The organism is Corynebacterium sp. NML 120412 (genome assembly GCF_002285155.1).
In the GTDB taxonomy this organism is placed as follows: Bacteria; Actinomycetota; Actinomycetes; order Mycobacteriales; family Mycobacteriaceae; genus Corynebacterium; species Corynebacterium gottingense.
The window spans coordinates 1-56,232 of record NZ_NSGL01000009.1 but is presented as its reverse complement, the minus strand read 5'-3'; the positions used below and the strand labels follow the sequence as shown (position 1 = coordinate 56,232).

General features: G+C 67.3%; 53 protein-coding genes and 1 tRNA gene. 41 read left to right on the top strand and 13 right to left on the bottom strand.

The annotated features are described in order from the left end of the window. Positions 1 to 1,233: DDE-type integrase/transposase/recombinase (locus CKJ84_RS11560; RefSeq protein WP_143340373.1), on the top strand; the 1,233-nt coding region annotated here is incomplete at its 5' end. 80 nt (positions 1,234 to 1,313) lie between these two features. On the opposite strand, the gene CKJ84_RS11555 is transcribed toward CKJ84_RS11560, so the two are convergent. Then, positions 1,314 to 2,366: an HAD-IB family hydrolase gene (locus tag CKJ84_RS11555; RefSeq protein WP_095547054.1), complete on the bottom strand. Its 1,053-nt coding sequence runs from the start codon at positions 2,364 to 2,366 to the stop codon at positions 1,314 to 1,316. Positions 2,367 to 2,478: 112 nt separating this feature from the next. On the opposite strand from CKJ84_RS11555, the gene CKJ84_RS11550 reads away from it, so the two are divergent. The 20 genes from CKJ84_RS11550 to galE all read left to right on the top strand — a co-directional run bounded on the left by CKJ84_RS11550 (position 2,479) and on the right by galE (position 23,388). After that, the gene (locus CKJ84_RS11550) at positions 2,479 to 2,697 is read left to right on the top strand and encodes a glutaredoxin family protein (RefSeq protein WP_095547056.1); all 219 of its coding nucleotides are present in this window, start codon (positions 2,479 to 2,481) and stop codon (positions 2,695 to 2,697) included. A 57-nt stretch (positions 2,698 to 2,754) separates the two neighbouring features. Beyond that, positions 2,755 to 4,080 (top strand): glutamyl-tRNA reductase, encoded by a 1,326-nt coding sequence (locus CKJ84_RS11545; RefSeq protein WP_095547053.1) that lies wholly within the window; start codon positions 2,755 to 2,757, stop codon positions 4,078 to 4,080. Beyond that, positions 4,080 to 4,964: a hydroxymethylbilane synthase gene (hemC, locus tag CKJ84_RS11540; protein WP_095547052.1), complete on the top strand. Its 885-nt coding sequence runs from the start codon at positions 4,080 to 4,082 to the stop codon at positions 4,962 to 4,964. The genes CKJ84_RS11545 and hemC overlap by 1 nt, the downstream gene beginning before the upstream one ends. Positions 4,965 to 5,135: 171 nt before the next feature. Further along, positions 5,136 to 6,860, top strand: coding sequence for a bifunctional uroporphyrinogen-III C-methyltransferase/uroporphyrinogen-III synthase (locus CKJ84_RS11535; protein ID WP_095547051.1), 1,725 nt, complete (start codon positions 5,136 to 5,138; stop codon positions 6,858 to 6,860). Between the two features lie 33 nt (positions 6,861 to 6,893). Then, positions 6,894 to 7,892: a porphobilinogen synthase gene (gene hemB, locus CKJ84_RS11530; protein WP_198949280.1), complete on the top strand. Its 999-nt coding sequence runs from the start codon at positions 6,894 to 6,896 to the stop codon at positions 7,890 to 7,892. A 5-nt stretch (positions 7,893 to 7,897) separates the two neighbouring features. Then, entirely contained in the window at positions 7,898 to 8,512 is a 615-nt protein-coding gene (locus CKJ84_RS11525; RefSeq protein ID WP_143340372.1) for a hypothetical protein, read from the top strand. Positions 8,513 to 8,523: 11 nt separating this feature from the next. Then, positions 8,524 to 9,018, top strand: coding sequence for a hypothetical protein (locus CKJ84_RS11520; RefSeq protein WP_095547048.1), 495 nt, complete (start codon positions 8,524 to 8,526; stop codon positions 9,016 to 9,018). Positions 9,019 to 9,033: 15 nt separating this feature from the next. Further along, entirely contained in the window at positions 9,034 to 9,393 is a 360-nt protein-coding gene (locus CKJ84_RS12565; protein ID WP_233125697.1) for a hypothetical protein, read from the top strand. 17 nt (positions 9,394 to 9,410) lie between these two features. Next, a complete protein-coding gene (locus tag CKJ84_RS11515; RefSeq protein ID WP_233125695.1) occupies positions 9,411 to 11,546 on the top strand; it encodes a cation-translocating P-type ATPase in 2,136 nt (711 codons plus the stop codon). Between the two features lie 25 nt (positions 11,547 to 11,571). Continuing rightward, positions 11,572 to 12,633 (top strand): uroporphyrinogen decarboxylase, encoded by a 1,062-nt coding sequence (hemE, locus tag CKJ84_RS11510; RefSeq protein ID WP_095547047.1) that lies wholly within the window; start codon positions 11,572 to 11,574, stop codon positions 12,631 to 12,633. Continuing rightward, on the top strand, positions 12,634 to 14,019 hold the full coding sequence (locus CKJ84_RS11505; protein WP_095547046.1) for a protoporphyrinogen oxidase: 1,386 nt from the start codon (positions 12,634 to 12,636) through the stop codon (positions 14,017 to 14,019). It abuts the gene before it with no gap. Positions 14,020 to 14,029: 10 nt separating this feature from the next. Further along, a complete protein-coding gene (locus tag CKJ84_RS11500; protein WP_143340371.1) occupies positions 14,030 to 15,547 on the top strand; it encodes a hypothetical protein in 1,518 nt (505 codons plus the stop codon). 19 nt (positions 15,548 to 15,566) lie between these two features. Further along, entirely contained in the window at positions 15,567 to 16,295 is a 729-nt protein-coding gene (locus CKJ84_RS11495) for a DedA family protein (protein ID WP_095547044.1), read from the top strand. Positions 16,296 to 16,327: 32 nt separating this feature from the next. Further along, complete coding sequence (gene hemL, locus CKJ84_RS11490) at positions 16,328 to 17,656, top strand: glutamate-1-semialdehyde 2,1-aminomutase (protein WP_095547043.1); 1,329 nt, start codon at positions 16,328 to 16,330, stop codon at positions 17,654 to 17,656. Next, complete coding sequence (locus CKJ84_RS11485) at positions 17,653 to 18,255, top strand: histidine phosphatase family protein (protein WP_095547042.1); 603 nt, start codon at positions 17,653 to 17,655, stop codon at positions 18,253 to 18,255. Before hemL ends, CKJ84_RS11485 begins: the two co-directional genes overlap by 4 nt. 57 nt (positions 18,256 to 18,312) lie before the next feature. Further along, positions 18,313 to 18,903 (top strand): TlpA disulfide reductase family protein, encoded by a 591-nt coding sequence (locus CKJ84_RS11480; RefSeq protein WP_095547041.1) that lies wholly within the window; start codon positions 18,313 to 18,315, stop codon positions 18,901 to 18,903. Between the two features lie 52 nt (positions 18,904 to 18,955). Further along, on the top strand, positions 18,956 to 19,684 hold the full coding sequence (locus CKJ84_RS11475; RefSeq protein ID WP_095275326.1) for a cytochrome c biogenesis CcdA family protein: 729 nt from the start codon (positions 18,956 to 18,958) through the stop codon (positions 19,682 to 19,684). A 1-nt stretch (position 19,685) separates the two neighbouring features. After that, positions 19,686 to 21,329 (top strand): cytochrome c biogenesis protein ResB, encoded by a 1,644-nt coding sequence (locus CKJ84_RS11470; RefSeq protein WP_095547040.1) that lies wholly within the window; start codon positions 19,686 to 19,688, stop codon positions 21,327 to 21,329. Positions 21,330 to 21,358: 29 nt separating this feature from the next. Continuing rightward, positions 21,359 to 22,378: a c-type cytochrome biogenesis protein CcsB gene (ccsB, locus tag CKJ84_RS11465; RefSeq protein ID WP_095547039.1), complete on the top strand. Its 1,020-nt coding sequence runs from the start codon at positions 21,359 to 21,361 to the stop codon at positions 22,376 to 22,378. Positions 22,379 to 22,398: 20 nt separating this feature from the next. After that, a complete protein-coding gene (galE, locus tag CKJ84_RS11460) occupies positions 22,399 to 23,388 on the top strand; it encodes a UDP-glucose 4-epimerase GalE (RefSeq protein ID WP_095547038.1) in 990 nt (329 codons plus the stop codon). A 6-nt stretch (positions 23,389 to 23,394) separates the two neighbouring features. Here the strand turns inward: galE and CKJ84_RS11455 are convergent, their stop codons facing one another. Further along, positions 23,395 to 23,649, bottom strand: a complete 255-nt coding sequence (locus CKJ84_RS11455) for a hypothetical protein (protein ID WP_095535241.1) — start codon at positions 23,647 to 23,649, stop codon at positions 23,395 to 23,397. A gap of 39 nt (positions 23,650 to 23,688) precedes the next feature. Here CKJ84_RS11455 and CKJ84_RS11450 point away from each other — a divergent pair, with 39 nt between their 5' ends. After that, entirely contained in the window at positions 23,689 to 23,997 is a 309-nt protein-coding gene (locus CKJ84_RS11450) for a DUF4229 domain-containing protein (RefSeq protein ID WP_095535242.1), read from the top strand. A gap of 3 nt (positions 23,998 to 24,000) precedes the next feature. Here the strand turns inward: CKJ84_RS11450 and CKJ84_RS11445 are convergent, their stop codons facing one another. Then, positions 24,001 to 24,915 carry an AEC family transporter gene (locus CKJ84_RS11445; RefSeq protein ID WP_095547037.1) on the bottom strand — a complete coding sequence of 305 codons (915 nt, stop codon included), beginning with the start codon at positions 24,913 to 24,915 and terminating at the stop codon, positions 24,001 to 24,003. 88 nt (positions 24,916 to 25,003) lie between these two features. Here CKJ84_RS11445 and CKJ84_RS11440 point away from each other — a divergent pair, with 88 nt between their 5' ends. After that, the gene (locus CKJ84_RS11440; RefSeq protein ID WP_095547036.1) at positions 25,004 to 25,291 is read left to right on the top strand and encodes a hypothetical protein; all 288 of its coding nucleotides are present in this window, start codon (positions 25,004 to 25,006) and stop codon (positions 25,289 to 25,291) included. Between the two features lie 90 nt (positions 25,292 to 25,381). Then, the gene (locus tag CKJ84_RS11435) at positions 25,382 to 25,921 is read left to right on the top strand and encodes a hypothetical protein (RefSeq protein ID WP_095547035.1); all 540 of its coding nucleotides are present in this window, start codon (positions 25,382 to 25,384) and stop codon (positions 25,919 to 25,921) included. 562 nt (positions 25,922 to 26,483) lie between these two features. Here CKJ84_RS11435 and CKJ84_RS11430 read toward each other — a convergent pair. After that, on the bottom strand, positions 26,484 to 27,476 hold the full coding sequence (locus CKJ84_RS11430; protein WP_095535337.1) for a 1,4-dihydroxy-2-naphthoate polyprenyltransferase: 993 nt from the start codon (positions 27,474 to 27,476) through the stop codon (positions 26,484 to 26,486). A gap of 48 nt (positions 27,477 to 27,524) precedes the next feature. On the opposite strand from CKJ84_RS11430, the gene CKJ84_RS11425 reads away from it, so the two are divergent. Further along, positions 27,525 to 28,400 (top strand): glycosyltransferase, encoded by an 876-nt coding sequence (locus CKJ84_RS11425; RefSeq protein ID WP_095535246.1) that lies wholly within the window; start codon positions 27,525 to 27,527, stop codon positions 28,398 to 28,400. Between the two features lie 283 nt (positions 28,401 to 28,683). Beyond that, on the top strand, positions 28,684 to 31,863 hold the full coding sequence (locus tag CKJ84_RS11420) for an alkaline phosphatase (RefSeq protein ID WP_095547034.1): 3,180 nt from the start codon (positions 28,684 to 28,686) through the stop codon (positions 31,861 to 31,863). Between the two features lie 7 nt (positions 31,864 to 31,870). Here the strand turns inward: CKJ84_RS11420 and CKJ84_RS11415 are convergent, their stop codons facing one another. Beyond that, positions 31,871 to 32,575: a hypothetical protein gene (locus tag CKJ84_RS11415; protein WP_095547033.1), complete on the bottom strand. Its 705-nt coding sequence runs from the start codon at positions 32,573 to 32,575 to the stop codon at positions 31,871 to 31,873. Between the two features lie 82 nt (positions 32,576 to 32,657). Then, positions 32,658 to 33,806, bottom strand: coding sequence for an o-succinylbenzoate--CoA ligase (menE, locus tag CKJ84_RS11410; RefSeq protein WP_095547032.1), 1,149 nt, complete (start codon positions 33,804 to 33,806; stop codon positions 32,658 to 32,660). A 67-nt stretch (positions 33,807 to 33,873) separates the two neighbouring features. On the opposite strand from menE, the gene CKJ84_RS11405 reads away from it, so the two are divergent. From CKJ84_RS11405 to CKJ84_RS11380, 5 genes are all read left to right on the top strand, one after another. After that, positions 33,874 to 35,022, top strand: a complete 1,149-nt coding sequence (locus tag CKJ84_RS11405) for an ATP-binding protein (protein ID WP_158221705.1) — start codon at positions 33,874 to 33,876, stop codon at positions 35,020 to 35,022. 9 nt (positions 35,023 to 35,031) lie between these two features. Then, a complete protein-coding gene (locus CKJ84_RS11400; RefSeq protein WP_095547030.1) occupies positions 35,032 to 36,120 on the top strand; it encodes a sensor histidine kinase in 1,089 nt (362 codons plus the stop codon). Continuing rightward, the gene (locus CKJ84_RS11395) at positions 36,117 to 36,746 is read left to right on the top strand and encodes a response regulator transcription factor (protein WP_095275108.1); all 630 of its coding nucleotides are present in this window, start codon (positions 36,117 to 36,119) and stop codon (positions 36,744 to 36,746) included. Before CKJ84_RS11400 ends, CKJ84_RS11395 begins: the two co-directional genes overlap by 4 nt. Before the next feature lie 75 nt (positions 36,747 to 36,821). Continuing rightward, positions 36,822 to 37,532, top strand: coding sequence for an ATP-binding cassette domain-containing protein (locus CKJ84_RS11390; protein WP_095547029.1), 711 nt, complete (start codon positions 36,822 to 36,824; stop codon positions 37,530 to 37,532). Between the two features lie 981 nt (positions 37,533 to 38,513). Then, entirely contained in the window at positions 38,514 to 39,143 is a 630-nt protein-coding gene (locus CKJ84_RS11380; protein WP_143340369.1) for a hypothetical protein, read from the top strand. 106 nt (positions 39,144 to 39,249) lie between these two features. Here the strand turns inward: CKJ84_RS11380 and CKJ84_RS11375 are convergent, their stop codons facing one another. Further along, positions 39,250 to 40,182, bottom strand: a complete 933-nt coding sequence (locus tag CKJ84_RS11375) for a 1,4-dihydroxy-2-naphthoyl-CoA synthase (protein ID WP_095547027.1) — start codon at positions 40,180 to 40,182, stop codon at positions 39,250 to 39,252. 60 nt (positions 40,183 to 40,242) lie between these two features. On the opposite strand from CKJ84_RS11375, the gene CKJ84_RS11370 reads away from it, so the two are divergent. The 7 genes from CKJ84_RS11370 to CKJ84_RS11340 all read left to right on the top strand — a co-directional run bounded on the left by CKJ84_RS11370 (position 40,243) and on the right by CKJ84_RS11340 (position 47,638). After that, positions 40,243 to 41,232, top strand: coding sequence for an o-succinylbenzoate synthase (locus CKJ84_RS11370; RefSeq protein ID WP_233125693.1), 990 nt, complete (start codon positions 40,243 to 40,245; stop codon positions 41,230 to 41,232). Between the two features lie 144 nt (positions 41,233 to 41,376). After that, positions 41,377 to 42,957, top strand: coding sequence for a DASS family sodium-coupled anion symporter (locus CKJ84_RS11365; protein WP_095537587.1), 1,581 nt, complete (start codon positions 41,377 to 41,379; stop codon positions 42,955 to 42,957). Positions 42,958 to 42,995: 38 nt separating this feature from the next. Continuing rightward, the gene (locus CKJ84_RS11360; RefSeq protein WP_095547025.1) at positions 42,996 to 43,571 is read left to right on the top strand and encodes a hypothetical protein; all 576 of its coding nucleotides are present in this window, start codon (positions 42,996 to 42,998) and stop codon (positions 43,569 to 43,571) included. A 21-nt stretch (positions 43,572 to 43,592) separates the two neighbouring features. Further along, a complete protein-coding gene (gene menD, locus CKJ84_RS11355) occupies positions 43,593 to 45,221 on the top strand; it encodes a 2-succinyl-5-enolpyruvyl-6-hydroxy-3-cyclohexene-1-carboxylic-acid synthase (protein ID WP_095547024.1) in 1,629 nt (542 codons plus the stop codon). Further along, complete coding sequence (locus CKJ84_RS11350; RefSeq protein ID WP_369801197.1) at positions 45,221 to 45,637, top strand: DUF3592 domain-containing protein; 417 nt, start codon at positions 45,221 to 45,223, stop codon at positions 45,635 to 45,637. The genes menD and CKJ84_RS11350 overlap by 1 nt, the downstream gene beginning before the upstream one ends. Positions 45,638 to 45,700: 63 nt before the next feature. Next, a complete protein-coding gene (locus tag CKJ84_RS11345) occupies positions 45,701 to 46,900 on the top strand; it encodes a glycosyltransferase family 1 protein (protein WP_095547022.1) in 1,200 nt (399 codons plus the stop codon). Between the two features lie 21 nt (positions 46,901 to 46,921). Next, positions 46,922 to 47,638 carry a metal-dependent transcriptional regulator gene (locus CKJ84_RS11340; protein WP_095547021.1) on the top strand — a complete coding sequence of 239 codons (717 nt, stop codon included), beginning with the start codon at positions 46,922 to 46,924 and terminating at the stop codon, positions 47,636 to 47,638. Here the strand turns inward: CKJ84_RS11340 and CKJ84_RS11335 are convergent. Genes CKJ84_RS11335 through CKJ84_RS11325 form a run of 3 tightly spaced genes read right to left on the bottom strand, consistent with a single transcriptional unit; the run spans position 47,544 to position 50,055 of the window. Continuing rightward, complete coding sequence (locus tag CKJ84_RS11335) at positions 47,544 to 48,413, bottom strand: metal ABC transporter permease (protein WP_369801194.1); 870 nt, start codon at positions 48,411 to 48,413, stop codon at positions 47,544 to 47,546. The two genes, CKJ84_RS11340 and CKJ84_RS11335, sit on opposite strands and share 95 nt — an antisense overlap. Next, positions 48,410 to 49,150, bottom strand: coding sequence for a metal ABC transporter ATP-binding protein (locus CKJ84_RS11330; protein ID WP_095547019.1), 741 nt, complete (start codon positions 49,148 to 49,150; stop codon positions 48,410 to 48,412). Before CKJ84_RS11330 ends, CKJ84_RS11335 begins: the two co-directional genes overlap by 4 nt. Then, positions 49,147 to 50,055 (bottom strand): metal ABC transporter substrate-binding protein, encoded by a 909-nt coding sequence (locus CKJ84_RS11325; RefSeq protein ID WP_095547018.1) that lies wholly within the window; start codon positions 50,053 to 50,055, stop codon positions 49,147 to 49,149. Before CKJ84_RS11325 ends, CKJ84_RS11330 begins: the two co-directional genes overlap by 4 nt. Before the next feature lie 123 nt (positions 50,056 to 50,178). On the opposite strand from CKJ84_RS11325, the gene CKJ84_RS11320 reads away from it, so the two are divergent. After that, positions 50,179 to 50,868 carry a demethylmenaquinone methyltransferase gene (locus CKJ84_RS11320; RefSeq protein WP_095547017.1) on the top strand — a complete coding sequence of 230 codons (690 nt, stop codon included), beginning with the start codon at positions 50,179 to 50,181 and terminating at the stop codon, positions 50,866 to 50,868. Positions 50,869 to 50,881: 13 nt separating this feature from the next. Here CKJ84_RS11320 and CKJ84_RS11315 read toward each other — a convergent pair whose 3' ends face one another. Beyond that, complete coding sequence (locus CKJ84_RS11315; RefSeq protein ID WP_369801196.1) at positions 50,882 to 52,102, bottom strand: geranylgeranyl reductase family protein; 1,221 nt, start codon at positions 52,100 to 52,102, stop codon at positions 50,882 to 50,884. 158 nt (positions 52,103 to 52,260) lie between these two features. On the opposite strand from CKJ84_RS11315, the gene CKJ84_RS11310 reads away from it, so the two are divergent. Continuing rightward, positions 52,261 to 53,277, top strand: a complete 1,017-nt coding sequence (locus CKJ84_RS11310) for a polyprenyl synthetase family protein (protein ID WP_095275093.1) — start codon at positions 52,261 to 52,263, stop codon at positions 53,275 to 53,277. A gap of 80 nt (positions 53,278 to 53,357) precedes the next feature. Beyond that, positions 53,358 to 53,439 (top strand) — tRNA-Tyr (locus CKJ84_RS11305). Between the two features lie 211 nt (positions 53,440 to 53,650). Here the strand turns inward: CKJ84_RS11305 and CKJ84_RS11300 are convergent. Continuing rightward, positions 53,651 to 54,877 (bottom strand): IS1249 family transposase, encoded by a 1,227-nt coding sequence (locus CKJ84_RS11300; RefSeq protein ID WP_095546097.1) that lies wholly within the window; start codon positions 54,875 to 54,877, stop codon positions 53,651 to 53,653. A gap of 254 nt (positions 54,878 to 55,131) precedes the next feature. Continuing rightward, positions 55,132 to 56,061 carry a DDE-type integrase/transposase/recombinase gene (locus tag CKJ84_RS11295; RefSeq protein WP_095545992.1) on the bottom strand — a complete coding sequence of 310 codons (930 nt, stop codon included), beginning with the start codon at positions 56,059 to 56,061 and terminating at the stop codon, positions 55,132 to 55,134. Positions 56,062 to 56,232: the final 171 nt, after the last annotated feature.

Here is a 56,232-nt window from a genome sequence, read left to right as displayed (position 1 = left end):
GATATGGATGCGCTGCCTGATGACCCTGCAGAGTTAAAGAAACTCCTCGCCCAGGAACGCGAACGCCAAGCGGTCAAAGACGCGATCATTGAAGTGCTCATGGGCGGCAGCGAACACACCCAGGGCTGCGGTGATGCATCGGGAAAAGCCCTCGTCCGTGATGGTGCATTGTCTATAGCTGCGAAAGCTGCTGTGGTCTGCGCCCTTACGGACACCCACCACATCAGTATCGCCAAAGCATGCGCGCTTGCCGGGATCGCGCAGTCAACGTTTTATCACCACCAGGGCAAACACCAACGCAGTGTGGCAAAACGCAAGGCACGCCGCGACAAGTACAAAGTACTCATCCGCCAGGCAGTCGATGAGTGCGGGCAAAGCTACGGCTACCGGCGCATCCACGCGTGGCTTGTTCGCGGTGGGCATCGCATATCGGAAAAAATTGTGCGTGAGCTGATGGACACACTCGGCTGCCACCCACCAGCAAAAGCATCCACGAAGTACTCCTCATACACCGGCGAGACCGCGCACCGCCCGGCAAACCTGCTGCTCATTGGCGATAACGAGCGCCCTGCTAATGAGACACATACCCTTGCCCGCCCTGAGGTGGCGCACTCGCAGTATTTCACCCGGTATGCGCACAGTAAGGGGTTGACCCATGATTTTCACGCGGATCAACCTTGGCAGAAAATTGGTACCGATGTCAGCGAAATCCGCTGCAGTGACGGCAGGCTCTACTTGTCAGCAGCCATCGACTTCTTCGACGGGATGCCCATTGCTGTGACCATGTCACAAACGCCAAACCATGAGCTGGTTGCCGGGATGATTGAACGGATCGACGCGGTAAAACCTGCTGATGCGCAACCGATCCTGCACTCGGATCGTGGAGGGCTCTACCGCAGCACACGCTGGGTCAACCTGATTACCGACCACGCCCACAACATCACCGGGTGCAAGGCATGCGCCACAGGGGAATGGTGCCAGAGGCGGTGGCGATACATCCCGTCACTGTCACGGAAAGGCACAAGTGGTGATAACGCGCGCACCGAGGGGTTCTTCGGCACGATGAAACAAGAACTGCTCAAAGGCAGACCCGCCACCAAAAAGATGACGGTGGCACAAATGCGAGACTATATTGACAACTACATCGACTTCTACACCCACACCAGGCTGAAGTCGACGCTAGGCAACGGCTATGCCACCATCGCCGAACACCGCCAAGCACTTGGAGTCTAAACAACAACACACAAGCCCCCGGGGCACTCCAACAAAACATCCGCAGGCCCGCTAGTCGCATCTTCGTCATGGCCGTCTCGTCATCCTTCAGGAGCCGCATCAGTATGGTCGGCGCCCCGCCTCGCCGCGGCCACACCCGCCACACCGGCAACCGCGACCGCACCCGCAACGCCCAGCGCCACGCGGCTGCGCGCCAGCTTGCGCAGCGGCCGGTACTCGCGCACCGCCCACCCGGCTGCGCGGGCGTGGCGGCGCAGCGCCCGGTCCGGGTTCACCGCCACCGGCACCCCGACCATGCCGAGCATGGGCAGGTCATTGATGCTGTCCGAATAGGCCGTGCATTTGTCCAGGTCAAGGCGCTGGATCGCGGCAAGCGCCGCCACCGCGTGCTTCTTGCCGGGGCCGTGCAGGATGTCGCCGACCAGCCGCCCCGTGAACACCCCGTCCTGCTCCTCCGCGACGGTGCCCAGCGCGCCGGTGAAGCCGAGCCGCTTCGCCAGCGCCTGGCCGATTTGCACGGGCGTGGCGGAGACCAGCCACACCTGCTGGCCCGCGGCGATGTGCATGCTGGCCAGCTCGATCGTGTCCTGGTACGCCTTGTCCAGCATCTGGCGCTCCACGATCTCCTGGCACAGCGCCTTAAGCTCGTCGACGCGCTTGCCTTTCACAATCCCCAGCGCCTGCTCGCGCCCCGCGGCGATGTCCGAGTGGCTCTCCGCACCGCGCAGCCGGTACCGGATCTGCTTGAGCAGGGCCGGGAACAGCTCGCCGGCGGTGATGAAGCGCCGTCTCGCCAGCCCCTCGGCGAGCAGGATGAGCGAGGAGCCCTGGATGAGGGTGTTGTCCACGTCAAAGAACGCGGCGGCCTCGGTGTCCTGCGGCACGTCCGGGTCCGGCGGGGTGATGGTGGGGGTGCCGGCGGTGTTGAAGGCGCCGCCGACGGAGTCGATGCCGAGCGAGAAATCGTCGATAGTCAGCCCGAACGTTTCCTCGATGGCGGCCGCCGCGGCGGCTTCGCCGGCAGTGCGTTGGGCGGAGGCGTCGAGCGGGGGCAGGGCGAGTTCCTCCAGGAAGCGCCGGAAGTTTCCGTGGGAGACGGACCAGTACGCGAGCAGATCGCGGTGTTCGGTCATGTCCTGCCTTTCGCGGTCGGGGGTGCGCGTGAGATAGCTTGGAACTTTGGAATATCGTACCGCTTGGGTTTCCGTGGAGAGGGAGTGACCAAACGTGAAGAGGGTCGAGCTCATGGTGCGCGAGGGCTGCGGGTCGTGCGACCGCGTCGCCGCGCAAATCCGCCCGCTCGTGGCAGAGTGCGGCGCGGAGCTTTCGCTTATCGACGTCGACGCCAACCCCGACAACTCCGCCGAGTACGGTGACCGCGTCCCCGTCGTGGTGATCGACGGCGAGGAGTTCGCCTGCTGGGAGGTAGACTCGGACGACCTCGTCGCGGAACTCAGGTCGTAGCGGGGTATCCTTTAGTTTGATTTTTTCTGGATTTGGCTGGATTGCTGGAGTGATTGTGTGAGTGTGCTCGTCGTAGGGATGTCGCACCGTTCTGCGCCGGTGGCGCTGCTGGAGCGGCTGAGTATGGACGAGACGGTGCAGCACGACACGGCGACGGCGCTGGTGTCCCGGCCCGCACTGACGGAAGCGATGATCATCTCCACCTGCAACCGTCTCGAGGTCTACACCGTGGCGACCGCCTTCCACGCCGGGGTCGAGGACGTGCTGCACGTGCTCGCGGACGTCTCAGGCGTGCCCGAGGCGGAGCTGCGCGGCTACCTCTATGTGCGCTACGCCGACGCCGCCGCGGAGCACATGTTTACCGTGGCTGCGGGGCTGGACTCCATGGTGGTGGGGGAGCAGCAGATCATCGGCCAGGTGCGCTCCGCCTACTCGGACGCCGCCGAGCGCGGCACCGTCGGCCCGGCCCTGCACTCGCTGGCACAGACCGCGCTGCACACCGGCAAACGCGTGCACAGCGAGACTGCGATTGATGATTCCGGCGCGTCCATGGTCACGCTCGGCCTGGACCAGGCCATGCGCGAGATGGAACGAGAGGACTTCTCCGGCACCACCGCCCTGGTCCTGGGGGCGGGCGCGATGAGCTCGCTGGCCGCCACCCACCTGGGCAAGCGCGGCGTGGACAAGCTGATCATTGCGAACCGGACGCGCTCGCGCGCCGAGCGCGTGGCCGAGCACGCCCGGGAGGCGGGCGTTGCCGCGGAGGTCGTGGACTTCAACGCCCGCGCCGGCGCCATCGGTCGGGCGGACATCACCGTCTCCGCCACGGCGTCGGACGACTTCACCATCACCCCCGAGGACCTGTCCGGCCCGACCGTGCTGGTGGACCTTTCCCTGCCGCGCGACATCGATGACGCCGTCACCGAGCGCGACGGCGTGCGTCTGATCAACATCGAGTCACTGCACGCGACGTTGCGCGACAACGACAGCGAGGATTCCCGCGCGCTGCAGCAGGCGGAGGCCATCGTGCGCGAGGAGGTCGAGGAGTTCAGCTCGGAGCAGCGCGTCCGCGACGTCGCGCCGGCGGTGACGCGGCTGCGCAAGACGGCCGCGGAGGTGCAGGCGCAGGAGCTCGAACGGCTGCGCACGCGCCTGCCCAACCTCTCCGAGGAGGAGTTTGACCAGGTTGGTAGGGCGGTGAAGCGTGTCGTCGATAAGCTTCTGCACACGCCGACGGTGAAGATTAAGGAGCTCGCCGCATCCTCCGAGACGGTGAGTGTAGAAATGGCGATCGAGGAGCTGTTCGGGCTCGGGCGATCCTCGGTGGCGGTGGACGCGCAGCGCCTGCCGCGGCCGGACGAACTGCAGGCGAAGGAGAACTGATGCTCAAGATTGGTACACGCGGGTCCCACCTGGCCACCACGCAGGCTGGCCACGTGCGCGACGCGCTGATCGCGGGCGGCGCTGAGGCGGAACTGCATATCGTGACCACCGCCGGCGACCTGAATATGTCGCCCGTCGAGCGCATCGGCGTCGGCGTGTTCACCACCGCGCTTCGCGACGCCCTCGCGTCCGGCGAAGTGGACGTGGCCGTCCACTCGTTCAAGGACCTCCCCACGGCTGGCGACGCCCGCCTCCACCTCGTCACCCCGGAGCGCGAGGACAACCGCGAAGCGCTCATCGCGCGCGATGGGCTGACGCTCGCGCAGCTGCCACAGGGCGCCAAGGTGGGCACCTCGGCGCCGCGGCGCGTCTCGCAGCTGCGGTCGCTGCGCCCCGACCTGGACATTCGCCCGCTCCGCGGCAACATTGAGACCCGCATGAGCTACGTCGAGCGCGGCGAGCTGGACGCGATCATCCTCGCCTACGCGGGGCTGTGCCGCGGCGGGTACGCCGAGCGCGCCACCGAGGTGTTCGGCCCGGCCACACTCATGCCTGCCCCGGCGCAGGGTGCGCTGGCCGTGGAGTGCCGGGCGGACGACGCGGCGACGCGCGCAGCGCTCGACGCACTTGTCAGTGCGGAGGCGACCGCGTGCGCCGCCGCCGAGCGCCAGGTGCTGGCCACCCTCGAGGCGGGCTGCACCGCCCCGGTCGCGGCGTACGCGAAACTGGGGGAGAACGGCGCGCTGACGCTCCACGCTGGCGTCTTCGCCGTGGACGGCTCCGCGCAGCTGGTGGAGACGTTGACCGGCACCGATGCCGCGGCGCTGGGGCGCGAGGCCGCCGAGAAGCTGCTCGAGCGCGGGGCCGCGGACATCATGGAGTAAGACGCGGGTTTGGTTTTCGGGCCGCTTCCATCTTAAGGTGTAACTACCATACGTCGGATTGCCCCGGCGCAACTGGGTCCCATGGGGAGGGCGCGCCTTGCTGCGCGCAGCCCGCACTGAGCGTCCTGTTGCGCCGAGGCTACTGTTTTGCGCCTTAGAAAAGATCGTTCTATGACATTGCCCTCGCTTACGCCCCCACCGGGGAAGGTCATCTTCGTCGGTGCAGGCCCGGGCAACCCTGATCTGCTTACCGTCCGCGCACGCGAGGTGATGGAAACTAATTCTATCGCCCTCGTTGATCCGGACGTCGCTCAGGGTGCCCGAGACGTCGTCGCCGCTAAACTGCCTGTTCCCAAGGCTAAAATGCAGGCCGCCGACGAGGCGTACGCGCGCATGGTCGCGGAAGCGAAGGAAGCGGGTGCGCGCCGAAAGCCGCCGCGCCCGGACGACCCGACCGCGGCCGAGGTAGAGGAGCTCGCGCTGTCCGCCGACACCATCGTGGAGGCCGTGCAGCGCGCCCTAGGTGAGGCCGCAGCGTCCATCGAGCGCGGCGAGGCCGGCGACGGCGACGTGGTCCGCCTGGTCCGCGGCAACCCGCTGACCCGCGACGCGGTGATGGAGGAGATCTCCGCCGTCGCCGCCGCGGGCATCGAGTTCCAGGTCGTGCCGGGCATGAGCCTGCCGTCCACGGTGCCGTCGTTTGCGGGCATCGCGCTCGGCTCCACCTACACCGAGGCGGACCTGACCTCCGGTATCGAAGGCATCGATTTTGACCAGCTGGCGTCCGCGCCGCAGCCGCTGGTGCTGCAGGCGGAGCAGGAGCAGCTGGCCGAGATCGCCGACGCGCTCATGGAACGCGGCTTCGGACCGTCCACGCCGGTCGCGGTGACGACCCACGGCACGACGCGCCTGCAGCGCACCGTCGACGCCACCCTGGAAACCCTGGGCAAGCTGGACGCCGACCTGCCCGGATCCCTCGTGGTCACGCTCGGCGCGGTGGCGGATGACCGCTCGAAGTACTCGTGGTGGGAGAACCGCCCCCTCTACGGCTGGCGCGTCCTCGTGCCGCGCGCGAAGGAGCAGGCCGGGCCGATGAACGCCCGCTTGAGCTCCTACGGCGCGATCCCGCAGTCCGTCCCCACCATTTCTATGGAGCCGCCGCGCAACCCGGCGCAGATGGACCGCGCGATCAAGGGCATCGTGGAGGGCCGCTACCAGTGGGTCCTCTTCACCTCCGTCAACGCCGTGAACGCGGTGTGGAAGAAGTTTGCGCAGCTGGGCCTGGACGCCCGCTCCTTCGCCGGAGTCCACCTGGGCGCGGTGGGACAGAAGACGGCGGACGCGCTGCGCGCCCGCGGTATGTTCCCCGAGCTGGTGCCGCACCGCACGAAGCAGAACGCGGCCGGGATGGTGGAGATCTTCCCCGAGTACGTCGAGGACATCGACCCCGTCAGCCGCGTGCTGCTGCCGCGCGCCGACCTCGGCTCCGACCTGCTCGTCGACGGCCTGAAGGAGAAGGGCTGGGAGGTCGACGACGTGGTGGCGTACCGCACGGTGCGTGCCGCCCCGCCGGCGCCCGAGACCCGCGACATGATTAAGACGGGCGGCTTCGACGCCGTCTGCTTCACCTCCGCGTCCACGGTGAAGAACCTCGTGGGCATCGCGGGCAAGCCGCACCAGCGCACCATCATCGCCTGCATTGGCCCGAGCACCGCGGCCGAGGCGAAAGAGCAGGGGCTGCGCGTGGATGTGGTGCCCGAGGTGGCGGACGTGCCTTCGCTTATCGACGCCCTCGCGAACCACGTCGCCAACCTGCGTGCCGCCGGCCAGCTCCCGCCCCCGCGGAAGAAGCGCCGCACCCGCCGCAAGCCCGTGGCCAAAGCGTCCGGCGAGTAGGTACGCACGGCCGCGGGGCCTATGATGGTGGCCATGTCTACCTACGATTTGCCCCGCCGTCCCCGCCGCCTCCGCCAAAACGCCGCGATGCGCGCGTTGGCTGCGGAGACGCGCTTGCACCCAGCGGACTTCATTCTCCCGATGTTTGTGGCCGACGGCATCGAGGAAAAGCGCGAGATTACGTCCATGCCGGGCGTGTACCAGCACACCACGGACTCCCTCAAGGCGCTGTGCCACGAGGCGCTCGAGGCCGGCGTGAAGTGCATCGACCTGTTCGGCGTTCCCCTGGACGAGGACAAGGACGCCACTGGCTCCGTCGCCTGGGACCCGGAGGGCGTGCTCAACCGCAACCTGCGCGCGCTGCGCGAGGAGTTTGGCAACGACCTGCTCATCATGGCGGATACCTGCCTGGACGAGTTCACCGACCACGGCCACTGCGGCGCCCTGAGCACCGACCGCTACGGCAACCAGTTCGTGGACAATGACGCCACGCTGCCGCTCTACGCCCAGATGGCTGTCTCCCAGGCGGAGGCGGGCGCGCACATCGTGAGCCCGTCCGGGATGATGGACGGCCAGATCGCCGTCATCCGCGAGGCCCTCGACCAGGCCGGCCACCAGGACGTGGCCATCATGGCGTACTCCGCCAAGTACGCGTCGAAGTTCTTCGGCCCGTTCCGCGACGCCGTCGGCTCCTCCCTCCAGGGCGACCGCCGCACCTACCAGCAGGACCCGGCCAACATCCGCGAGTCGCTGCTGGAGACGGAGCTGGACCTCGACGAGGGCGCGGACTTTGTCATGGTGAAGCCGGCCCTGCCGTACCTGGACGTACTGAGCCAGGTCGCCGAGATTTCCCCGGTGCCGGTGGCCGCCTACCAGGTCTCCGGCGAGTACGCGATGATGGTCGCCGCCGGCCGCAACGGCTGGATCGACTTCGAGGAAACGATGATGGAGTCGCTAATGTCCATCAAGCGCGCCGGCGCGGACCAGATTCTGACCTACTACGCCATCGAGGCAGCAAAGGAACTGAAGTAGCGTTTATGGTTAGCCTTCCCCCGACGCCCCAGCGGGCACCGGAGCAGCGCCCGATGCCGGGCGGAGGAGCGTCGTCAAGCACTTCGATGCCCGAGGCCGTGCGCCTCATGCTCGCGTGCTGGGCGGTGATGATCGGCGGCGAGCTGATTCACCAGATCCTCACCGTGGTCATGACCGTGCTGGACCCCGCCCCGCTGCGCGAGAGCGCCAAGGAGGCGGCGAAGGGCCAGGATCTCAGCGACACCATGCTCAACCTCGGCATCTACGGCTCGGTTGTGCTCATGGCGCTGATCCAGCTACTCATCCTGGCCGGGTTCGTCGTCGCGCTGCGCATGGTGGCGAACCGGGGGAAGCGCGCGGCGGCGGCGCGACGCCTCCTGCAGATCTTTGCCACCTTCTTCGCGCTGCGCATGGTCACGCTGTACATGATGTCGCCGGGGTCCACGGCGGTGCCGATCGCGCTGTACGGGGCGGACGGCGTCGTGCAAATCATCCTCGGCGTGGCGGGCGCGATGGGACTGTTCTACGCTTCGCAGAAGGACTCGGGGGACTGGGTAGAGCCGCCGGCGCACCAATCTCCGCAACAGCCACAGCACGACGATCCCGCGGGTAAACAGTAAAGGAGCAACCGATGGCCGGAATGTTTCCCACCTTCGTTGCAGACCCGAACGACCCCAACCGCCGCTACACCGGCAAGGTCGGCGAGGCCTGGCCCGGCCAGTTGCGCGCCGGGTACTACACAGCGCTGGCCGGCGCCGTGCTGCTGCTGTTGTTCGGCATGCTCATGCTGGCCAGCGGCGCGCCGAAGGACGCGGACGCCGAGTTCGCGGACGCGTTTGCGCGCAACATGCGCATCGTCGCCTGGTGCAACATCGTCCTCGCCCTGGTGATCGCGGGGTGCGCCTCCTACTTTGCGCGCGGCTCCAAGACAGCGCGGCGCGTGTTTGCCATCGCCGCCGCCGTGGCGATCTTCCTCAACCTGGCCGGGTTCTTCCTCAACGTGGCGGGTTGGGGCGTGTTCGCGGTAGTGATCCTGCTGGTCGCCGCGCTGTTCTTCGCGTTCCGCCCCGCCGCGAACGCGTTTGTGGACGAGCGCAGCGGCTCCCCCTGGCGGGGCGTGGACTAGCGCGAGGGATTCAGCATGTCAGAGCAGACTCAGCAACAGACGGCTGCGCTCGAGCAGACCATTGTGGCCGCCCGCGAGGCGGCGAAGGAATGCGGCGTGGACCTGGACTCGCCCCGGATCGGGGCGGATGGCAACCCGCAGTACCCGAACACCTCTTTCGCCTTCGAGCTCGACGGGCTCGAGGACGGACCACAGCTCAAAGACATCGAGGCGGCGCTGGAGGAGCTGGACGGCGTCGCCGCGCGCCTGGTGTACTCGACCAAGACGGCGTGGATCACCGCGCCGAGCACCACGCCGATCGCGGACCTCGAGGCCGTGTTCGCGCGCTTCGGTGTGAGCGCCCGGCTTACGGATTCCACGCTGTGCGGGGGCTGAGCGGGAGGCGTCGAAAGTTGCGCCACGACGAGCTGGTCAGCTTGCGCCGCGCCCGCGCGCAGGGGTTCGTGGACTCGGCGTCGCGCGCCGCGCGCGCCCGGGAGAACGAGGACGTCCTGTTCACCGCCCGCGACCTAGTCACACCGGTGCGGATGTGGTTAGCAATCGTGCTGACGCTCCCGGTGCTGCTCCTCACGTACGTCTCCGACCTGCAGTTTGACGGCTGGCAGTGGGCGTGCTTCGCGCTGACCACCCCGGTCGCACTGTGGTGCGCGTTCCCCTTCCACCGCGCGATGGCGGGCGGCGTGCGCCGCGGCATCTCGGCGCTGGACGGAGCAAGTTCCATCGCCATCCTCGCCGCCTACTTCTGGTCCGCCGCCGTGCTGCTGTTCACGCCGGCGGGGGAGCTCAACTGGCGCAACTACGGCAGCTGGGTCCCGCTCACCATGGTGGAGGAGCCCGGCCTGTTTTTCGAGGTCGCCTGCACCATCACCTCGCTCCTCCTCGTCGGCCGCTTCTTCAGCATGCGCGTGCGCCCGCACCTGCAGGAGGACCTCTCCGGCCGTGTCCCCGACGCGGAGTCGACCTACACGGTCCGCCGCCGCTCGCGCACGGGCAAGGTCATCGAGGAGCCGCTGCCCGCCGCCGAGATCAACCGGGGCGACGACATTGTCATCCTCCCGGGCGCGATCATCCCCGCCGACGGCGAGGTGGTCGGCGGTTGCGGAACGCTCGAGCAGGAGCTTATCGACGCCCACGAGTCCCCCACCCTCAAAGTGGGCAGCCACGTCTACGCGGGATCGGTGCTGCGCAAGGGGAAGGTGAAGATCCGCGTCTCCCGGGTCGGCCACGCGACCCGGCTGGCCTCGGTCAACCGCTGGCTGGAGCGCGCCTCGGCGCACCAGAACGCGACGACGATGGTGTCCACCCGCGCCGCGGGCATGCTCATCCCGGTGGCGTACGTGCTGGCGGTGCTGGACTTCGGCCTGTGGCTGCTGTTCACGGGGAACCTCAACGCGGCGTTTTCCACAGCGCTGGCGATCCTGGCGGTGGTCGCACCGGTGGCGCTGGCGATCTCGACCGCGCTGGCCATCCGCCTGGGCATCGAGTCGGCGGCGCGCAATGGCATCCTAGTCCGCGACGGCTCCACCTTCCGCACCCTGGAGGCTACCGACGTGGCCGTGTTCAACCGGGTGGGCACCCTGGTGGAGCCGAAGATGAAGGTGGAGACGGTCACCGCGGAGATCGGCGAGGACCCGGCTTTGGTGCTGGGGATCGCGGGCGCGCTGTCGGTGGAGTCGGATCACCCGGCGTCGCGCGCGATTGTGAAGGCCGCGCGCGAGGCCCGCGACAAGCGCGACAAGGACGCGGGCGGGCCGACCTGGTTCGAGCTGGCCAACGAGGACACGACCCCGGACGGCTCGGTGCGCGGCCGCGTCACGCTGACCTACGAGGACCAGCGGACAGAAAACCTGGACGCCATCTTGTGGCGGCCCACGAACCTGTCGCAGCTGCAAGGCCGGCTCTCCTTGGCCGCCACGGCCGGCGGCACCCCCGTCGTCGTGCGCTGGAAGGGCCGCGACCGCGGCGTCATCACCCTGTACGACCCGCCGAAGGCAGACGCCACCAGCGCGATTGACCGGCTGGAATCCATCGGCGTGGAGACCATCATGCTCACGCGCGATACGTACCCGGTGGCGCGCCGCTTCGCCGACTTCCTCGGCATGTCCCGCGTGCTCGCGGGCATCACCGCCCCCGACAAACCGCACGCGGTGCGCGCGCTGCACACCAAGGGCGCGACCGTCGCCATGGTGGGCGACCACAGCGCGGTGCGCACCCTGCGCGTCGCGGACGTGAGCATCCTGTACGCCGACGATGCCCTGCTGGGCGCGAACACGGGCAAGGTGGAGGAGAAGTGCAACGTGCTCCTCCTGCGCCGGGACGTCACGGCGGTGCCACAGCTGGTGGAGCTCGCGCGCCGGGTGTGCCGCACCATCGACTCGAACATGGTGATCGCCTGGACCTATAACGCGGTCGCGATCCTGCTGGCCATCGCCGGTGTGCTGCCCCCGGTCGGGGCCACGCTGCTCATGCTGGGCAGCTCCCTGGTCATCGAGTTGCGCTCGGTGCGCGTGCGCCATTTCCCGGCCTGATTTCTACCGCGTAGGCTGGGAAACCATGACCAGACGCGACCTTTCCTCCGCCCCGCTCATCGAGGCCGCCAATGGCCGCACCCCGTCGCGCACCCCGGTGTGGTTCATGCGCCAGGCGGGCCGTTCACTGCCCGAGTACCGGAAGGTGCGCGAGGGTATCCCGATGCTGGACTCTTGCTTCATGCCGGAGCTGCTCGCTGAGATCACGCTGCAGCCGGTGCGCCGCCACGACGTGGACGCGGCGATCCTCTTTTCCGACATTGTCGTCCCGCTCAAGGCGGCGGGCGTGGGCGTGGAGATCGTTCCGGGCCGCGGCCCGGTGATGGACGCGCCGGTGCGCTCGCTGGCGGACGTGCAGCACCTGCCGATCCTGGACCACACGGTGGACGAGGTCGCCGAGGGCATCCGCATCATCCTGGACGAGCTCACCGATACCCAGGCGCTCATCGGCTTCGTCGGCGCACCGTTCACCCTGGCCAGCTACCTCATCGAGGGCGGACCGAGCAAGAACCACGAGACCACGAAGGCGATGATGCACGCCGAGCCGGAGACGTGGCACGCGCTCATGCGCCGCCTGGTGCCCACCATCATCACGTTCCTGCGCACCCAGGTCGAGGCGGGGATCGACGCCATGCAGCTGTTCGACTCGTGGGCCGGCTTCCTCACGGAGCGCGACTACCGCGAGTTCGTCCTGCCGTACTCCACGGAGATCCTGGAATCAGTCGCGGGGGAGATCCCGCGCATCCACTTCGGCGTCTCCACCGGCGAGCTCCTCGGCGCGATGAGCGAGGCCGGCAGCGAGGTTATGGGCGTGGATTGGCGCGTCCCCCTCGACCGCGCCGCCACGCGCTTCGCCTCCCCCCGCGTCCTGCAGGGCAATTTGGACCCGGCGATGCTCTTCGCCGGCGAGGAGGTCGTCGCCCGCGAGGTCGCCCGCATTAAGGGCGAGGCGGAGCAGGCGCTTATCGACGGCCACGCTACCGGCCACATCTTCAACCTCGGCCACGGCGTCCTGCCCACCACGGACCCGGACGCCATCACCAACGCCGTACGGCTTATTCACGACACTCACAGCACGGAGGCTTAAATGCACATCGCCATCATCGGCGCCGGACTCGCCGGCCTGACCTGCGCCTACGAACTGCGCGGCAGCGGGCACGAGGTGGACGTCTACGAGGCCACCGACCGCATCGGCGGCAAGCTCTACACCGTCGCGTTTGAGGGCGGCCCCACCGACATGGGCGCCGAGGCGTTCCTGTCGCGCCGGGTCGACGCGGTTGAGTTCTTCACCGAGCTGGGGGTGGGGGACTCGCTCGTCGCGCCGTCCGGCCTCGGTTCGCTGGTGTACGTGGACGGCGAGGCGCGCCCGCTTCCGCGGGGCGGTGTGATGGGGATCCCGGCGGCGTCGGCAAGCGTTGCCCACCTTGTGAGCGAGGAGACCGCCGCGCGTATCGACGCCGAAGGCGACGCCCCCGGCTTCGAGTGGGAGATCGGCGGCGACGTGAGCGTGGGCGCGCTGGTGCGCGAGCGCTACGGCGACGAGGTGGTGGACCACATCGTGACGTCGCTGCTCGGCGGGGTGTACTCGTGCAGCGCCGACGACCTGGGCGTGCGCGCGACCATCCCGCAGCTGGCCGAGGAGCTGGACCGCCTGGCCGAGGCGGGCCCGGTGCACCTGTCGGAGGCCGTGCGCAACCTGGAGCAGGCGCGCAAGGAGCTGCCGACCGGCCAGGGCCCCGTCTTCAGCGCGTTCCGCGAGGGCTACCAGGAGGCGTACGAGGCGCTGGCGGAGCAGTCCGGCGCGAAGATCTACATCGACGCATTCATCTCCGCGATCACGCGCGAGGGCGAGGGCTACTGCCTCAAGGGCGGCGAGGACGCGGTGTACGACCGCGTGGTGCTCGCCGTGCCCGCGCCGACGGCCGCGATGCTGCTGAAGCAGGTGGAGCCGGAGGTGGCGGCCACGCTCGCGCCGATCAAGCTGGCCAACTCGGCGGTGGTGGGCATGCGCTTTGCTACCGACGACGGCCTGCCCCAAAATTCGGGCGTCCTGGTTGCCGCGGGCGCGGAGGATGTGCACGCGAAGGCGTTCACGCTCTCCTCGCGCAAATGGCCGCACCTGGCCGAGCGCGGCGGGGCGCTCGTGCGCGCCAGCTTCGGCCGCTTCGGCGACGACGTGGCGATCCGCGCCTCCGAGGACGACCTGGTGGACTGGGCGCTCGATGACCTGCAGACTGTCACCGGCTTCGACGGGCGCGCGGCTGGCCTGGAGGAGATCTTTGTCCAGCGCTGGTTCGGCGGGCTGCCGCGTTACGACGAGCACCACCTCGCCACCGTGGACAAGGCGCTGGCGCAGCTGCGCGAGTCCGGCTCCGGCATTGCCGTCACCGGCGCGTGGGTCGGCGGCGTGGGCGTGCCCGCCGTGATCGCGAACGCGCGCGAAACTGCGCGGGGTCTGGGGAAAGACTGCTAGCCTGCTGGGTATGCAGAAAACTCTTGGACTTGTGCTGGCCGCGAGCTGTTCGGCGGCGTTGGTTGTTGCGCCTCCGGCGCTGGCTGAGGACGCGGCGTCGGTGTCGCAGGAGCGCTGTGTCGCGCTGCGCACCGCTGTACACGACGCGACCGACGCGCTGCGCTCCGCCGAAGCGCGCGACCACGAGGCGCAGCAGGCGCTGGACGCGGCGCAGCGCGATGTCGACGCTGCGGAGCAGGAGCGCACGGCGAGCGCGAACCTGGTCAAGGATGCGCAGCGTGCCCTCGACAGCGCGACCCAGGACCGCGACGCCGCGCAGACCGCGGTGCCGGGAGGCGTGACGGTCGACTCCGCCGAGGCGGCACTCACGCAGGCAAAGGCGCGCGCCGAGGAGGCCCGCGCTGCGCTGGAGGCGAGCAAGGCCGAGGCGCGGGCCCAGTTCGACCGGGGCTCGCTCGGATTCTTCGAAGCGATGGGGGCCGACGACGCCGTCGCGGAGCTGCACACGGACTACCGCTTTGACAAGGTCGATGAGGTGACCGGGCAGACCGGGTACCGCATCGCGGACGACACGCGCATCGGCGCCAAAGGTGACGCGACGCACCTGGACAACATGAAGGCGGCAATCGAGTGGCTGCCGGAGGCGAACGAGCTCCGCGAAAGCGAGGGCCGTGACGCGCTGCCCGTCACGGATGCGTTGATGGCGCAGGCGCAGGTGAACATCAACTGGTCGCAGCAGCTGCCGCGCGGCCACTCTCACAACGGGTGGGATAACTTGTCGTGGAACGCGGAGAACCCGTTCGACGGGTGGTTCCACGAGGAGCGCCCTAAGTACTTCGAGGCGAAGGAGCAGGGGCGCGACCCCTTCGCCGCGGGCGCCGGCCACTACATGGCCTTGGTGAACCCACAGATGCGCGCGACCGGTTTCGCGGTGAACACGGAGGAGTTCCTCTACCACGGCTTTACGTGGCGCGTCGCGCACGCGCAGACGTTCGCTCACCTCACAGTGGAGGGGCCGACGTATTCGGTAGAGGAGTACACCGAGCGCTTCAACACCTACTACGACGAGCTCGTCAGCGCCGTCGAGCAGGGTGATGCCCGGAAGCGGGAGATGCTTGAGCAGCGCGAGGCTGCCGTGGCCCAAGCGGAGGACACGCTTGCGGCGGCGCGGGCGCTGCGTGCCGCCGAACAGGCCGTGGCGAAGCGCGCGCAGGAACTCGAGGCAGCGAAGCAGGAGCAGTCGGCGCGCCAGGCCGCGGCCGACGAGGCCCTGGCGGCTGCGAAGCGCTCGCTGGGCGAGGCGACGCAGGCCGCCGAGGCCGCACAGGTGGCCGTCAAGGAGGCCCGCGCGAACGCCGCGGAGGCCACGGCCGAGTACGAGCCCATGAAGGGGGAGTGCGCGCCGGCGGCCGGTGAGCAGAAGGATGGCTCGTCGACGGGCGGCATCATCGCCGCGGTGGTGCTTGGCCTGCTGGCAGTCGTGGGAATTGCGGTGGCGTCGAACCCTGCGCTGCTGAATATGTTGTAACTCGGTAGACTTCACGTCTATGTCGAGTGAGGACGCGGACGGCGAGGGCAAAGTCCAACAGCACACCCCGGAATCGGAACCGGAGTGGTGGGATCAGCCAGGCATGCCCTGGAACGAAAAGCCCACCAAGGCGGACTACTGGTGCCTGGGCTGGTTCGGCTTCATCGGTATTTTCGGCCTCGCGCTCATTCCGTTCCGCGCCTGGCTGCTGGGCCTGGACCCGCCGATCATGCTGGCGTTGACGGGCTCGAGGATTGGCGCGGCGTCGACAGGCGCCCTGGCCTCGGTGGGCGAGGCGCAGCACTGGCTGCTGTACCTGCTCACCGGCTCGATCGTGGCGATTAAGTTCGACTGGGTGTACTGGTGGGCCGGTAAGCTGTGGGGGCGCGGCATCCTGGACGTGCAGGCGCAGAATTCCAAGCGCGCGGCGAAGAACATCGCGCGCGTGGAGCGGTGGGGGATGAAGCTGGGCTGGCTGGGCATTTTCCTGGCGTACGTGCCCATCCCGCTGCCGATCGCGTTCGTGGTCTTCGTGCTCATGGGCATGACTGAGATGCCGCTGTGGAAGTTCATGCTCCTGGACTTCGTGTCCAAGACGCTCTGGTCGCTGGGCTACGTCGCGCTCGGCTGGTGGATCGGCGAGCCCGTGGTGTACGTGCTGGAGCAGTACGCGCGCGTGGCCAATTGGATCGCGATCGGCCTGCTCGTGGTCATCTTCGTCGGGGCGATGCGCCGGAAGGGTAAGTAGGCGTTCGCCCCCATCGCCTAGGATGGGCAACTATGACAACTTCGGCCAAGTACCCAACGTCCGCACACACGTCCCGCTCCGCCGAGCTGTGGCAGCGCGCGCAGCAGGCCACGCCCGGCGGCGTGAACTCGCCGGTGCGCGCCTTCGGCTCGGTCGGCGGCCAGACGCGCTTCATCGAGAGCGCGCACGGGAGCACGCTTATCGACGTCGACGGGAACGCCTACGTCGACCTCATCAATTCCTGGGGCCCGATGATCCACGGCAACGCACACCCAGAGATCCTCGAGGCAGTGCAGAAGGCGATGCGTGACGGCCTGAGCTTCGGTGCGCCCACCGAGGCGGAGGTGCAGATCGCGGAGATGATCGTGGGCCGTACCTCGGTGGAGGAAGTGCGCATGGTCAACTCGGGCACCGAGGCGACGATGTCCGCGGTCCGCCTGGCGCGCGGCTACACCGGCCGCCCCAAAATCATCAAGTTTGACGGCTGCTACCACGGCCACGTCGACGCGCTCCTCGCCGCAGCAGGCTCCGGGCTGGCCACATTCTCCCTGCCGGACTCGCCGGGTGTGACGGGCGCGCAGGCGGCGGACACCATCGTGGTGCCCTACAACGACATCGAGGCCGTGAAGGCCGCGTTCGCGGAAAACGAGGGCGAGATCGCCGCCGTGATCGCCGAGGCAGCCGCCGGCAATATGGGCACGGTTGCGCCGCAGGACAACTTCAACGCCAAGCTCAAGGAGGTCGCGCACGCCAACGGCGCGCTGCTGATCCTGGACGAGGTGATGACGGGCTTCCGCACCTCGTATGCGGGCTGGTACGGCGTGGACCACGTGGCGGGAGACCTGACCACTTTTGGCAAGGTCATCTCCGGCGGCCTCCCGGCCGCGGCCTTCGGCGGACGCAAGGAGATTATGGAGCGTCTCGCGCCGACTGGGCCGGTGTACCAGGCGGGTACCCTTTCGGGCAATCCGGTCGCGATGGCGGCGGGTATGGCGTCGTTAAGCTTGGCCTCGGAGGACATCTACCCGGTGCTGGAGCGCAACGCCAGCACCCTGGCCAAGCTGGTGTCCGACGCGCTGAAGCGCGAGGGCGTGGCGCACAACGTGCAGCGCGCCGCGACGATGCTGTCGTTCCGCTTCGCCGAGGGCGAGGGCCACAACTTTGCTGATATGAAGGCGGCGGACACCTTCCGCTACGCGCCGTTCTTCCACGCGCTGCTGGACAACGGCGTGTTCGCCCCGCCGAGCCCGTTCGAGACCTGGTTCGTCTCCACCGCACTCACCGACGAGGACTTCGGCCGGATCGAGGAGGCCCTGGTGCCCGCGGCGAAGGCTGCGGCGCAGGCGGTGGCGCCCGAGTGACGCGCACGACTGTGCACCTCGTGCGGCACGGCGAGGTCTACAACCCGAAGAAGGTGCTCTACGGGCGCATGCCCGGCTACCACCTGAGCTCCCGCGGCCGGTCCATGGCGGCGGTGACCTCGCAGTTCTTCGAGGGGCGCGACGTGACGTATCTGGCGGCGAGCCCGCTCGAGCGCGCGCAGGAAACGGCGGAGCCGATCGCGGAGGTGACCGGCTGCGAGGTGCACACCCGCACCGACATCATCGAGGCCGGCAACACCTTTGAGGGGCTGCGCACCAAGGGCTGGCGCAGCCAGCTGGTCAACCCGATCCGGTGGCGGCATATGACGAACCCGTTGGAGCCGAGCTGGGGCGAGTCTTACGAGGCGATCCGCGCGCGGATGTGCGACGCCGTGGACAGCGCCCGCGCCGAGGCGGAGGGCCACGAGGCGGTGCTGGTGAGCCACCAGCTGCCCATCGTCATGGTGCAGCGCTACGTGCAGGGCAAACGCCTCGCGCACGCGAGCCGCGAGTGCGACCTGGCCAGCGTGACGTCACTTGTGTTTGACGGCGACGTTGTTGTTGACTGGTCCTACGACACTCCGGCCGAACGCATCTAGCCCGCTCTGCTGGGCCAGCGTGCCGGAGTTTTTGAACAGATGAATTGAGAGGTGCCCATGTCCCGACGGACCGCGCTGAGCGCGATCGCAGCGCCGATGGCCGCGTTGCTCCTGCTCACCGGCTGCGCCAGCTCTGGTGGGGGAGACAACTTTGCGTTCCATTCCCCGGGCGGGCAGACCGAGATCTTCTACGAGGAATCCGAGCGCAAGCCGGTGGAGCACTTCAGCGGTGAATCGCTCACCGAGCCGGGCACCACGGTGAACCTGCACGACTTTGACGGCAAGATCGTCGTCCTCAACGCCTGGGGCCAGTGGTGCGCGCCCTGCCGTGCGGAGGTGGATGACTTGCAGGAGGTGCAGGAGCACCTGAACGCGGACGGCACCGGCACGGTCCTGGGCATCAACGTGCGCGACCCGCAGCCGGAAATCGCCCGCGACTTCGTCGCCGACAACGGCGTGACCTACCCGTCGATATACGACCCGCCGTTCAAGACCGCTTCCTTCCTCGGCGGCGTGCCCAGCTCCGTGATCCCCACGACGATCGTGCTGGATAAGCAGCACCGCCCGGCCGCGGTGTTCCTGCGCGAGGTGACCGCCCAGGACGTGCTTGAGGTGACCGACAAGCTGGCGCAAGAGGGGCAGAGCTAGCGTGGGCGAGGCGTTCTCAGAGGTTGTGGCCACCGGGCCGCTCCTGCTCGGCATGTTGGCCGCCGCGCTGGCTGGCCTGGTGTCCTTCGCGTCCCCGTGTGTGGTCCCGCTCGTGCCCGGCTACATGTCGTACCTGACCAGCGTGGTCGGCGGCGAGATGACCGTGGACCAGGACGGCGTGCGCGTGAAGTCGCGCCGCTGGGCCGTCGCCGGTGCCGCCGGCCTGTTCGTGGCCGGCTTCACCGTGGTGTTCCTGCTGGCCACCGTCTCCGTGTTCGGCGCGATCAGCCTGATCACCCTCAACGCCGAGGTGCTCATGCGCGTCGGCGGCGTGATCACCATCGCGATGGGCGTGGTGTTCCTGGGCGCGGTGCCTGCGCTGCAGCAGGACCGGCGCTTGCAGCCGCGGCGCTGGGCCAACGTGCTCGGTGCCCCGCTGCTCGGCGGCGTGTTCGCGCTGGGGTGGACGCCCTGCCTCGGGCCGACGCTGGCGGCGATCATGTCGGTCTCCGTCGGCACCGAAGGGATGACCGCGGCGCGCGGCGTCCTGCTGGTAGTGGCGTACTGCCTGGGCCTCGGCCTGCCGTTTGTGGTGGTGGCGCTGGGGTCCGCGCAGGCGGTGCGCAGCGTCGAGTTCCTGCGCCGCCACTCCCACACCATCAAGGTGATCGGCGGCGTGCTGATGATCCTCGTCGGCGTGCTCCTTGTCACCGGCGCGTGGAACGTGTTCGTCGGCTGGATCCGACAGTGGACCTTGCAATATGGAGCGACGGTGATCTGAGATGCAACTCGTATCGGCGGCAACGACCTGGCTGCGCAAGACGTGGCACTGGCTGACGAGCATGCGCACCGCGCTCGTCCTGCTCTTCCTCCTCTCGCTCGCCTCCATCCCAGGCGCCCTGCTCCCGCAGCGCAACGTGAGCGAGTCGCTCGTGCAGGACTACCTGGACGCCAACCCGACGATGGGTCCGATTTATGACAGGTTGCAGCTTTTCGACGTCTTCAGCTCCTCCTGGTTCGTCGCCATCGTCACCCTGCTGATGATCTCCCTGGTCGGCTGCATTATCCCGCGTTCCATGGACCACTGGCGCGCCTACCGTGCCACCCCTACGCGCGCGCCGCGCTACCTCTCGCGCATGCCCATGCACGCGCAAGCCACGGTGGACGTCGGCCAGGACGAGGTGGAGGCGAAGGTCCGCCGCCTGCTCAAGCGCTGGCACGTGGCCGCCTACTCGCCGGAGGAAGACCGCGCCGGGACATTCTCCCTGGCCGCCGAGCGCGGCTACACCCGCGAGCTGATGAACCTGCTCTTCCACGTGGGCATCGTCGGCATGATCGTCGCCTTCGCCGCCGGCCGCATGGTCTTCTACGAGGGCCAGGTCATCGTAGTGACCAACTCCGAGTCCCAGTACGCCGTGCCGGTGGAGCAGTCCACCGAGTTCTGCAATACGTCCCCCGCCAACTTTGACGTGTTCCGCGCGGGGCCGCTTTTCGACGGCACCGGGCTCACCCCCTTCTGCATCGATGCACACAACTTCCGCGCCGAATACTTAAACAGCGGCCAGGCGAACGGCTTCTGGTCCGACGTGTCCTACACCGACGACCTGACCGCGCCGAAGGACAGCTGGCAGGAGACCACCCTGGCGGTCAACCACCCGCTGCGCATCCACGGCGACCGCGTCTACCTGCAAGGCCACGGGTTCGCCCCGCAGGTCACGGTGACGTGGCCCAACGGCGAGACCCGCACCCAGATGATGCAGTTCCGCCCCACGGACACGCAGACGTTCCTGTCCTCGGGCGTGATGCGCTTCGACCCGCCCGCCGGCATGTTCCCGGACCTGGCGGACCGCCGCCAGAACCAGATCGCCCTGGAGGGAAACTTCGCGCCGACGGCCCAGTGGGGCGGCCAGGACGGGGAGACGCTGCAGTCGTCGTTCCCGTCGATGGATGACCCGGCGCTGTCCATGGACATCTACCGCGGCGACGCTGGCTTGGACTCGGGCCGCCCGCAGAACATCTTCGTGCTCGACCAGATGCTCATCGCGGAAGGCCAGCTGCAGAAGCTGGAGCGCGTCAACCTCACCCCGGGCGAGGAGATCACCGTGGACGGCGGGATCAAGGTGCGCTTCGACGGCGCGGCCGAGTACGCCAACTACCAGATCTCCCGCGACCCGACGCAGGTGTGGGCACTGGTGACCACAGTGATCATGCTCGCCGCGCTCGCCGGCTCGCTGACCATCAAGCGCCGCCGCGTCTGGGTCCGCCTCGCCCCGGTCGCCGGCGGCGGGACCGCGGTGGAGATCGCGGGCCTGGCGCGCACGGACCGCGCCGGGTGGGGCCCGGAGTTTTCCGAGCTCGTCGAGGAGATCCTGGGGGAGCACCCGGATGATGACGGGGACGATGACGAGCTGGATGACCTTGGATAATGGCCCGCTGATGGAGTAGATTGAGCACCATGCTTGTCAACACCACCATGGCGGAATTGTCCGATCTGACCTTCCGCACCGCGTTCATCATCTACATCGTGGCGCTGCTCATGGCGTGCGTGTACTACGGCCGCGTTCTCGCGGTCGTGGACGTGCGGCGCGAGCGCCGCGCGGCGCAGCAGGAGCGCGCCGCGGAGAAGGTGGCGGTTGGGGCTGGGGGGCCGGTGGTCGTCGAAAAGCAACTGCCCCCGGAGCCCGAGCTTGACGGCGCTTACGAGAAGCGGGTGGCCGCCGCCCGCAAGTGGGCGGGCATGACGCAGGCCCTGGTGTGGGTCGGCGTGGCGCTGCACATCGTCGCGTTTGTCACGCGCGGCATCGCGGCGCGGCGCTTCCCGCTGGGCAACCTGTACGAGTACATCCTGTTCATGACCGCGGTGATCATGGTGGCCGCCGCGATCGTGATCGGGCGGAAGGGCTGGCACACGGTGTGGCCGTGGCTGCTGTTCCCCATGGTCATCGCGATGTTCCTCAACTCCACGGTGTTCCACATGCAGGCCGCCCCGGTGGTGCCGGCGCTGCAGTCCTACTGGCTGCCGGTGCACGTGTCCTCGGTGTCGGTCGGCGCGTCGATTGGCATGGTTTCCGGCATCTTCGCGCTGCTGTACCTGCTGCGCATGTGGCAGCCGAAGGGCAAGGAGCACGGCTTCTTTGGCAAGATTGCCCGCCCGCTCCCGGCGGCGAAGACGCTGGACCAGATCACCTACAAGACGGCGATCATTACGCTGCCGCTGTTTGGCATCGGCATCGTGTTCGGCGCGATCTGGGCCGAGGTGGCGTGGGGCCGACCGTGGAACTGGGACGCGAAGGAAACCGTGTCCATGATCACCTGGATCCTGTACGCCGCCTACCTGCACGCCCGCGCCACCGCCGGCTGGAAGAACGCGAAGGCCGCGTGGATTAACGTGCTGGCGCTGTGCATGACCATCTTCAACATGACGTACGTGAACACGGTGATTGCGGGTCTGCACTCGTACGCGGGCCTGAACTAGCTGCGTTAGACTCACAGGTTATGAAGGTTCTTATCACTGGCGGGGCCGGCTTTATCGGCTCCACGATCGCTTCCTGCTGCGCCGACAACGGAATTACCCCGGTGATTCTGGACGATTACTCCACCGGCCTGCGCGCCTTCGCCGAGCGTTTCGACCACTACGAGGGCGACATCGCCGACGTGGCGCTGCTGCACCGCATCCTGGACGAGCACCCGGACATCGAGGCGGTCGTCCACTGCGCCGCGAAGATCGTCGTGCCGGAGTCCGTCTCGCGCCCGCTGTACTACTACGAGAACAACGTGGGCAAGGCCACGACCTGCGTGCGCACCCTGTCCGAGCGTGGTGTGAAGCGCGTCCTGCTCAGCTCCACCGCCGCCATGTACGTCCCCGGTGAGGACCTGATGGTCACCGAGCAGAGCACGGCAGACCCGTCGAGCCCCTACGCCGCCTCGAAGTGGATGCTGGAGCGAGTGCTTGCCGACGCCGCCTCGGCCGGCCTCATCCGCGCCATCTCACTGCGCTACTTCAACCCCATCGGGGCGGACCCGCAGCTGCGCACCGGCCTGCAGAACCCGGCCCCGTCCCACGCGCTGGGCAAGATGATCTCCGCCTACCAGGCCGACGAGCCGTTCACCGTCACCGGCGTGGACTGGCCCACCCGCGACGGCTCGGGCCTGCGCGACTACGTCCACGTGTGGGACCTGGCCCGCGCGCACGTCGCCGCGCTGAAGGCCGAGGCGTCAGCGCTGGCGGACTACGAGGTGATCAACCTGGGCACCGGCCAGGGCACCACCGTCTTCGAGCTGGCCGACGCCGTCGGCGAGGCCACCGGCAAGCCCCTCGAGGTGCGCACCGCCCCGCCGCGCGATGGCGATGTGGTCGGCTGCGCCACCCGCACCGAGAAGGCCGAGCAGTTGCTCGGCTGGCGCGCGGAGTACACCGTGGCGGACGGCGTGCGCCACTCGCTCGCCTGGGCGGAGAAGCTGCCCGAGGTGCTGGAACAGCGCTAGTTCCGGCTAGCTGCCCTCCCCGTCGCGGCGCTTGCGGCGCTCCTCCTCTTCGCGCCGCTTGCGCTCCGCCTCCTCGCGGGCGCGCCGCTCCTTGAAGCGGTTCTTCTCAATGTTCCAGAGGAACTCCTCATCATCGTCGGGCCCCTTGATCTGCGGCCGCTCCGGCGCCTGCTCGACCTGCTTGTTCGAGCCGGGCCCGAAGGCGCGCCACATCAGGTACACGGCGAGGACGATGAGTACGAGGAGTAGTAGCCTTCCCATGACTTCCAACATACTTGGTGGCCGTCTAGGGTTAGGCATATGCAACAACAACCGCCGGAAGTTGATCCCGCCGCCCGCTCGCGCGCCAATAAGGCCGCCGCGATCTACGGGCTGTGCAGGCTCGTGCTGTTCATCGCACTCACCGTGGTGATCCAGGGCGCGGCCATGCTCATCGGCGCCCCCGTGCCGCTGATCATCTCCGCGCTCCTCGCCCTGATCGTGGCGTTCCCGCTGTCCATGCTGGTGTTCAAGCGCCAGCGGATCGAGGCCACAGAGGCCGTGGCGCACTGGCGCGAGCAGCGCAAGCTGCGCAAGGAGTGGATCTCCAGCGAGCTGAGCGAGCGCTAGCGCCTACCCGAATAGGGCGGCGATGGCGAGCATGGCGGGCAGCGAGAGGAACGTGGTGAGGAAGACGGTGTCGCGCGAGACCGTCTGGCCGACCTGGTAGGTGGCGGCGTAGTTGTACACGTTTTGCGCGGTGGGCAGCGCCGCGAGGATGAGCGCCGCGTAGAGCTCGGTGCCGTCGAGGCCCAGGGCGTACCCGACGCCGAGGGCGATGGCGGGCATGCCGACGAGCTTGAGGAGGGTGGCGGTGAGCGTCGGTAAGCGATCATGCGTGAGCACGGCATCCCCTTTCAGCGAGGCGCCGAAGCTCATGAGGATGAGCGGGATGGACGCGCCGCCGAGGATCTCCAGCGGCGCGAGCACGGGCTCGGGGACCTCCCAGCCGGAGGCGGAGACGGCGAAACCCGCGAAGGCGGCGAGCACGACCGGCGCCGTTATGCCCGCGACGATGGAGCCGCCGATCGAGCGCAGGCTCGCCCCGCCCGCGTTGAGGCCGGCGATGATGACGGGGGAGAGCACCGCCATTTGCAGCACGAGCGCGGGGACGACGTAGGTGGCGTCGCCGATCACGTAGGTGGCGATGGGCAGCCCGATATTGACCGAGTTGTAGTAGCTTGACGCGGCCGCGCCCGCCATCGTCTCGGCGAAGCTGCGGCGGAACAGCAGGGCGCTGAGCAGCCAGTACAGGAGCATGGTGGCTACCGACGCCACCGCGATCACCCCCACGACCGGCGACAGAAACGCGGACGTGTCCGAGGTGGACACGCTGGAGAAGATGAGCGCCGGGGTGCACGCCCAGAACGCGATGCGGTTGAGCTGCAGGCGCGCCTCGCCCTGCCCGATCACGCCTCTGTGCGCCAGCAGGAACCCCACCGCGATGACGGTGAGGATGATGGCGAAACCAGTCAGGACGTCGAGCATCCGCGGTTCCCTCCTTCTGTAATCTTGGTCGAGGTAGTGGCACCAAGTATGACACCTGGGAGGAATCGTGATGGGACCGCGGTGGCGGATGTTGGTAGTTTACGTGGTGGCGTCGACAGGCTTGCTCCTCGTCTCGTCGATCTTCGGGCCGATGGGCTGGGCCGTTCCGCTCTTGGTGCTCAACCCGCTGCTCGTCGCGGTGCTGGCGTGGCGCGACACGGCCCGCCGCGGCGCGACCTGGTGGTGGTTCGCCGTCCCCGTTTTGGCGGGAGCCTTGCAGGCGCTCGTCCTCATGAACGCATCCGCGCTCCCGTTCGTCGCGCTCCTGCTGGTTGGCGCGGGCATCGGCACCCTGGTTGGCCGCGCGCGGAATTGACGGACTTTCCCAGGCGGGCGGCCAGCGCTACGTAATAGTTGCCGCCTACGTTGGTTCGGGCAATTGCAGCCTATCGACGAAAGGCCCAACGTGAGCAGGACCGCATCCGTCATCGCAGTGGTGTGCGCTTCCGCAGCGGCGCTGACTGCCTGCGGCAACTACGTCAACGTGGACGTCATCGGCGCCGCCGGGTTTTCCCACGACGAGGAGGGCCACATCATCGCGCACGTGAACACCTGCGGCGAGGAGATGAGCGAGCTCGAGGTCGCCTCCGACCGCATCGGTCTCGCCGAAGACGAGGAAAACCGGGTGCTGGCCAAGTTCACCGCCGCCGAACCACAGACCGGCCACGTGCAGGTGCCGCTTGATGGGCCGAGCTCTGGCACGTGGGCCGCGGAAGCACCGCTCGACGCCTCCTATCCCGAGGATCGCACCCTCTTGCTTAACCCGGCGCCGGACGACAGGGGCGGGCAGGGGCCCTTCAGCAAGGAGAGGTCCTTCACTCCCGCCAGCGCCGCCAAGCAGCAGATCCTGGAACAGCCCGCCGGCACCATTGTGTCCGTGAACCCCTACGACGGCTCGACAGACACGTGGAGCCCCGCGGATTTCGATGCCGCGTGCGGGGAGTAGCTGCCGTCTACTCTGCGGCGGCAGAGTAGAAATCGTTTCGCTCGCTGTCACAGGAGTGCGGTTTTACCCCATTGCAAACAAAACAGACATATCCCTTGAGGTCGAACAATAGTGTGGGTACAGCTGATGGCAATGAACTACTTTACTACTCACTAGCTCCGCCCTGCGAAGATCTGGGAACGCAACGGGCATATCCACTACCGTTTTGCTGACGGTTCCCGCTACACCGCCTACAACCGCGCCCACCCCGTCCGCGAACCGGCCCCGCTCACTCATCGAACCGGCAGCACTGATTCGTGCGCATGCGAATGCTCGGAGCACTGCACAGACTGCGCTTCCCGCGTTGATGATGACCCGTGTACTGAGTGCCCCATTTACAACCATCTGCGGGCGAACCGTTCGTTCGTGAACGCCGGATCCGCACCCGATTCAGCGCCACCAGGGTGCAGCAAGCAATAGCGCAGACATGAAAAACCGCCCCGGTCTCCCTGTACAGCAAGGAGTTTCGGGGCAGGTCGAGACATGGAACTGGCAAATGCAGTGCAGCTCACTCAGCAGGCGACTACTGCACTGCCGTGTACGGTACCGCTTCACCTCCACCCCAAATTGGGAACCCGAGGGCAGTAAACGCAACGGCGGTGAGCACGGACCAGATCAGCATGGCCCGACCATTGATACCCAGCACAGGGATGAGGTCTTTGCCCTTTGCCTGGTCGCGCTGCACTTTCAGAATGGAGGAAACGGCAAACGGCAAAGCAGCGAAACCGAGGAGCGCGAGCGAGTTACCAAGCAGCAGGGAGACGACAAATGGCGTCAACGTCAGCACAGTAAACAGGCGACGAGCCCTCACCTCGCCGATGCGCACAGCAAGGGTGTGTTTGCCGGCCGCGGCGTCGGTGTCAATATCGCGGATATTGTTTGCCAGGTTCACGGACGCGGAAATCGCGCCCACACCGATGGCCACCAACCACCCCTCGGCAGTCAGCCATCCTGACTGTGTGTACTGCGTACCTAGCACAGCGACCAGCCCGAAGAAGATGAACACGGCCAGCTCGCCGAATCCGTAATAGCCGTACGGCTTCGTCCCGCCGGTGTAAAACCACGCTGCCGCGATGCAAGCCGCACCGACCAGGATGAGCCACCACGCACTCATGACCGCAAGGATCACGCCAAGAACGGCAGCGACGAAGAAGGAAGCGAATGCTGCGAGCTTCACATCCTGCGGCCGCGCCAGCCCGGACGCGGTGATGCGGCTAGGGCCTGTCCGTTCGTCGTCAGTGCCGCGCACACCGTCGGAGTAGTCGTTGGCGAAATTCACGCCGATAATCAGTGCCCACGCAACGCCGAGTGCGAGCAGCGCCTTGCCAAGGTGCATGCCACCAATGTGTGCAGCCAGGCCGGTGCCGGCGATCACTGGGGCGAACGCGTTCGGCCACGTGTGCGGTCGCGCCGCCTGCCACCAGTCGTGGAACGTTGCCGAACTGCCAGTGTCGGCCCGTTCTGTAGTGTTCGCTGTCTGCTGGTTGTCAGTTCCATTACCGCTCGTGTCAGTCATGTCTCCCATCATGCCCCGATTTGGTCAAGTCGGCTAAAGTTTTGGCTCATGTGGATTGACTACGCGCTTCGGCAAGCACTCGGTGGGGCTGGTGCACTTTTGCGCGCGCCTCAGCTGCGGGTGGTGGCGCGGAAATCTCCGGCTAGGTTCCCACAGGAGGGCGACACCGTTATTTCGCTGACCTCCCATGGGCCCCGGCTGAAGTCGGCGGTGGTGGCGATTTCCTCGCTGCTCGTCGGCACGACACGCCTGCCGGTGTATCTGTGGCTGGATAAGGAGGACTACGAGGGTGAGTGGCCGAAAGGTCTGCACACCCTTGTGGAGCGCGGCCTGCAGGTGTGCTGTTCGGACGGCCACTATGGTCCGCACACCAAGTATTACGGCACGTTTCAACGGTTTGCCGGTACTGGCACCCGCGTCATCACCGTTGATGACGACATGATGTACCCCAAGTGGTTCGCCAAAAAGCTCCTCAACGCCTCGGACGCCGATCCGAACAACGTGGTGGCGTACCGCGCTCACGAGATCGTGCTCCAGGACGGCAAGTTGGCGCCGTACAAGCAGTGGAAGTCTGTGCAGGATACGGATCCGGACCCGCGCCACTTCGCCACCGGCGTCTCCGGTGTTGCGTACCCGCCGGCGATGGTCGATGCAGTTGCCGCGCAGGGCAAGGCGTTCCAGGACTGCGCCCCACACGCCGACGACATCTGGCTGAACCGTTGCGCACTTCGCACGGGCCACTTCGTGCGCCAGGTCTTCCCGCACCCGCGCGAGTTCTCGATGGTGCCGGCGTCGCAAGGCGTGGCGCTCGTGCGCGGCAATCTCCGCGGGGGCAATGATGCCCAGCTGCGCGCCACCTATGCGCAAGAAGAGCTGGGCATGCTTATCGACGCCGCGCTGTCCCTCAACGAACCAGCACGGTAATCCCCGGCGTATCGGAAGCGGTGCGCAACCGTAACTACCTGCAGATCTGGTTGAAGCTGAAACCCGGGTGTGAGCAGGGGTGTTTGACATGCGCCGCAGGAAGCATCAATCTAAACGTGTGTTTTAAGCTTCCCTAAAGTGCTCGGGTAGCGCCCTTAACTGCATTTTTGTAGTCACCTAAAGTTCATTTGGGTTTTCCGAATTGGAAATTTGCTGGATTTATGATGTGTGGCGGTTGAACAACCATCCACTTTTTTTGGCTTTTCATGTGAAGGAACCCCACATGCGTATTCCGTTTAGAACACTGACCGCCGTGGTCAGCGCTTCCGCGCTGGCCCTGGCGAGTCTCCCCACAGCCTCTGCCGCACCGGCGGAGCAGAACTTTAACGGCAAAGAGTCCTGTGTGACCCTTGACGCCGAAGGCAACTTGGTGAACGTCCCACAGCCGGGGGATTGCACCCAGTTTGGCAAGGGCGGGCAGGGCAACACCGACGCCCAGGCCCGCAACGTGATCTTCATCCTGGGCGATGGAATGGGCCACCAGGAGATCACCGCAGCGCGTAACTACCTCAAGGGCGCGAACGGTCGCTTCGAGGGCCTGGACGAGCTGACGGCCTCAGGTGCTTACACCACCTTCGCCGTCTCCCAGGAGGGCAAGCGCCAGTACGTGACCGACTCGGCGGCTTCTGCCACCGGCTGGTCCACCGGCACGAAGACCTACAACGGTGCGCTCTCTGTCGACGTGGCGGGCACACCGCACGAGAACCTGATCGAGATGGCGAAGAACGCCGGCATGCGCACCGGCAACGTCTCCACCGCCGAGATCCAGGACGCCACCCCGGGCGCGCTGCACTCGCACATTTCTCAGCGCGGCTACTACGCGCCGTCGGGCGACAAGAAGGTCGTGCAGGGCAAGGAGGCGCGTGAGAACGGCGGCCTGGGCTCGATCTCCGAGCAGATCATCGACACCCGCGCGGACCTCACCCTTGGTGGCGGCCGCAAGTACTTCGACACCGAGGTGCAGGCGGGCGGCGAGAACCGTAACCCATTCCTCACCGAGAAGCACGACGGCGGCGCGGAGTGGGAAGCCGGCAAGACTGTGCGCGAGAACGCAGAGGCTAAGGGCTACACCATCGTCGATGACGAGGCTGGCCTCGACGCGGTCACCGTGGCTAACCAGGACGCGCCGGTCCTCGGCCTGTTCAACGACGGCAACATGACCCGCCGCTACGAGCAGACCGTCCCGGGCAACGCCACCGACAAGGAGCCGGAGACCTGCACCCCGCAGGACACCGGCAACGAGCCGACCGCGGCGGAGATGACGAAGAAGGCAATCGAGCTTCTCGACGACCCCTCGTCCGACAAGGGCTTCTTCCTCCAGGTGGAGTCCGCCTCTATCGACAAGGCGGACCACGCCGCTGACGCCTGCGGCATGATCGGTGAGACCGAGCAGATCGACGAGGTCATCAAGGAAGCCCTCGACTTTGCTAAGAAGGACAAGGACACCCTCATCGTGGTCACGGCTGACCACGCACACACCGCAGAGATCGTGCCGGACGGCCGTCCGTCGGTATCCGCAGTGACCCGTCTGAAGTCGCAGAAGGACGGCGGCGCGGTGATGTCCGTCGGCTTCGGCACCCAGCCGTGGTCCATCAATGAAAGTGGCGAGCTGGAAACCAAGTCGATGATGCACACCGGCACCCAGGTGCGCATCGCTGGCTTCGGCCCGGGCTCCGAGAACGTCAACGGTCAGCTCGACCAGACTGACGCTTTCTACGTCATGGCGAACGCGCTCGGCCTCAACGGCGGCACCGAGGGCGGTCAGGATCCGTGGGAGATCAACAAGGGCAACAAGGTCATGTCGCTGGCTACCCGCTCCAAGGCGAAGCCGGGCGACCAACTGTGCTACCTCGTCTCTGAAGGTGCCGCTCCGAAGGTCGGCGACTGCGCCCAGTTCGGCACCGCCGGCCAGGGCATTGATAACGCGAAGGCGAAGAACGTCGTGCTGCTGATTGGCGACGGCACGGGCGACTCCGAAATCACCGCTGCCCGCAACTACCTGAAGGGCTCCGCGGGCCGCTTCGACGGCCTGGACAACCTGGACTACACCGGCTACCTGACCACCTTCTCCCTGGACAAGGAGACCGGCCTGCCGAACTACGTCCCGGATTCCGCCGCGACCGGCACCGCCTGGAACTCTGGCGTGAAGGCCTACAACGGCGCGATTGGCGTCGATAGCAAGGGCAAGCCGGTTGCCACCCTCGGCGAGCTGGCCAAGGCGAAGGGCATGAAGATCGGTAACGTCTCCACTGCGGAGATCCAGGACGCCACCCCGGCGGCCTTTGCCGCACACGCGCTTGACCGCTCCTACTACGCGCCTTCCGGCGATAAGAAGGCGGCGCAGGGCGAGCAGCTACGCGAGAACGGCGGCCTCGGCTCCATCTCGGAGCAGATCGTCGACCTGCGCGCCGACGTCACCCTCGGCGGCGGCATGAAGTACTTCAACACCGAGGTCGTTCAGGGCGGTCAGTGGGGCGAGAACGGCAATACCTGGACCGCAGGCAAGACGGTGCTGGAGAACGCGAAGGACAACGGCTACCAGGTCGCGACCAATCTTTCCGAGCTCAACGCCGTTGACAAGGCGGACGCAGAAAAGCCGGTGCTGGGCCTGTTCTCCGAGGGCAACATGCCGCGTACGCTGAACCAGTCCATCCCCACCATCGACGGCGGCGACATGGATCCGGCGACGTGTGTAGCTAACCCGGAGTTCACCGCGGAGACCCCGCGTCTGGCGGACATGACCACCAAGGCGCTTGAGCTGCTGCAAAACGACAAGGGCTTCCTTCTCCAGGTGGAGTCCGCCTCCCCGGATAAGGCCGACCACGACGCAGACGCCTGCGGCCTGATCGGCGAGGTCGGCCAGCTCGACGAGGCCGTCCAGGCCGTGCAGCAGTGGGCGGACAAGACCGGTGAGGAAACCCTCATCGTCGCTACTGCGGACCACGCGCACACCGCGCAGATCACCTACGAGGACAGCAACACCGCTGGCCGCGTGACCCAGCTGACCACGGTCGAAGGCTCCACCATGGCGGTCAACTTCGCCACCTCTAAGACCAACGAGGACGAGGACGCCCTCGGCGGCCAGCAGCACACCGGTGCCCAGCTGCGCGTCGCAGCTTCCGGCCCGGGTGCGGCCAACCTGACCGGCCAGATCGACCAGACTGACCTCTTCTTCGCCAGCCTTAACGCGCTCGGCATCGACCCGATCAACCACGACCTCACCTTCGAGAACAAGATGAAGCAGGTCGACGAGCAGCCGGGTACCACCACTGGCTCCTCTGCAGAGTCTCCGTGGCTGATCGCCGTGCTGACCATCGCGGGCCTGGCGGGCCTGCTGTCCCTGATCGCCCTGCTGCTGCCGCAGCAGGTAGATAAGGCGCTCGGCCCGATCGCCAAGCTCTAAGCGCTACTTACTTGCCCACCATCGGCAGCTTCAGTCCGAGCTGTGGCAGGGCAAGCAGCCCGAGCAGCGCCAACAGCGCTGCGACGACCCCACCGATGATGGCTGGAACGTTCAGATCTGGCTTCGCGGTGGGGTAATCCACATTCGCCTGGGGGCCCTTGGCGCAGGCTGCGGCAGCGGCCACGTCGGCGTCGCTAAGCTGCACCTGCTTCACAGCGACCTTCCCGGCAGGCGTGGTGGACCAGGCGTCGTACAGTGCGGCGTCGCTCTTTGCGACTGCGAATGGCAGCTCGACGGGCTTCGTGTCGGAGCCGACGTGCCAGGAGTCCGTGTTGATGTCCTCGAGCGTGCGCTCTGTCGTCGGGTGGGTCTCCTTCAGCGTCTTCTGCGCGCTCGCGTACTGCCCGGCGAGCTGGGCGGGCAGCACCTTGGTCAGGTCTGCCTCCTCGCCCTTGAGCGTCTTCTCGTTTTCCGCGATGACGCCGGGGTAGACCGACTCAACTGCGGCGATGAAATCGCGGGCTTGCTCGTGCTCACCGATGGCCTTGGACTCGTCGAAAAGCGTGGAGATGAACTGCTTCTCGCCGGCAGTGAGGCTGACCGCACAGGTGCCTTCCTTGTCCTTCTGGGCGACGGTTGCGGCGTGGGCGGGTGCGGCGAGTGCGGAAAGCGCGATCGCGGTTGCGGCGACGCAAGCGGTGAGACGATGCATGGTGTCCTCCTTGTTTGAGGGATGGGTATGTACAACCCAAAGTGTGAAGGACACCGTGTTGCGAGAGCGTAAACGTTGAAGGCTAGTTCCCGCCAAACATTTCCGCCACCGCAGCCCGGTCGACTTTGCCGGGGCCGAGTTGGGGGAGGGCGGGCACGGGGCGTAGTTCCTTCGGCACCTGCCAGCGGGGCAGGTCTTCAAAACTGTCCATCAAATCGGCGACCTCGGCGGAGCCGGTGTAGGCGGCGCAGATGCGCTGGCCAAAGCGCTCGTCGGCAACGCCTACGACGCAGGCGGCGGTTACGCCCGGTTGGGTGAGCAGGAAACGCTCGAGTACTTCCGGCTGCAGCTTGAAGCCGCCGGTGGAGATCACGTTGTCCAGGCGGCCCTCGACGGTGAGTACGCCGTCGGTGATGTGGCCCGCGTCCGAGGTGGTGAACCAGCGCTGCCCGGAGTCATCGGTGGAAAACGGGTCGGGCTCCACAGGCCCCCTGTAGCCCTTGGCCACCATCGGGCCTCCAAGCACGATGCGGTTTCCTTCGAGTCGTGCCCGCGCGCCTGCGATGGGCACGCCGTCGTAGACGCAGCCGCCCGAGGTCTCGGAGGAGCCGTAGGTGGTCACGACGTTGATGCGCAGCTTCTTTGCGGAGTCGAGGAGGCGGGGGTTGGTGGCGGCGCCGCCGACGAGGATGGCGGTGAAGCGTCGTAAAGCATCGATGCCCTGCATGGTGGAGGTGGCTTTGGCCAGCTGATGGGGCGAGAGCGCGGTGTAGCAGCGCTCGCCGGTGGCCGCGAGTTCCTCGGCGCGCTCGGCGAACTCGTTGATACTGAAGCCGTGGGAGAGGTCCAGGGCGGCGGGCTCGACGCCGGCGACCATGCTGCGCACCAGCACCTGGATGCCCGCGATGTAGGCGGCCGGCATGGCGAGCAGCCACTGGCCCTGGCCGCCGAGCGCCTGGTGGGTCGCGTCCGCGCTGGAGATGAGGTTGGCGGCGGTGAGCATCGCACCCTTGGGGCGGCCCGTGGAGCCGGAGGTGGCGACGACGAGGGCGACGTTGGCGTCGATAAGCTGCCCGACGCCCTGCGTATTGCGGAGCAGGTTGGCGCGGGTCGGGTCGTTGGTGGGCACCGGCAGGAGGGCGCGTTGGCCGGTGAGCGCCTCCTCGAGCGCGGGCATGATGGCCAGCGGGTTCGCGGGGTCGACGGGGAGGATCTCTAGGCGGTTGTTCACGGAGCTAGCCTAGCAAGCCGTATGAGTCTTTATGATTCGGCGATTCATAAACAGGTATAAAGGGGGCATGCAGCCAAGCCCGTACACCCCAGGCGAAATTACGCCGGAAGTCTTCGGCCGCGAGCAGATCCTCGAGGACATCCGCCGCGACCTCGCCTTCATCATCGTCGAGCCGCGCTTTGTCGGCCGCATCCAGGTCTTCGCCGGCCCGCGCGGCGTGGGCAAAACGAGCCTACTGCGCGCCGCGCAAACCGACGCCGCGGCCAAGGGATTCGACACCCTCTGGGTCACTGCGGGCGACGGTCCGCTGCTCGCCTCGCTCGTCGAGGCGCTCGAGGAGGTCTCCAGCACCTGGCAGGGCTCGCTTGTCGACGCCCTCCGCTCCCTCATCTCCACCGCAAAAGTTGAGGTCGCGGGCATCTCGGTCAGCGGGGCGGCCCCGCGCAAGGGGACAGAAGCGGGCAGCCAGGGCCGCCGGCTCCAACGGCTGCTCGCCGCAGCGGGTCGCGCGGCGCGGGAACGCTCGCGGGGACTCGTCCTGTTTATCGACGAGATCCAGAGCGCCGACGCCGACGGCATCAAAGCGCTCGCCTACGCCTGGCAGCACATGCAGTCCGAGCAGCGCGACCTGCCCATGGCCGCCTACACCGCGGGACTCAGCCACACTCAGGACGTGGTCACGGACGCGGTGAGCTTCGCCGAGCGCTTCGCCTACCAGCACCTGCACAACCTCACTCGCCCGCAGGCCGCGGACGCGCTGCGCAGCCTCGCCGCAGCGAAGGGGGTGCGCTGGTCCGACGACGCGCTCGAGGCCGCGCTCGGGTTCGCGGGCGGCTACCCCTACTTCATGCAGGTGATCGGCGACGAGACGTGGCGCGCCGCCGGCTTCCCGGGACCGGGCACGGTGCTGGAGGTGCCGCAGGTTGCGGCCGCCGGGGAGGGCTTCAACCAGATGCGCCAGACCTTCTTCCGCGCCCGGTGGAAGAAAGCCACGCCCGCGGAGGCGCGGATGCTGCGCGCGATGGCGGCAGCGGGCGAGCCCGAGGGCGACGCCCCGGTGAAGCGCAGCGCCATCGCCGAGGCGATGGGGCGCGACTCCAACGACCTGAGCATGGCGCGGCGATCCCTACTGGACAAGGGGCTCATCGACACCTCCAGCCACGGCTACCTGGAGTTCACCGCGCCGGGCTTCGCCGAGTTCGTCCGGGGGCTGTAGGCGGTGAGGATGCGTACGGTCGACCTGGTCCTCGCCGGCCTCGCTGCGGTGCTGGCGCTGGTGTACACCGCCGGCGCGTGCGCGGACCCGAGTGACGCGTTCGGGTGGGTGCAGGCCCTGTTGTCCTGGGGGTTCGTGGCGGCGTTCGGGGTGGTGACTTTGCGGGCGAAGTGGGCGTCGATAAGCATGATTGCCCTGAATGCAGCCTGGTCCGCGGTGTGGATCCTTGCGCCGATCAACCTGGGCTACACCCTCTGGGTGCTGGCGGTGCCCGTGGCGGTGTTCGTGGCGCGCAGGTTCGTGGGCGGGCGCTTCGGCGCGGGTGTGCTTGCCGCGGCGATGGTGTGGGCGCTGGCCTCGCCGTTTATGTGGACGTGGGACGAGCGCTTCGTCCTGTTCTACCGCTCAGGGGTGGACGCGGTACTCGCGCTCGCTGCGCACTGGGCGGTGCTCGCCGTGGCGTACCTGCTGGGCGCGAACCTGGCGCGGGAGGAGGCAGGAAGGCGCGAGCGGCTGCGCGTGGCGCGCGAGCAGGAGCGGCTAGCCATCGCCGGCGACATTCACGACCTGCTCGGGCACACGCTCACGCTGATCCGGGTGCAGGCGAATGCGGGGCTCGCGGCCGGCGACGAGCGCGCGGCGCTGAAACAGATCAGCGCGGAGGCGGGCGAGGCGCTCACGGACATCCGCCGGCTCGTGCGCGGCCTGCGCGACGGTGGCAGCGGGGTGGAGCCAACTGCGGGTGCGGAGGAGCTGCCTGAGCTGGTGCGGCGCTTCCGGGACGCGGGGGTGCGCGTCAGGTACGAGGGCGGCGCGCTGCCGCAGGTGCCCGCCGTGAGCAGCCTGGCCGCCCACCGCATCGTCGCCGAGGCCGTGGCCAACGCCGCGCGCCACCAGGAGGACCCGGACGTGCGCGTGCGGGTGGAGGCGGCAGACCGGCTCGCCGTGACCGTCGCGTCGACCGGGCCGATCCGCCCCCGCCCCGGCGCGGGCACCGGACTGGAGGGCTGTCGCGAGCGCGCCGCCAGCGCGGGCGGCACGCTGTCGACCGAGCAGCGCGGGGACACCTTTATCGTGCGCGCGGAGCTGGGCCGATGATTCGCATTTTGCTTGCCGACGACCAACCGCTCCTCCTTTCCGCCCTGTCCACCATCCTCGCGGCGCAGCCGGACTTGGAGGTCGTGGCCACCGCGAAGGACGGGGCGCAGGCGGTGGAGCGGGCGCGGGCGCACCGCATCGACGTGGCGGTGCTGGACATCCGCATGCCGGTGCTCGACGGCATCGCCGCCGCCGCGCAGATCCTCCCGCTCGGCGCGCGGGTGATCATGCTCACCACGTTTGACGACGACGCCTTAATCCAGTCCGCCATCGACGCCGGCGTCCACGGCTTCCTGCTCAAGGACGCGGACCCGGACGTGCTCGCGGACGCGGTGCGCACCGTCGCGCGCGGCGAGTCCGTCCTGGCCAGCGGGGTGACGGGGCGCGTCATGGAGTGGGTGCGTGGCGGCACCCCGCAGGACCGGTCGGTGCTCGAGGGGCTCACGGCGCGCGAGCTGGACGTGCTCGCCGAGGTCGGCCGCGGGGCCACCAACGCCGAGATCGCGCAGCGGCTCTTCATCGCCGAAACCACCGTGAAAACGCACGTGTCCAGCCTGCTGTCCAAGCTGGGCGCGCGCGACCGGATCGCGCTCGTGCTCATCGCGCAGCGCGCCGGGATCTCCTGATCTCCTCCCACGGGAGGAGCGCAGTTCCGCCCGCGGGGCGATGTGGCGCGCCGGGCTGGTGGCGAGGATTGGGGTATGACTTCACCACAGCTGGCCTGCGAGGGCGTAACCGTGTCTTACGGCGCCAACCGCGTGCTCACCGACGTCTCCCTGCACACCACCCCCGGCCGCGTCCACGCGCTGCTCGGGCCCAACGGGGCTGGCAAGTCCACACTCATGAAGGTCCTGCTCGGGCTCCTTGTTCCAGAGGCCGGCGAGGTCACGCTCATGGGTCAGCCCTTTGCGCGGGCGAATCTGCGCCACGTAGGCGCCTCTATCAACGACCCCGCCTTCTATAGCCACCTAAGCGCCCGCAACAACTTGCGCGTGCACGCCACGCTGCTCGGCCTGCCGGATTCCGAGGTGGATCGCGTCCTCCAACTCGTGGGGCTCCAGGACGCGGGCAAGAAGAAAGCGGGCGCGTTTTCCACCGGCATGAAGGGCCGGTTGGCGCTCGCGCAGGCCCTGCTCGGCGAGCCCGAGGTGCTCATTCTCGACGAACCCCAGAACGGACTCGACCCCGAGGGCATCGCCCACCTGCGCGCGTATCTGCGCGAATACGCCTCCGCGGGGCGCACTGTGCTGGTCAGCTCCCACCAGCTTGGCGAGGTCGTGCACATGGCTGATGACGCCACCGTCATCGCCGGCGGCAGCGTGCGCTTCGCCGGTCAGCTTGCGCAGCTGGGGCCGAACCTGGAGGAGTCCTTCTTCCGGCTCACCACCGGCGGGAACGGGGGAGCGCAGTGAATTACCTGCACGCTGAATGGATCCGCTCGCGCGGCTCGACCCTGTGGTGGCTCGCCGGGGCGGGCCTGCTGGTCGGGTGCGTGTTCGCGGCGTTCTCGCTCGTCGGCCGGGTAGAGACGGCACGCGACCTGATGAACTGGCAGGGGATCCTCGTCACCGCCCTCGCAGCACCCATTGCGGCCCTGTTCGCCGGAGTAGCTGAGACCCGCGAGCGTGTGTCGCGCTCGGGCGGGACCGACTGGCGGCCGGTGGACCCCCGCCGCGTGCGGGCAGCCCGCCTCGCTGTGGTGTGGGTCGCGCTCGGTGCGTTCTGCCTCGCGGACTTTGGCGTGAACTGGCTGGCCGCAGTCGTTTTTAGGCTCGACGGTGCGGACGAGGTGCTCGCCGTCGGCGCTGCCGCCTGGATCGGCATGTGCGGTGTGGCGGGCGTGGCCGCCGCGCTGGTGCGTCGGGTCGGGATGCTACCCACATTGGTGGCGGCGATGGCGTACCAGGTCGAGCTCGGCTACTTCTGCGACCGCGCCTGGTGGTGGGCCAACCCCGCCGCCTGGCCGCTGCGTCTCGAGCTTCCGCTCATGGGGCTGCAATTCAACCTGCTGCCGTTGGAACCCGGCTCGGCCCTGGACCGGCAGTCGCCGTGGGCGCCGCTCGCGCTGTGCCTTTTGCTTGCCGCCTTCGGTGCGGCGTGCGCGGTGTGGACGGAGCCGCGCCGGGAGCGCCGGCCCCGGCGGGCCCGCCGGCGGCGGCGGCGGGGGCGCGGCGCGGCCCGCGCGGTGTGCGCTCCGCGGCGGGGGGGGGGCCGGGGGGGGGGTGGCGGGGGGGGGGGGCGCGGGGGGCGGGGGGGGGGGGGCGCGGGGGGGCGGGGGGGGGGGGGGCGCGGGCGACCGCGGGGGGGGGGGCTGGGGTGTTGCCCGGCGGCGGGGGGGTGACCGGCGGGGCGTGGGGGTGTAGGAGGGGGGCCGGCGGGTGGAGCAGGGTCGCTTGGGATTCGTTGCGGCGCTGCGGGGTGTGTATGGGGCGGGGCGGGTGGCGTCGCTAAGCGTGCTGCTCCTGCTCACCGCGCTGGTGATGCTGGTGGCGATGCGCTACCCCGTCGATGTGCGGCGCGCGCTGGAGACCTACCTCATTCTGCCGGTCGGCGCGGGGGTGCTGCCCACCCTGGTGTGGCCGAGGCTGCGGCCCGCGTGGCAGCTCATGCGAGTCGAGCACCCGGGCGTGGGCGCCGCGCTGCGGGTGTGGACGTGCGGCGTGGTCGCGCTCGTGGTGGTGTTCGGGGCGCTGACCAGCGGGGTTGGGGGAGTTGGGTGTGCTATCGCACTGCTGACGACGAGTACGCTCGCGCTGACCGCGCTGCATATTACTGTGCGGTTCGGCGTCGCGTGGACGCTCGCGGCGACGCTGGTGTGGACCGTGTTGTCCGTGACGATTGGTGGCGACGTACTAGCGGGCAGCTGGTTGTGGGTGCTCGCCGTGCCGGCCTGGGCGGAGACCGCGACGACCCCGCTGCGCGCGGCGGTGGCGCTGGGCGGTGGGGTGCTGCTGGCGACGGGGGCGTGGGCTGCGGCGGGGAGGGCGTTGGCGGGTCCCGCTCGGCGTGACTCGGCTGGATGACGAGAAGGGGGCGACGAACTCGTTGATTTCTCCGCGTCCTCGTCATCCTCATCTCGTCATCTGGGGCGGCAGCGCCGTCTAGCCAGCAACGAGCAGCAAAGCGCCCCTAGTAGTAAAACGGGAACTCGTCCCAACGCGGCGGGCGCTTCTCCAAGAAGGAGTCGCGGCCCTCGACGGCCTCGTCGGTCATGTACGCCAGGCGAGTCGCCTCGCCGGCGAAGACCTGCTGTCCCATGAGCCCGTCGTCGGTGAGGTTGAACGCGAATTTGAGCATGCGCTGCGCGGTGGGGGACTTGCCGTTGATCTCGCGCGCGGCCTGGATAGCCTCATCTTCCAGGGCTTCATGCGAAGCCACGATGTTCACCGCGCCCATGCGCTGCATGTCCTCGGCGGAGTAGGTACGGCCGAGGAAGAAGATCTCACGGGCAAACTTCTGGCCCACCATCTTGGCCAGGTAGGCCGAGCCGTAGCCGGCGTCGAAGGAGCCGACGTCCGCGTCGGTCTGCTTGAAGCGGGCCTCCTCGCGCGAGGCGATGGTGAGGTCGCAGACCACGTGCAGCGAGTGCCCGCCGCCGGCCGCCCAGCCGCCCACCACCGCGATGACCACCTTGGGCATCGTGCGGATCAGGCGCTGGACCTCCAGGATGTGCAGGCGCCCGCCCTCTGCCTTCACTCGCGCGGTGTCGACGGTCTCGGCCGTGTCGCCGCCGGCGTACTGGTATCCGGAACGACCGCGGATGCGTTGGTCGCCGCCCGAGCAGAACGCCCAGCCGCCGTCCTTTTCGGAGGGGCCGTTGCCGGTGAGCAGCACCACACCGACGTCAGGTGAGCGGCGGGCGTGGTCGAGTGCTTGGTAGAGCTCGTCAACTGTGTGCGGCCGGAACGCGTTGCGCACTTCCGGGCGGTCAAACGCGATGCGCACGATTCCGTCGGCGCGGGACTCGCCGACGTGGCGGTGGTAGGTGATGTCGGTGAAGTCGAAGCCCTCGACGCTGCGCCACTGGGCGGGGTCGAACGGCTGGGCGGTGGAGTAACTCATGGGACTGCATCCTACCTACCTGCGCGTGCACTCCCGCAGGCAAATTACAGTAGCAAGAACATGACGATGTACGGAAGGGAGAACAGTTTGCTGCCCACCGCCGACGAGATCCTGCAGCGCGCGCACGTCGTGACGCTGCCCATGGCCGTGCGATTCCGCGGTATCACCACCCGCGAGGCCCTGCTCATCGACGGCCCCGCTGGCTGGGGCGAGTTCGCGCCCTTCCTCGAGTACGGGCCGGAGGAGTCCGCAGCGTGGCTGCGCGCCGGGATCGAAGCCGCCTTCGAGGGCCTCCCCGCAGCTGAGGGCGAGGTCGAGGTCAACGGCACCGTTCCCGCCGTGCCCGCCGACCAGGTCGAGCGCGTGCTTGCCCGCTACCCGGAGGGGATCAACACGTTCAAGGTCAAGGTCGCGGAGAAGGGGCAGTCGCTTGCCGACGACACCGCCCGCCTCGCCCGCGTCCACACCCTCCGCCCCGACGCGCGCCTGCGCGTGGACGCCAACCGGGCCTGGAGCGTGGACGAGGCCTGCGAGGCGATCGCCGCGCTCGAGCGCGTGGCCGAGCTCGAGTACGTGGAGCAGCCCTGTGTCAGCGCCGAGGAGCTCGCGGAGGTGCGCCGCCGCGTCGCCTCTCCGATCGCCGCGGACGAGTCGATCCGCAAGGCGAGCGACCCCTACCGCGTCGCCGAGCTGGGCGCGGCGGACGTCGCCGTGTGCAAGGTCGCCCCGCTGGGCGGGGTGCGCCCGCTGGTGCGGATCTCGCGCGAGCTGGGCCTGGGCGTGACCGTGGCCAGCGCGCTGGACACTGCGGTGGGCATGGACGCTGGGCTGGTCGCCGCGCAGCTCACGGGCTCACGCGCGGCGGGCCTGGCCACCCAAAACCTGTTCGCGGAGGACGTGGCGGCGCCGCGCGAGATTGTGGGCGGCCGCCTCCGCATCAGCCGCACCGTGCCCGATCCGGAGCGGCTCCACGGCCTGCGTGCGGGCGTCGAACGCGAAAACTGGTGGTTCCAACGGGTGCGCGACTGCCTCCCCTACATACGGGGGTAGTGTGCCCGGGAGGGCCCTACGGAAGGCCAACGGAATGTCCGGTTTTCCACCCGGTGCACTAAACTTTTTTACAGGTGATTGTGAAAAAGAATACCAATCATGCTGTGGAAACAGTACTGAACACGTTGGAAAGTAGGTGGGGCAATGTCTACCCCCGTTGTGCATGACTCATCCGCGCTGTCGGATGGCGATCTCGCCAAAGCCCCAGAACCAGGCGAGTGGCGCCGCCAGCTGATCGGCCTGATCCTCGGCGTCGCACTCGCGGCGCTCATCTGGTTCATTTTCCCCGCGAGCGCCCCGGACACGGTGTCGCAATCCGCAGGTGCGAAGCCAGACGTGGAGTACACCGCGCAGGCGATGCGCGTCGTCGCCGCCACCACGGTGCTCATGGCGGTGTGGTGGATGACGGAGGCGATCCCGTTGGCCGCGACCGCGCTGCTGCCCATCGCCATCTTTCCCGTCATGGGGGTGGCCGAGTTTTCCAAGGTGTCGTCCCCGTACGCCTCCGCCACCATCTTCCTGTTCATGGGCGGCTTCCTCATGGCGCTGGGCCTGCAGCGCTGGAACCTGCACCGGCGCCTCGCGCTCGTGGTGGTCAAGCTGGTGGGGACGAGCCCGAAGCGCATCATCCTGGGCTTCATGATCGCCACGGGCTTCATGTCCATGTGGGTTTCCAACACCGCGACCGCCGTGGTCATGCTGCCCATCGGCACCTCCGTGCTCATGCTCACCGCGGACACCGTGGGCGGCATGCAGAACCAGAAGAAGTTCGGGACCGCGCTGATGCTGGCGATCGCGTACTCGGCGTCGATAGGCTCACTCGGCACGCTCATCGGCACCCCGCCGAACGCGCTGCTGCAGGGCTACATGAAGGAGGCGCACGGCATCACCATCGGCTTCGGTCAGTGGATGCTGGTTGGCATGCCGGTGGCCATCGCGTTCACCTTCATCGCTTGGTGGGTGCTCATCACCGTGTTCAAGCCGGAGATTGACCACATTCCGGGCGGCAAGGAGCTCATCGAGGCGGAGATCCGCAAGCTCGGTCCGTGGACCTTCCCGCAGATTGCCGCGGGCATCATCTTCCTCCTCGCGGCGCTGGCCTGGATCTTCATCCCGCTGGGCATCAAGCAGTTCGGCTGGGACTTCCCGTACGACGACGCCATCGTGGGCATCATCGCCGGCCTGCTCATGTTCATCATCCCGGGCAAGAAAAACGGCAAGCGCCTGCTTGACTGGGAGACGGCGAACGAGATGCCGTGGGACGTCCTCCTCCTCTTCGGCGGCGGGCTGTCGCTCTCCGCCATGTTCACCGCCACGGGCCTGTCGCTCTGGATCGGCGAGGCCGCCAAGGGCCTGGCCGTCCTGCCGGTCTTCCTGCTCATCTTCGCCATCGCCGCCCTCGTGCTCGGTCTGACGGAGCTGACCTCCAACACCGCAACAGCAGCGACGTTCCTGCCCATCATGGGTGGTGTGGCAGTGGGCATCGGGCTTACTGACGCCAGCGAGATGAACGTCCTCATCCTCGCCATCCCCGTGGCGCTGTCCGCCACCTGCGCGTTCATGCTCCCGGTGGCCACCCCGCCGAACGCCATCGCGTACTCCTCGGGCTACGTCACCATGGGCGAGATGATCAAGGGCGGCATCTGGCTCAACGCGATCGCGCTGGTCCTTATCGCCCTGGCCACCTACTTCCTCGCCGTCCCCGTGTTCGGGTTAGTGCTCTAGATACCGCCCTGCTGTCACTGGCGCGTTAGGCTATCCGCATGGATAACCAGACGCGCCAGTTTGGCGTTCCGGAGGAACCACCGCACCGTCCCCGCCCCAAGCAGTACTTCCCCGACCCTGCTGAACAGGAACGCTCGCGCTACCAGGAGCCCCCGCGCTACGAGCAACCCCGTTACGAGCAGCCGCAGTACACCCAGCCGGCGCCGCCGGAGCCCGAGCCGCGCTACTACGAGGAGCCGGAGGAGCGCTCCAACACACTCGCCATGGTGCTGGGCGTGCTGCTCGCCATTGCGCTGGCGGCGGGCGTGGTGTTCTTCTTCCTTTGGCGCGGCGCGTCCGCAGAGGCCTCGAAGCCGCCGGTGACCGTGACCAACACGCAGACCGAGACCGTCACATCGACGGAGACGACCACGAAGCGCCCGTCGCTGTTCGGCGACCGCGACAGGGATTCCCGTGAGCCGGAGCCGACAGCGCAGACAGCGCCGACGGAGTCCGAGCTGCCCGACCTCCCGGAGGCGCCCGACGTGCAGGTCCCCGACGAGGTGCGCACCGGTGCAGAGGACCTCCTAGACGAGCTGCGCCGCGGCGCGGACGACATTCTTCAGAACCAGTAGCCACCGCTAGACTGGGCACTCATGGAAACGCTCCCTGAATCGCTTGCCGTTGCCCGCGTGATTGCCCAGCGCCTGGCTGACAACGTCACCGACGTGGTCATGAGCCCGGGTTCGCGCAATTCGCCCCTGGCCTATGCGCTCATGGCCCGCAGGGACCTCCGCGTGCACATGCGTATCGACGAGCGCTCGGCCGCCTTCACCGCGCTCGGCCTCGCGCGCGTTCAACGCCGGCACGTGGGCGTCGTCATGACCTCGGGCACAGCGGTGGCGAACGCGCTGCCCGCGATGGTGGAGGCGCACATGTCGCACACCCCACTGGCCGTCGTGAGTGCGGACCGCCCGGCCCGGCTGGTGGGCACGGGGGCATCGCAAACCATTTGGCAAGACGGCATCTTCGGCCGCTACGCCGCCACCCAGCAGGTGGCCACGGAGGCGGACGCCGCCGCCGTGTCCTTCGCAGCGGACCAGGTCCACATCAACGTCGCCCTGGACACCCCGCTCGTGCCCGACACGCTCCCGGCGCCGGAGGGCGAGCCGCGTCGGGTCGGCCCGGGCCGCCTGAGCACGCCGCCGACCTGGGTGGACCACGGCGCCGTGGACGTGGACCTGACCCGCGACACCCTCGTCATCGCGGGCGACGAGGCCTGGGACGTCCCCGGCCTCGAGCACGTGCCCACCATCGCGGAGCCGACCGCGCCCGCCCCCTTCCACCAGGTGCACCCGCTGGCGGCGCGCTTCTTTGCCAAGAGCGAGGTCGCCATCTCTCACGACGGCGGCGACTTCTCCGCGGAAACCAAGCCGGATCAGCTCATCGTGGTGGGGCACCCCACCCTGCACCGCGACGTCATGGCGCTCATGGCGGACCCGGACATCGAGGTCATCGGCATCTCGCGCACCGACACGTTCACCGGCCACCCGGACCGGCGCGGCTCCCGCGTCAACGCCACCGGACAGTCCACGGACACCTGGATCAAGATCTGCGAGGCCGCGGGCGAGGTTGGCGCCCAGACTGTGCGCGACGCACTCACCGAGGACGAGTTCGGGCTGACCGGCATGCACGTCGCCGCCGCCGTGTGCGACACCCTCGGCGTGGGCGACACGCTCGTCGTCGGCTCCTCCAACCCGGTGCGCGACGTGAGCATGGTGGGCATGCCTTTCGACGGCGTGACCACCATCTCCGCGCGCGGGGCCGCGGGTATCGACGGCACCGTCTCCCAGGCCGTCGGCGTGGCCCTGGCGACGCAGGCCCTGCACCCCGACGAGATCCGGGCCCCGCGCACCGTCGCCCTCATGGGCGACCTGACCTTCCTGCACGACGTAAACGGCCTGCTCATCGGCCCCGACGAGCCGCGCCCCGGGAACCTCACCATCGTGGTGGCCAACGACGACGGCGGCGGGATCTTCCACACGCTCGAGGCCGGGGCGGAGAGCGTGGAGCGCGACTTTGAGCGGGTGTTCGGGACGGGGCATCACGTGGGCGTCGAGAAGCTTGCCCAGGCATATGGCGCCGACTACGAGCACGCCGGCAGCCTGCAGGAACTCCTGCAGACCCTGATCCGGCTCGAGGCGGAGCCGAACCCGATCACCGTGGTGGAGGTCGACACGACGCGGGCGACCCGGCGGGCACTGGCGCAGAGGCTCGCCCGGTGATCAATTGGTGGCGGCGCGGGCAGCAGGCGCTGCTGGCGCTCTACCTGGCCGCGCTGCTGGGGGCGGTGGCGATGGTCGGGGGAGCAGCGATGAACGACGCCCGCATCATGGCCGACCCCGGACGCGGCATGGCCACGGTGACCGGAGTGAGCGCGGTGCGCACCTCTGTGGAATACCAAGACGAGGAGGGGCGGCACTTCTCGCCCCCGAGCGGGCTGCTTTACCCCTCCGGGCTGGGGGAGGGGCAGCAGGTCTGGGTGACCTACGCCAAGAGCAACCCGGACCTGGTGAAGGTTGAGGGGCGCGGGTGGGTGCTCTCGCTCATCCCCGCGGGCTCGGTGGCGGTCGTGGCCACCGGTGTGTTCGCGCTGGCGTGGACGTGGGTGCGTCGATCAGCGCCCAAACGTTCACGTTGAGTTAGAACAAAGTTTGATCACTCGTAGAGTCTCGTTTGCATGCACATGGGAAGGTTCGAAAGTATGCGAGTCGGAATTATCGCGGAATCATTCCTCCCGAACATCAACGGAGTCACCAACTCGGTACTCCGCGTCCTGGAGTACCTGAAGGCGGAGGGCCACGAGGCGCTCGTCGTCGCGCCGGGTGCTCGCGACTTCCAGGAAGAGGTCGCGGACTACCTGGGCTTTCCTATCGTGCGCGTGCCCACGATGCGCGTGCCGCTGGTGGATTCGCTGCCCATCGGCGTGCCCACCACCACCGTGACCGCGGCGCTGGCGGAGTTCGAGCCGGACATCATTCACCTGGCCAGCCCGTTCGTGCTCGGCGGCGCGGGCGTGTTCTCCGCGATGCAGCTCGGCGTGCCGGCCGTGGGCCTGTACCAGACCGACGTGGCCGGCTTTGCCACCAAATACCAGCTTTCCGCCGTGGCCGCGCTGGCCTGGGACTGGACCCGCAACATCCACAACCGCTGCCAGCTCAACCTCGCCCCGTCATCGGAGGCGATCCGGGAGCTGGAGTCGCACGGCATCAAGAACGTGAAGCGCTGGGGTCGCGGCGTGAACGCGGAGCTGTTCAACCCGTCGAAGCGCTCCGACATGCTGCGCTACCAGTGGGATCCCACCGGCACGAAGAAGGTCGTCGGCTTTGTCGGCCGCCTGGCCAGCGAGAAGAGCGTGTGCCGCCTGGCCGTGCTTGAGCAGGACCCGGACATCCAGCTCGTGATCGTGGGCGACGGCCCGGAGCGCGACGCGCTCCAGGAGCTCATGCCCTCCGCTGTGTTTACCGGCGCGCTGTCCGGCGAGCAGCTCGCGCGCGCCTACGCGTCGCTGGACCTGTTCGTGCACACCGGCGAGTTCGAGACCTTCTGCCAGGCCATCCAGGAGGCGCAGGCCTCCGGCGTACCCACCATTGGCCCGAAGGCTGGTGGCCCCATCGACCTGATCCAGGATGGGGAAAACGGCCTGCTGCTGGAGGTAGAGACCTTCAGCGAGGAGCTTCCTGACGCGGCGCGCTATCTGCTTGACGACGCCCGCTTGCCCGAACTCAAACGCAACGCGCGCGAATCGGTGGCGGACAAGACTTGGGACGCCCTGTGCGAGCAGCTGATGGGCTACTACGAGGAAGCACGCAAGGGCTACCGCAACAACGTGGTCAGTCTCTTCGGGCGCGACATCACCCTGCCACGGTGGGCGGGGAGGCGTCGCAAGTCGCGCGGGGCTTAAAGCCGGGTAGACTGGCCCACTATGTCAGTCTCGGACCTGTCTGCAAGCACCCAGGATTACCTCAAGGCGATCTGGGAGCTTGAAGAGTGGTCGGACCAGCCCGCTACCACCTCGATGATCGCGAAGGCGCTGGGTGTGAAGCAGTCGACGGTGTCTGACACCGTGCGCAAGCTGGCTGACCAAGAGCTGGTCTCGCACAAACGCTACGGCTCCGTGCAGCTGACGGAGCAGGGGAGGGCATACGCAGTGCAGATGGTGCGTCGCCACCGGCTGATCGAGACTTTCCTGGTGCAAGTACTCGACTATTCCTGGGACGAGGTTCACGATGAAGCCGAACAGCTCGAGCACGCCGTCTCCGACCTTTTAGTGGAGCGGGTGGCGGCGCTGCTGCACCACCCGACGCGCGACCCCCACGGCGACCCGATCCCCGCCGCCGATGGCTCGATACACGCCCCCGACGCAGTCACCCTGAGCACGGTGGAACCAGGCAGCGACGTAGTCATCGAGCGAATTTCCGACGATGACCCGGAGCTGCTGCGCTTCCTGCACGCCCACGGCCTGAACGTCGGCTCGCACCTCCACGTGGCCGAAGGCGCGCCCTTTTCCGGGGCAGTGGAAGTGCAAAACGCGGCCGACGGCGTGATTATCCCGCTGGGGCGTGCTGCGACTGACGCGGTGTACGTGAGCGCGCCCGGGCACGCACCAGCCCCCGCGGCCCAAAAAGATACACGAGCGTAAACACGCACGCCTGCGCGAGCACCATCATCGCCCCCGTGGCGGTGTCCAGGTAGTAGCTGCAGTACAGGCCCACCACCGCGCAGGCCGCGGCCATGGCAGGTGCGATAAGCAGCATCTTCCCAAAGGAATCGGTGAGCAGGTACGCCGTCGCGCCGGGAATGATCAGCATGGCAACAACCAGGATTACGCCCACGACCTGCAGCGCCACCACAGTCGTCAGTGCGAGCAGGGCGAGCAACCCGGCACCGAGCGCGCGCGGGCTGAGCCCGATCGCGTGCGCGTGGATGGGGTCGAAGGCGTAGAGCGTCAGATCCCGCCGCTTGATGAGCAGCGCGCCAAACACGAGCACGGCAAGACCGATTACTTGCAGCATCTCCGCGCGGGACACGCCCAAAAGGTTGCCAAAGATGATGTGGTTTAGATCCGTGTGCGAGGGTGTGACCGAGATGAGCACCAGCCCGAAGGAGAAGAGCGAGGTAAACACGATGCCGATCGCGGCGTCCTCTTTGACCCGCGAGGTGTTGCGTACCAGGCCGATCAAGGCGACCGCGAGGAAGCCGAAGAGTACGGCGCCCACGGCGAAAGGCGCGCCCACGATGTAGGAGAGCACCACGCCTGGCAGGACCGCGTGGGAGACCGCATCGCCCATCAGCGACCAGCCCACCAGCACGAGCCAGCAGGACAGCATCGCGCAGACGATGGAAGCAGTCAGCGCGGTGGCCAGCGCCCGGCTCATGAAGCCGTAGTTCAGTGGATCCAACAAGAGTGACATCATGCGTGTGCCTCCGTTTGCGTCGGGGTCATGCCGAAGGCGCGTGCGAGGTTCTCCGGCCGCAGCACATCCTCGGTTGGGGCGTGCATGAGCACGCGCTTTTGCAGCAGGACGGATTCGTCCGCGAGCGCGGGTAGCGCGGCGAAGTCGTGCGTGGAGACGAACAGCGTGGCACCGTCGGCGACGAGTTCGCGCAGCAGTGAGGTGATTGTCGCTTCGGATTGCTTATCGACGCCCGCGAACGGCTCGTCGAGAAGCATAATGCTCGCGCCCTGCGCAATGCCGCGGGCGACGAAGGCGCGTTTCTTCTGTCCCCCTGAAAGCTGGCCGATCTGGCGGTCGGCGAAGCGGGTCAGGTGCGTGCGCTCGAGGGCCTCATCGACGGCGGCCTCGTCGCGGCGGCGCGGGCGGCGCGTCAACCTCATGTGGCCGTAGCGGCCGGTCATGACGACCTCGCGCACGGTGATCGGGAACTGCCAGTCCACCTCTTCGCTCTGCGGGACGTAAGCGACTACCTGGGCCTTGCGAGCGGCGGCGGGGTCCGCGCCGTTGATCTGCACTGTGCCCGCGTCGGGCTTGACCAGGCCCATGATCGCCTTGAACAGGGTGGATTTGCCAGAGCCATTCATGCCGACGAGCCCGCAGGCTCGGCCCGGGGCGATGGCGACGCTGGCCTCGCGCAGGGCCTCGACGTCGCCGTAGCGTACGGTCACGCCTTCGACGCTGATCGCGGGCGTCATGATGCCTGCCCCGTAAGGCCCTCGATGATGGCGGAAGAGTCGTGCTTGATCAGGTCCAGGTAGGTGGGCACGGGGCCGTCCTCGGGTGAAAGGGAGTCGACGTAGAGGGTGTCGCCGAGCTGGGAACCCGTGGCGTCGACAACCTGCTGCATGGCCGCGTTGGAGACAGTCGACTCGCAGAAGACGGCGGGTACCTCGTTGTGCTTGACAAACTCGATGGTGCGGGCGATCTGCTGCGGGGTCGCCTCGTTTTCTGCGTTGACCGGCCAGATGTACTGCTCCTGCAGCCCGGCGTCGCGGGCGAGGTAGGAAAACGCGCCCTCGCAGGTCACCAGCGCGCGCTGCTGCTCGGGGAGCGCCGAAAGTTCGCGCGTCATCTCGTCCTGGATTTCCTGCAGCTGCGCCTTGTAGCTCGCCCCGTTTTCCGCGTACTGCTCGGCGTGCTCCGGGTCGAGCTCACTGAAGGCGTCGACGATGTTGTCCACGTAGGTCTGCACATTTTTCGGGCTCATCCAGGCGTGCGGGTTGGGTTTGCCGGCGTAGGCGTCCTCGGTGATGTCGATCGGGTCGATGCCTTCGGAAACGACCGTGTGCGGCACATCGGTCTCTTCCACGAACTGGGCGAACCAGTTTTCCAGGTTGAGACCGTTATCCAGGATGAGATCCGCCTCTGAGGCCTTGGCGATGTCACCCGGGGTGGGCTCGTACCCGTGGATCTCGGCACCAGGTTTGGTGATGGATTCCACTCGCAGGTGTTCGCCGGCGACGTTGGCGGCGATGTCTTGGATGACGGTGAAAGTGGTCAAAACGACCGGTTCATCGCCGGAGGAGGGGGTGTTTGTGCAGCTTGTCGTGCCGCAGGCGAGGAGGAGGGTGGCGCAGACGCCGAGTGCCCGTCGGATCATAGTGTGTCTTTCTCTTTCGATGTGTCTTGGTGGATAGAAGTATAAACTTCGATGCATCGAAGTTACAAGAGGAGTTCCGGCGAATACCCACTGAAGAGGGGTGGAGCCGTACAATGCATTCCTATGGCCAAGGCAGATCTGGAGAAAAAGCCCTTCGACGTCGCCGGCATGTTTGACGGCGTGGGCGAGAAGTACGACATCACCAACACCATCCTGTCTTTTGGGCTGGATAAGTACTGGCGGCGTCGTACGCGCAAGCGCCTCCAGCTCAAACCGGGGGAGAAGGTGCTTGACCTCGCCGCCGGCACCGCGGTGTCTACCGTTGAGCTGGCCAAGTCGGGTGCCTGGGTGGTGGCCTGTGACTTCTCCCAAGGCATGCTCGCCGCGGGCCGCGATCGCGACGTGCCCAAGGCGGTGGGCGATGCGATGCACCTGCCGTTTGCGGATGCCACCTTCGACGCTGTGACCATCTCCTACGGGCTTCGCAACGTCTACGACTTCGAGGCGGGGCTGCGCGAGATGGCGCGCGTGACCAAGCCGGGTGGGCGCCTTGTAGTCAACGAGTTTTCCACCCCGGTCGTGCCCGGTTTCCGCACCGTGTACAAGGAGTACCTGCCGGTCGCGCTGCCGCTTTTGGCCAAGGTCTTTTCCTCCAATGCGGAGGCCTACGAGTACCTGGCAGAGTCCATCCGCGCCTGGCCGGATCAGGAGGCACTTGCCGCAGCGATCAACCGTAATGGCTGGCAGGACGCAGGCTGGCAGGATTTAAGCGCGGGCATTGTGGCGCTGCACAGCGCGACGAAGCCTGCCTAGCCCCGCACACGCGTTAGCGTGGGTCCCACAGCGCCTCACCACGTGGGGCGAGGCGCCCGGCGGCGCGCCACGCGCGTGCGATGAGGTCCGTGTCTTCCTCGGTGACCAGGTTGCCCATCAGTCGTGCCGCCGCCGGCATGAGGTAGCGCCCGCCTAATCCTCGCAGCGCGAGCGGGCCGGCGGCGGGAAGGAACTGCGGGTAGGTCAGCAGGAGCGCCGCGGTGCGCGCGAGCGCGAACGCGTCGCCGTAGGCGCGGCGCAGCGCGTACGGCCACGCAAGGGTGAGGTCCTTGCCCTCGCCAAGGAGCTCCACGGCCATTACGGCCGTTTCCATGCCGTAGTCGATGCCCTCGCCGTTGAGGGGGTTGACGCAGGCGGCGGCGTCGCCAATCAGCGCCCAGTTCGGGCCCGCCACGTTGGACACCGCGCCTCCCATCGGCAGCAGCGCCGAGGTCACGTGTTGCGGCTCGCCCAGGTCCCAGTTGTCGCGCTGCTGGCGGGCGTAGTGCGCGAGCAGCTTCTTCGTGTTCACCTTCGCAGGGCGCGCCTGGGTGGACAGGGCGCCGCAGCCGAGGTTTACGGTGCCGTCGCCAAGCGGGAAGATCCAGCCGTAGCCGGGCTGGATCTCGCCCGCGTCGTCGCGCAGCTCTACGTGCGAGTGCATCCAGGGCTCGGTGCTCAGCGACGTCGTGCAGTAGGACCTCGCGGCAATCCCGTACACCTGGTCCTTGTGCCAGGCCCGCCCGAGCGACTTGCCAAAGGGGGAGCGTACCCCGTCGGCAACGATGACCCAGCGGGTGCGCACCGGGCCACGGTCCGTGTGGACGGCGGTGATGGCGCCGTGGGCGTCGAAGTCCGCCCCGGTCGCCGCGCAGCCGTGCCAGACGGTGGCTCCGGAGGCGGCGGCCTGGTCGGCCAGGGTGGCGTCGAAAAGCGAGCGGGGGCTCGCGGAGCCTTGCGTGCCGTAGCGGCCGGTGGGCCAGGGTGCGGTGACGCTGCCGCCGTAGCCGTGGAGCTTAAGGCCGCGGTTGCGGTAGGCGGGGAGTGCTGATTCGAGGCCGAGCGTGCGCAGCGTGTGGACGGCGCGCGGGGTGAGGCCGTCGCCGCAGGTTTTGTCGCGGCGGTGCGGTTGGGCGTCGAGAAGCAGGGTGCTCAGGCCCGCGCGCTGGGCGGCGATCGCCGCGATCGAGCCGGAGGGGCCAGCGCCAACAACAACGCAATCAACAACATCCATCACGGACAACATTGTGCCAGAGGCGTTGACAGCCCCCGCTGGTACACCCGGTGGCCAGCTTGCACTACGGTTGAGTGCGATAATTGTGCGCCGCAAAGCGCTGCCCGGGAACCGGGTGGCGCCGCGGCCGTCTCGCCCAACCTGCAAGGATGGTACCGATGGCCAACATCAACCACCCGTCGCCGCGCCATGGATACGACATGGACCTCGGCGACGACGCCCTGAACGCCCGCATTGCGCAGGGGATGGGCGAGGTTGAACGCGTGCTGCTCGAGCGGCTCTCGCAGGGCGAGGAGTTCATCACGGACAAGGTCACGCACCTGGCCGTGGCCGGGGGCAAGCGCTTCCGCCCGCTGATGGCGCTGTTGTGCAGCGAGTTCGGGCCCGACACCGCGTCGGAGAACGTGGTGAAGTCCGCCGTCATTACAGAGATGGTCCACCTGGCCACCCTCTACCACGACGACGTGATGGATGAGGCGGAGCGGCGCCGCGGCGTCGACTCGGCCAACTCGCGCTGGGACAACACCGTGGCCATCCTGGCCGGCGACGTACTGTTCGCCCACGCGTCGCGCATCATGAGCGAGATCGACACCGCCACGGTCGCGCACTTCGCCGACACCTTCCAGGAACTGGTCACGGGGCAGATGCTGGAGTCACTCGGCGCGCGCGGCGGCGACCCTGTCGAGCATTACATGAAGGTGATCGAGGGCAAGACGGGCGTGCTTATCGCGTCCGCCGCGTACCTGGGCGCCACCCACGCCGGCGCGAGCCAGGAGGTGGTGGCGAGCTGCCAGCGCCTCGGCGCCGCCGTCGGCATGGTCTTCCAGATCGTGGACGACATCATCGACATCTTCTCCGACCCCGCGCAGTCCGGCAAGACCCCCGGCACGGACCTTCGCGAGGGCGTGTTCACCCTCCCGGTCCTCTACGCCATGCAGGAGGACTCGGAGGCGGGCCGCGAGCTGCGCGCGATGCTCACGGGCCCGCTGCAGACGGATGAGGAGGTGCAGCGGGCGCTCCAGTTGATCGGCCAGACCAACGGGCGGGAGCGAGCGCTTGACGACGTCAACGCCTACCTCGCCGCCGTCAACCGCGAACTCGAGACGCTCCCGGCGGGGCCCGCCAACGACGCGCTGCGCCAGCTGTCCCGCTACACCGTCGACCGCGTGGGATAGCGCCTTTGGCGCTGCTGACCAGCCGATTTGCAAAGGGCTGGCGGTAGTGTTGTAAAGTATTCAACGCACTTAAGGTGCACGCCAGGTTGCCCGAGCGGCCAAAGGGAGCGGACTGTAAATCCGCCGGCATTGCCTTCAGAAGTTCGAATCTTCTACCTGGCACACTCACCCACCACCACGTACGCGAGTACGGGGCGGTGGGTTTTTCGTGCGTGGGGGCGGGGCTTGGGCGGGCTTGGGCGGGATGACGAGAACGGCCTGTTTGAGGGTTAAGCGACAAAATGTGTGCTTTTCTCGGCGTGTCGACTTAAGCGACAAAATGTGTGCTTTTTTGGGGGTGGGATGGGTGGTTTTTGGGTGTGTTGTGCTGGGGTTATGTTCGTCCTGCCCAGCCGTGTCGGATGGCCCAGGAGGGGTTGAAGTCGGTGTCGATGCCGGTGTCGTAGACTTTCGGCCGGCCGTCGGGTGAGTTGGCTTGGTCGCGTTGGCGCATGTGTGCCTGGCGGGCGCGTGCGTAGCCGACGTGGCCGAAGTTTTGCTCGATTGCTAGTGCCAGCGGGTCATCGTGGTGCTGGGTGTGCAGGTAGAGCCACCAGTCCATGATGATTCGTTGGTGTTCGTCAAATGTGCCGCGGTGGGCTCGGGCAAGGTGTTTAAGTTGTGCGTTGACCCCACCTTCCAGGCTGTTTGTGGTGGTTTTCAGTCCGGTTGCGGTGTCGTTTGGTGGGGTGAGCCAGACGAAGAGGTGGCCTTGTTGGTAGAGGCGTTCGAATCGGCGGTAGGCTCTGCGGGCTCTGGGGTGGGTGTACCACCATTGCTGGTTGTCGCGAACGTGTTTTGGGATCTCTTTGTCGCTGACTTGGTCGCGGTAGGTGCGGTCTTTGAGCCAATCGCCGTAGAGGTCATGGAAACGGTTGAGGCGAAGTGCCCAGTCAATTGCCTGTTCACGGGTGGTGATGTGGGTCAGTTGGTTGCCGAGGCGAAGGAGTGCTTTGTGGGCGGTCAGTGTTGGTTGGCGTGTGGTGTCTTTGATGGTGTCGCGTCGCACGTGGACGAGGCAGCGTTGGATAGAGGCGTTTGGCCAGCATTGTTTGATGGCTTTGTGCGCGCCACCGGAGCCGTCTGTGGTGACGACGAGGGGTTCGGCGATCAGGTCGAAGAGTTTGGCGTAGTCATAGGCGGTTTCTCGTGTGCACCAGTGCCAGGCGACGACGTGATCGCTGGTTGCGGCGACAAGCAGGCATTTTTTGTGGAAGTAGGTGCCGTCTATAAAAAGTTGGTCGTAGACGCGGTACGGGTCTGGTTTGCACGGGACGATGATGAACCAGAAGTAGGTAAACCAGCGGATAAGTGTGCGCCTGGAGACGTTGTGGGCTGCAGCGACAGCATCGAGGGGGCGCTGGCCGGTAATCCAGTCGATGAAGATGGCAAACCGGTATGCGTTGGTCTTTGCCGCGTTGGGGTTGGTGAAGGTGTGTCCGCAGTGTGTGCAGCGCCATCGCTGTGTTCCGCTGGAGGTGGTGCCCATTTTTATGGTGGTGTGCTGGCATGCCGGGCACAGGGGTCTGTTGTGTTTTCTCTTTCTGTGTTGAGTTGGCATGCAGGCTGGTTTAACAGCCAGTGCCAGTAGCACATCTCATGGCTGGAGTGGTGGACCTTCATGTTGCAAGCCAGGAATCCCGATTCGACGAGCACTTTCCCGCCGTAGCCGGAGGTAAGACCGGGAATCTATAGCTCAAAAAGCACACATTTTGTCGCTTAACCCCTGTTTGACGAGATCAGGATGACGAGGGTGCGGGGATTTGGGCCTGCGGATGTTTTGTTGGAGTGCCCCGGGGGCTTGTGTGTTGTTGTTTAGACTCCAAGTGCTTGGCGGTGTTCGGCGATGGTGGCATAGCCGTTGCCTAGCGTCGACTTCAGCCTGGTGTGGGTGTAGAAGTCGATGTAGTTGTCAATATAGTCTCGCATTTGTGCCACCGTCATCTTTTTGGTGGCGGGTCTGCCTTTGAGCAGTTCTTGTTTCATCGTGCCGAAGAACCCCTCGGTGCGCGCGTTATCACCACTTGTGCCTTTCCGTGACAGTGACGGGATGTATCGCCACCGCCTCTGGCACCATTCCCCTGTGGCGCATGCCTTGCACCCGGTGATGTTGTGGGCGTGGTCGGTAATCAGGTTGACCCAGCGTGTGCTGCGGTAGAGCCCTCCACGATCCGAGTGCAGGATCGGTTGCGCATCAGCAGGTTTTACCGCGTCGATCCGTTCAATCATCCCGGCAACCAGCTCATGGTTTGGCGTTTGTGACATGGTCACAGCAATGGGCATCCCGTCGAAGAAGTCGATGGCTGCTGACAAGTAGAGCCTGCCGTCACTGCAGCGGATTTCGCTGACATCGGTACCAATTTTCTGCCAAGGTTGATCCGCGTGAAAATCATGGGTCAACCCCTTACTGTGCGCATACCGGGTGAAATACTGCGAGTGCGCCACCTCAGGGCGGGCAAGGGTATGTGTCTCATTAGCAGGGCGCTCGTTATCGCCAATGAGCAGCAGGTTTGCCGGGCGGTGCGCGGTCTCGCCGGTGTATGAGGAGTACTTCGTGGATGCTTTTGCTGGTGGGTGGCAGCCGAGTGTGTCCATCAGCTCACGCACAATTTTTTCCGATATGCGATGCCCACCGCGAACAAGCCACGCGTGGATGCGCCGGTAGCCGTAGCTTTGCCCGCACTCATCGACTGCCTGGCGGATGAGTACTTTGTACTTGTCGCGGCGTGCCTTGCGTTTTGCCACACTGCGTTGGTGTTTGCCCTGGTGGTGATAAAACGTTGACTGCGCGATCCCGGCAAGCGCGCATGCTTTGGCGATACTGATGTGGTGGTGTTCGGGGCGCTGACCACGTGCAGCTTTCGCAGCTATAGACAATGCACCATCACGGACGAGGGCTTTTCCCGATGCATCACC

Excerpts from the sequence above, each read along its gene's own strand:
- CKJ84_RS11525 (WP_143340372.1), top strand. The coding sequence starts at position 7,898 with ATGGTTAGCCTTCCCCCGACGCCCCAGCGGGCACCGGAGCAGCGCCCG.
- CKJ84_RS11440 (WP_095547036.1), top strand. The coding sequence starts at position 25,004 with ATGTTGGTAGTTTACGTGGTGGCGTCGACAGGCTTGCTCCTCGTCTCG.
- CKJ84_RS11520 (WP_095547048.1), top strand. The coding sequence starts at position 8,524 with ATGGCCGGAATGTTTCCCACCTTCGTTGCAGACCCGAACGACCCCAAC.
- CKJ84_RS11555 (WP_095547054.1), bottom strand. The coding sequence starts at position 2,366 with ATGACCGAACACCGCGATCTGCTCGCGTACTGGTCCGTCTCCCACGGA.
- CKJ84_RS11455 (WP_095535241.1), bottom strand. The coding sequence starts at position 23,649 with ATGGGAAGGCTACTACTCCTCGTACTCATCGTCCTCGCCGTGTACCTG.
- CKJ84_RS11330 (WP_095547019.1), bottom strand. The coding sequence starts at position 49,150 with ATGACGCCCGCGATCAGCGTCGAAGGCGTGACCGTACGCTACGGCGAC.
- CKJ84_RS11395 (WP_095275108.1), top strand. The coding sequence starts at position 36,117 with ATGATTCGCATTTTGCTTGCCGACGACCAACCGCTCCTCCTTTCCGCC.
- CKJ84_RS11505 (WP_095547046.1), top strand. The coding sequence starts at position 12,634 with ATGCACATCGCCATCATCGGCGCCGGACTCGCCGGCCTGACCTGCGCC.
- hemB (WP_198949280.1), top strand. The coding sequence starts at position 6,894 with ATGTCTACCTACGATTTGCCCCGCCGTCCCCGCCGCCTCCGCCAAAAC.
- CKJ84_RS11445 (WP_095547037.1), bottom strand. The coding sequence starts at position 24,915 with ATGCTCGACGTCCTGACTGGTTTCGCCATCATCCTCACCGTCATCGCG.
- menD (WP_095547024.1), top strand. The coding sequence starts at position 43,593 with ATGGAAACGCTCCCTGAATCGCTTGCCGTTGCCCGCGTGATTGCCCAG.
- CKJ84_RS11345 (WP_095547022.1), top strand. The coding sequence starts at position 45,701 with ATGCGAGTCGGAATTATCGCGGAATCATTCCTCCCGAACATCAACGGA.
- CKJ84_RS11425 (WP_095535246.1), top strand. The coding sequence starts at position 27,525 with ATGTGGATTGACTACGCGCTTCGGCAAGCACTCGGTGGGGCTGGTGCA.
- CKJ84_RS11430 (WP_095535337.1), bottom strand. The coding sequence starts at position 27,476 with ATGACTGACACGAGCGGTAATGGAACTGACAACCAGCAGACAGCGAAC.
- CKJ84_RS11400 (WP_095547030.1), top strand. The coding sequence starts at position 35,032 with ATGCGTACGGTCGACCTGGTCCTCGCCGGCCTCGCTGCGGTGCTGGCG.
- CKJ84_RS11300 (WP_095546097.1), bottom strand. The coding sequence starts at position 54,877 with ATGCCAACTCAACACAGAAAGAGAAAACACAACAGACCCCTGTGCCCG.
- CKJ84_RS11415 (WP_095547033.1), bottom strand. The coding sequence starts at position 32,575 with ATGCATCGTCTCACCGCTTGCGTCGCCGCAACCGCGATCGCGCTTTCC.
- CKJ84_RS11535 (WP_095547051.1), top strand. The coding sequence starts at position 5,136 with ATGACATTGCCCTCGCTTACGCCCCCACCGGGGAAGGTCATCTTCGTC.
- CKJ84_RS11420 (WP_095547034.1), top strand. The coding sequence starts at position 28,684 with ATGCGTATTCCGTTTAGAACACTGACCGCCGTGGTCAGCGCTTCCGCG.
- CKJ84_RS11550 (WP_095547056.1), top strand. The coding sequence starts at position 2,479 with ATGGTGCGCGAGGGCTGCGGGTCGTGCGACCGCGTCGCCGCGCAAATC.
- CKJ84_RS11450 (WP_095535242.1), top strand. The coding sequence starts at position 23,689 with ATGCAACAACAACCGCCGGAAGTTGATCCCGCCGCCCGCTCGCGCGCC.
- CKJ84_RS11370 (WP_233125693.1), top strand. The coding sequence starts at position 40,243 with ATGACGATGTACGGAAGGGAGAACAGTTTGCTGCCCACCGCCGACGAG.
- CKJ84_RS11340 (WP_095547021.1), top strand. The coding sequence starts at position 46,922 with ATGTCAGTCTCGGACCTGTCTGCAAGCACCCAGGATTACCTCAAGGCG.
- CKJ84_RS11365 (WP_095537587.1), top strand. The coding sequence starts at position 41,377 with ATGTCTACCCCCGTTGTGCATGACTCATCCGCGCTGTCGGATGGCGAT.
- CKJ84_RS11475 (WP_095275326.1), top strand. The coding sequence starts at position 18,956 with ATGTTGGCCGCCGCGCTGGCTGGCCTGGTGTCCTTCGCGTCCCCGTGT.
- hemL (WP_095547043.1), top strand. The coding sequence starts at position 16,328 with ATGACAACTTCGGCCAAGTACCCAACGTCCGCACACACGTCCCGCTCC.
- hemE (WP_095547047.1), top strand. The coding sequence starts at position 11,572 with ATGACCAGACGCGACCTTTCCTCCGCCCCGCTCATCGAGGCCGCCAAT.
- CKJ84_RS11495 (WP_095547044.1), top strand. The coding sequence starts at position 15,567 with ATGTCGAGTGAGGACGCGGACGGCGAGGGCAAAGTCCAACAGCACACC.
- CKJ84_RS11390 (WP_095547029.1), top strand. The coding sequence starts at position 36,822 with ATGACTTCACCACAGCTGGCCTGCGAGGGCGTAACCGTGTCTTACGGC.
- CKJ84_RS11480 (WP_095547041.1), top strand. The coding sequence starts at position 18,313 with ATGTCCCGACGGACCGCGCTGAGCGCGATCGCAGCGCCGATGGCCGCG.
- hemC (WP_095547052.1), top strand. The coding sequence starts at position 4,080 with ATGCTCAAGATTGGTACACGCGGGTCCCACCTGGCCACCACGCAGGCT.
- CKJ84_RS11325 (WP_095547018.1), bottom strand. The coding sequence starts at position 50,055 with ATGATCCGACGGGCACTCGGCGTCTGCGCCACCCTCCTCCTCGCCTGC.
- CKJ84_RS11405 (WP_158221705.1), top strand. The coding sequence starts at position 33,874 with ATGCAGCCAAGCCCGTACACCCCAGGCGAAATTACGCCGGAAGTCTTC.
- galE (WP_095547038.1), top strand. The coding sequence starts at position 22,399 with ATGAAGGTTCTTATCACTGGCGGGGCCGGCTTTATCGGCTCCACGATC.
- CKJ84_RS11315 (WP_369801196.1), bottom strand. The coding sequence starts at position 52,102 with ATGGATGTTGTTGATTGCGTTGTTGTTGGCGCTGGCCCCTCCGGCTCG.
- CKJ84_RS11500 (WP_143340371.1), top strand. The coding sequence starts at position 14,030 with ATGCAGAAAACTCTTGGACTTGTGCTGGCCGCGAGCTGTTCGGCGGCG.
- CKJ84_RS11310 (WP_095275093.1), top strand. The coding sequence starts at position 52,261 with ATGGCCAACATCAACCACCCGTCGCCGCGCCATGGATACGACATGGAC.
- ccsB (WP_095547039.1), top strand. The coding sequence starts at position 21,359 with ATGCTTGTCAACACCACCATGGCGGAATTGTCCGATCTGACCTTCCGC.
- CKJ84_RS11470 (WP_095547040.1), top strand. The coding sequence starts at position 19,686 with ATGCAACTCGTATCGGCGGCAACGACCTGGCTGCGCAAGACGTGGCAC.
- CKJ84_RS11375 (WP_095547027.1), bottom strand. The coding sequence starts at position 40,182 with ATGAGTTACTCCACCGCCCAGCCGTTCGACCCCGCCCAGTGGCGCAGC.
- CKJ84_RS12565 (WP_233125697.1), top strand. The coding sequence starts at position 9,034 with ATGTCAGAGCAGACTCAGCAACAGACGGCTGCGCTCGAGCAGACCATT.
- CKJ84_RS11335 (WP_369801194.1), bottom strand. The coding sequence starts at position 48,413 with ATGATGTCACTCTTGTTGGATCCACTGAACTACGGCTTCATGAGCCGG.
- CKJ84_RS11360 (WP_095547025.1), top strand. The coding sequence starts at position 42,996 with ATGGATAACCAGACGCGCCAGTTTGGCGTTCCGGAGGAACCACCGCAC.
- CKJ84_RS11320 (WP_095547017.1), top strand. The coding sequence starts at position 50,179 with ATGGCCAAGGCAGATCTGGAGAAAAAGCCCTTCGACGTCGCCGGCATG.